52 protein-coding genes (2 of these 52 cut by a window edge) are annotated in these 57,671 nt (G+C 40.1%); 29 read left to right on the forward strand and 23 right to left on the reverse strand.

Annotated features, from left to right (window positions below; translation table 11 throughout):
• Positions 1–158 carry the start of a replication/maintenance protein RepL gene (locus WJR50_RS21740; RefSeq protein ID WP_341295430.1) on the reverse strand. It extends 340 nt beyond the left edge of the window, so the window shows 158 of its 498 coding nt (coding positions 1–158); it begins with the start codon at positions 156–158; its stop codon lies off the left edge, out of view.
• Positions 159–627: 469 nt separating this feature from the next.
• Between WJR50_RS21740 and WJR50_RS21745 the strand changes: the two genes are divergently transcribed.
• The 5 genes from WJR50_RS21745 (at position 628) to WJR50_RS21765 (ending at position 7,106) form a co-directional block, all read left to right on the forward strand.
• On the forward strand, positions 628–1,623 hold the full coding sequence (locus WJR50_RS21745; RefSeq protein ID WP_341295431.1) for a ribonucleoside-diphosphate reductase small subunit: 996 nt from the start codon (positions 628–630) through the stop codon (positions 1,621–1,623).
• A gap of 47 nt (positions 1,624–1,670) precedes the next feature.
• On the forward strand, positions 1,671–4,067 hold the full coding sequence (locus WJR50_RS21750; protein WP_341295432.1) for a ribonucleoside-diphosphate reductase subunit alpha: 2,397 nt from the start codon (positions 1,671–1,673) through the stop codon (positions 4,065–4,067).
• Positions 4,068–4,425: 358 nt separating this feature from the next.
• Positions 4,426–5,031 (forward strand): hypothetical protein, encoded by a 606-nt coding sequence (locus WJR50_RS21755; protein ID WP_341295433.1) that lies wholly within the window; start codon positions 4,426–4,428, stop codon positions 5,029–5,031.
• Between the two features lie 274 nt (positions 5,032–5,305).
• A complete protein-coding gene (locus WJR50_RS21760) occupies positions 5,306–5,770 on the forward strand; it encodes an REP-associated tyrosine transposase (RefSeq protein WP_445223482.1) in 465 nt (154 codons plus the stop codon).
• A 112-nt stretch (positions 5,771–5,882) separates the two neighbouring features.
• The gene (locus tag WJR50_RS21765) at positions 5,883–7,106 is read left to right on the forward strand and encodes an FG-GAP repeat domain-containing protein (RefSeq protein ID WP_341295435.1); all 1,224 of its coding nucleotides are present in this window, start codon (positions 5,883–5,885) and stop codon (positions 7,104–7,106) included.
• Positions 7,107–7,214: 108 nt separating this feature from the next.
• Here WJR50_RS21765 and WJR50_RS21770 read toward each other — a convergent pair whose 3' ends face one another.
• From WJR50_RS21770 to WJR50_RS21780, 3 genes are all read right to left on the reverse strand, one after another.
• Positions 7,215–8,564, reverse strand: a complete 1,350-nt coding sequence (locus WJR50_RS21770) for a hypothetical protein (RefSeq protein WP_341295436.1) — start codon at positions 8,562–8,564, stop codon at positions 7,215–7,217.
• A 539-nt stretch (positions 8,565–9,103) separates the two neighbouring features.
• Entirely contained in the window at positions 9,104–9,559 is a 456-nt protein-coding gene (locus tag WJR50_RS21775) for a CBS domain-containing protein (RefSeq protein ID WP_341295437.1), read from the reverse strand.
• A 193-nt stretch (positions 9,560–9,752) separates the two neighbouring features.
• Complete coding sequence (locus WJR50_RS21780; protein ID WP_341295438.1) at positions 9,753–10,712, reverse strand: hypothetical protein; 960 nt, start codon at positions 10,710–10,712, stop codon at positions 9,753–9,755.
• A 501-nt stretch (positions 10,713–11,213) separates the two neighbouring features.
• On the opposite strand from WJR50_RS21780, the gene WJR50_RS21785 reads away from it, so the two are divergent.
• On the forward strand, positions 11,214–11,762 hold the full coding sequence (locus WJR50_RS21785) for a hypothetical protein (protein ID WP_341295439.1): 549 nt from the start codon (positions 11,214–11,216) through the stop codon (positions 11,760–11,762).
• A gap of 51 nt (positions 11,763–11,813) precedes the next feature.
• On the opposite strand, the gene WJR50_RS21790 is transcribed toward WJR50_RS21785, so the two are convergent.
• Positions 11,814–12,395 (reverse strand): DinB family protein, encoded by a 582-nt coding sequence (locus WJR50_RS21790; RefSeq protein WP_341295440.1) that lies wholly within the window; start codon positions 12,393–12,395, stop codon positions 11,814–11,816.
• Positions 12,396–12,732: 337 nt separating this feature from the next.
• Here WJR50_RS21790 and WJR50_RS21795 point away from each other — a divergent pair, with 337 nt between their 5' ends.
• Positions 12,733–13,092 carry a hypothetical protein gene (locus WJR50_RS21795; RefSeq protein ID WP_341295441.1) on the forward strand — a complete coding sequence of 120 codons (360 nt, stop codon included), beginning with the start codon at positions 12,733–12,735 and terminating at the stop codon, positions 13,090–13,092.
• A gap of 564 nt (positions 13,093–13,656) precedes the next feature.
• On the forward strand, positions 13,657–13,989 hold the full coding sequence (locus WJR50_RS21800; RefSeq protein ID WP_341295442.1) for a YegP family protein: 333 nt from the start codon (positions 13,657–13,659) through the stop codon (positions 13,987–13,989).
• A gap of 299 nt (positions 13,990–14,288) precedes the next feature.
• On the opposite strand, the gene WJR50_RS21805 is transcribed toward WJR50_RS21800, so the two are convergent.
• The 3 genes from WJR50_RS21805 to WJR50_RS21815 all read right to left on the reverse strand — a co-directional run bounded on the left by WJR50_RS21805 (position 14,289) and on the right by WJR50_RS21815 (position 16,793).
• On the reverse strand, positions 14,289–15,209 hold the full coding sequence (locus WJR50_RS21805) for a mechanosensitive ion channel family protein (protein ID WP_341295443.1): 921 nt from the start codon (positions 15,207–15,209) through the stop codon (positions 14,289–14,291).
• Positions 15,210–15,238: 29 nt separating this feature from the next.
• Positions 15,239–15,508, reverse strand: coding sequence for a hypothetical protein (locus WJR50_RS21810; RefSeq protein ID WP_341295444.1), 270 nt, complete (start codon positions 15,506–15,508; stop codon positions 15,239–15,241).
• 199 nt (positions 15,509–15,707) lie between these two features.
• A complete protein-coding gene (locus WJR50_RS21815; RefSeq protein ID WP_341295445.1) occupies positions 15,708–16,793 on the reverse strand; it encodes a hypothetical protein in 1,086 nt (361 codons plus the stop codon).
• Between the two features lie 230 nt (positions 16,794–17,023).
• Between WJR50_RS21815 and WJR50_RS21820 the strand changes: the two genes are divergently transcribed.
• Positions 17,024–17,698, forward strand: a complete 675-nt coding sequence (locus tag WJR50_RS21820; protein WP_341295446.1) for a TetR/AcrR family transcriptional regulator — start codon at positions 17,024–17,026, stop codon at positions 17,696–17,698.
• Between the two features lie 98 nt (positions 17,699–17,796).
• Entirely contained in the window at positions 17,797–18,081 is a 285-nt protein-coding gene (locus tag WJR50_RS21825) for a hypothetical protein (protein ID WP_341295447.1), read from the forward strand.
• 91 nt (positions 18,082–18,172) lie between these two features.
• Here the strand turns inward: WJR50_RS21825 and WJR50_RS21830 are convergent, their stop codons facing one another.
• Entirely contained in the window at positions 18,173–21,664 is a 3,492-nt protein-coding gene (locus tag WJR50_RS21830) for a pyruvate carboxylase (RefSeq protein WP_341295448.1), read from the reverse strand.
• 420 nt (positions 21,665–22,084) lie between these two features.
• On the opposite strand from WJR50_RS21830, the gene hemA reads away from it, so the two are divergent.
• On the forward strand, positions 22,085–23,371 hold the full coding sequence (gene hemA, locus WJR50_RS21835; RefSeq protein WP_510167121.1) for a glutamyl-tRNA reductase: 1,287 nt from the start codon (positions 22,085–22,087) through the stop codon (positions 23,369–23,371).
• A gap of 15 nt (positions 23,372–23,386) precedes the next feature.
• Here hemA and WJR50_RS21840 read toward each other — a convergent pair whose 3' ends face one another.
• Both WJR50_RS21840 and WJR50_RS21845 read right to left on the reverse strand, forming a co-directional pair.
• Positions 23,387–24,214: an alpha/beta fold hydrolase gene (locus tag WJR50_RS21840; RefSeq protein WP_341295450.1), complete on the reverse strand. Its 828-nt coding sequence runs from the start codon at positions 24,212–24,214 to the stop codon at positions 23,387–23,389.
• Positions 24,211–25,047 carry an SDR family oxidoreductase gene (locus WJR50_RS21845; protein WP_341295451.1) on the reverse strand — a complete coding sequence of 279 codons (837 nt, stop codon included), beginning with the start codon at positions 25,045–25,047 and terminating at the stop codon, positions 24,211–24,213. Before WJR50_RS21845 ends, WJR50_RS21840 begins: the two co-directional genes overlap by 4 nt.
• A 104-nt stretch (positions 25,048–25,151) precedes the next feature.
• Between WJR50_RS21845 and WJR50_RS21850 the strand changes: the two genes are divergently transcribed.
• Complete coding sequence (locus tag WJR50_RS21850; RefSeq protein ID WP_341295452.1) at positions 25,152–25,949, forward strand: DUF2797 domain-containing protein; 798 nt, start codon at positions 25,152–25,154, stop codon at positions 25,947–25,949.
• A gap of 1 nt (position 25,950) precedes the next feature.
• Here the strand turns inward: WJR50_RS21850 and WJR50_RS21855 are convergent, their stop codons facing one another.
• The 3 genes from WJR50_RS21855 to WJR50_RS21865 form a co-directional block, all read right to left on the reverse strand.
• Positions 25,951–27,912 carry a transglutaminase family protein gene (locus WJR50_RS21855; protein WP_341295453.1) on the reverse strand — a complete coding sequence of 654 codons (1,962 nt, stop codon included), beginning with the start codon at positions 27,910–27,912 and terminating at the stop codon, positions 25,951–25,953.
• Between the two features lie 87 nt (positions 27,913–27,999).
• Positions 28,000–29,190 carry a THUMP-like domain-containing protein gene (locus tag WJR50_RS21860; RefSeq protein ID WP_341295454.1) on the reverse strand — a complete coding sequence of 397 codons (1,191 nt, stop codon included), beginning with the start codon at positions 29,188–29,190 and terminating at the stop codon, positions 28,000–28,002.
• A 111-nt stretch (positions 29,191–29,301) separates the two neighbouring features.
• Positions 29,302–30,297, reverse strand: a complete 996-nt coding sequence (locus tag WJR50_RS21865; protein ID WP_341295455.1) for an aspartate-semialdehyde dehydrogenase — start codon at positions 30,295–30,297, stop codon at positions 29,302–29,304.
• A gap of 55 nt (positions 30,298–30,352) precedes the next feature.
• Here WJR50_RS21865 and WJR50_RS21870 point away from each other — a divergent pair, with 55 nt between their 5' ends.
• Positions 30,353–30,769, forward strand: coding sequence for a hypothetical protein (locus tag WJR50_RS21870; protein ID WP_341295456.1), 417 nt, complete (start codon positions 30,353–30,355; stop codon positions 30,767–30,769).
• Positions 30,770–30,776: 7 nt separating this feature from the next.
• Positions 30,777–30,977 carry an endonuclease III domain-containing protein gene (locus tag WJR50_RS21875; RefSeq protein ID WP_341295457.1) on the forward strand — a complete coding sequence of 67 codons (201 nt, stop codon included), beginning with the start codon at positions 30,777–30,779 and terminating at the stop codon, positions 30,975–30,977.
• Positions 30,978–31,138: 161 nt separating this feature from the next.
• Here the strand turns inward: WJR50_RS21875 and WJR50_RS21880 are convergent, their stop codons facing one another.
• Positions 31,139–31,723 (reverse strand): Uma2 family endonuclease, encoded by a 585-nt coding sequence (locus WJR50_RS21880; protein WP_341295458.1) that lies wholly within the window; start codon positions 31,721–31,723, stop codon positions 31,139–31,141.
• A gap of 131 nt (positions 31,724–31,854) precedes the next feature.
• Here WJR50_RS21880 and gpmI point away from each other — a divergent pair, with 131 nt between their 5' ends.
• The 11 genes from gpmI to WJR50_RS21935 all read left to right on the forward strand — a co-directional run bounded on the left by gpmI (position 31,855) and on the right by WJR50_RS21935 (position 45,390).
• Positions 31,855–33,378 (forward strand): 2,3-bisphosphoglycerate-independent phosphoglycerate mutase, encoded by a 1,524-nt coding sequence (gpmI, locus tag WJR50_RS21885; RefSeq protein WP_341295459.1) that lies wholly within the window; start codon positions 31,855–31,857, stop codon positions 33,376–33,378.
• A gap of 280 nt (positions 33,379–33,658) precedes the next feature.
• Positions 33,659–34,558 carry a heme/hemin ABC transporter substrate-binding protein gene (locus tag WJR50_RS21890; protein WP_341295460.1) on the forward strand — a complete coding sequence of 300 codons (900 nt, stop codon included), beginning with the start codon at positions 33,659–33,661 and terminating at the stop codon, positions 34,556–34,558.
• A gap of 6 nt (positions 34,559–34,564) precedes the next feature.
• Positions 34,565–35,650: a FecCD family ABC transporter permease gene (locus WJR50_RS21895; RefSeq protein ID WP_341295461.1), complete on the forward strand. Its 1,086-nt coding sequence runs from the start codon at positions 34,565–34,567 to the stop codon at positions 35,648–35,650.
• Between the two features lie 4 nt (positions 35,651–35,654).
• Entirely contained in the window at positions 35,655–36,494 is an 840-nt protein-coding gene (locus WJR50_RS21900; protein ID WP_341295462.1) for a heme ABC transporter ATP-binding protein, read from the forward strand.
• Positions 36,487–37,572 (forward strand): hemin-degrading factor, encoded by a 1,086-nt coding sequence (locus WJR50_RS21905; RefSeq protein ID WP_341295463.1) that lies wholly within the window; start codon positions 36,487–36,489, stop codon positions 37,570–37,572. The genes WJR50_RS21900 and WJR50_RS21905 overlap by 8 nt, the downstream gene beginning before the upstream one ends.
• 117 nt (positions 37,573–37,689) lie before the next feature.
• On the forward strand, positions 37,690–38,019 hold the full coding sequence (locus WJR50_RS21910) for a DUF6686 family protein (RefSeq protein WP_341295464.1): 330 nt from the start codon (positions 37,690–37,692) through the stop codon (positions 38,017–38,019).
• The gene (locus WJR50_RS21915; RefSeq protein ID WP_341295465.1) at positions 38,016–40,349 is read left to right on the forward strand and encodes a TonB-dependent receptor; all 2,334 of its coding nucleotides are present in this window, start codon (positions 38,016–38,018) and stop codon (positions 40,347–40,349) included. Before WJR50_RS21910 ends, WJR50_RS21915 begins: the two co-directional genes overlap by 4 nt.
• 270 nt (positions 40,350–40,619) lie before the next feature.
• Positions 40,620–41,240 (forward strand): HmuY family protein, encoded by a 621-nt coding sequence (locus WJR50_RS21920; RefSeq protein ID WP_341295466.1) that lies wholly within the window; start codon positions 40,620–40,622, stop codon positions 41,238–41,240.
• A 714-nt stretch (positions 41,241–41,954) separates the two neighbouring features.
• A complete protein-coding gene (locus WJR50_RS21925; RefSeq protein WP_341295467.1) occupies positions 41,955–42,875 on the forward strand; it encodes a mechanosensitive ion channel family protein in 921 nt (306 codons plus the stop codon).
• Positions 42,876–42,881: 6 nt separating this feature from the next.
• A complete protein-coding gene (gene serA, locus WJR50_RS21930) occupies positions 42,882–44,774 on the forward strand; it encodes a phosphoglycerate dehydrogenase (protein ID WP_341295468.1) in 1,893 nt (630 codons plus the stop codon).
• A gap of 40 nt (positions 44,775–44,814) precedes the next feature.
• Entirely contained in the window at positions 44,815–45,390 is a 576-nt protein-coding gene (locus WJR50_RS21935; RefSeq protein ID WP_341295482.1) for a sugar transferase, read from the forward strand.
• 6 nt (positions 45,391–45,396) lie between these two features.
• Here WJR50_RS21935 and WJR50_RS21940 read toward each other — a convergent pair whose 3' ends face one another.
• The 5 genes from WJR50_RS21940 to WJR50_RS21960 all read right to left on the reverse strand — a co-directional run bounded on the left by WJR50_RS21940 (position 45,397) and on the right by WJR50_RS21960 (position 49,156).
• Positions 45,397–46,320, reverse strand: coding sequence for a hypothetical protein (locus WJR50_RS21940; protein WP_341295469.1), 924 nt, complete (start codon positions 46,318–46,320; stop codon positions 45,397–45,399).
• Between the two features lie 4 nt (positions 46,321–46,324).
• A complete protein-coding gene (locus WJR50_RS21945; RefSeq protein ID WP_341295470.1) occupies positions 46,325–46,864 on the reverse strand; it encodes an RNA polymerase sigma factor in 540 nt (179 codons plus the stop codon).
• A 265-nt stretch (positions 46,865–47,129) separates the two neighbouring features.
• Positions 47,130–47,588 carry a c-type cytochrome gene (locus WJR50_RS21950; RefSeq protein WP_341295471.1) on the reverse strand — a complete coding sequence of 153 codons (459 nt, stop codon included), beginning with the start codon at positions 47,586–47,588 and terminating at the stop codon, positions 47,130–47,132.
• A gap of 5 nt (positions 47,589–47,593) precedes the next feature.
• Complete coding sequence (locus tag WJR50_RS21955; RefSeq protein ID WP_341295472.1) at positions 47,594–48,277, reverse strand: SCO family protein; 684 nt, start codon at positions 48,275–48,277, stop codon at positions 47,594–47,596.
• A 168-nt stretch (positions 48,278–48,445) separates the two neighbouring features.
• Positions 48,446–49,156 carry a sensor histidine kinase gene (locus tag WJR50_RS21960; RefSeq protein ID WP_341295473.1) on the reverse strand — a complete coding sequence of 237 codons (711 nt, stop codon included), beginning with the start codon at positions 49,154–49,156 and terminating at the stop codon, positions 48,446–48,448.
• 589 nt (positions 49,157–49,745) lie between these two features.
• On the opposite strand from WJR50_RS21960, the gene WJR50_RS21965 reads away from it, so the two are divergent.
• The gene (locus tag WJR50_RS21965; protein ID WP_341295474.1) at positions 49,746–50,783 is read left to right on the forward strand and encodes a hypothetical protein; all 1,038 of its coding nucleotides are present in this window, start codon (positions 49,746–49,748) and stop codon (positions 50,781–50,783) included.
• Between the two features lie 14 nt (positions 50,784–50,797).
• Positions 50,798–53,596 carry a CHAT domain-containing protein gene (locus WJR50_RS21970; RefSeq protein WP_341295475.1) on the forward strand — a complete coding sequence of 933 codons (2,799 nt, stop codon included), beginning with the start codon at positions 50,798–50,800 and terminating at the stop codon, positions 53,594–53,596.
• Here the strand turns inward: WJR50_RS21970 and WJR50_RS21975 are convergent.
• On the reverse strand, positions 53,564–54,406 hold the full coding sequence (locus tag WJR50_RS21975) for a tetratricopeptide repeat protein (RefSeq protein WP_341295476.1): 843 nt from the start codon (positions 54,404–54,406) through the stop codon (positions 53,564–53,566). The genes WJR50_RS21970 and WJR50_RS21975 overlap by 33 nt on opposite strands.
• On the reverse strand, positions 54,399–55,010 hold the full coding sequence (locus WJR50_RS21980; RefSeq protein WP_341295477.1) for an RNA polymerase sigma factor: 612 nt from the start codon (positions 55,008–55,010) through the stop codon (positions 54,399–54,401). Before WJR50_RS21980 ends, WJR50_RS21975 begins: the two co-directional genes overlap by 8 nt.
• 165 nt (positions 55,011–55,175) lie before the next feature.
• On the opposite strand from WJR50_RS21980, the gene WJR50_RS21985 reads away from it, so the two are divergent.
• Positions 55,176–55,874, forward strand: coding sequence for a hypothetical protein (locus tag WJR50_RS21985; RefSeq protein WP_341295478.1), 699 nt, complete (start codon positions 55,176–55,178; stop codon positions 55,872–55,874).
• Here WJR50_RS21985 and WJR50_RS21990 read toward each other — a convergent pair.
• Complete coding sequence (locus tag WJR50_RS21990) at positions 55,861–56,505, reverse strand: HAD family hydrolase (RefSeq protein WP_341295479.1); 645 nt, start codon at positions 56,503–56,505, stop codon at positions 55,861–55,863. The two genes, WJR50_RS21985 and WJR50_RS21990, sit on opposite strands and share 14 nt — an antisense overlap.
• Before the next feature lie 115 nt (positions 56,506–56,620).
• Between WJR50_RS21990 and WJR50_RS21995 the strand changes: the two genes are divergently transcribed.
• Positions 56,621–57,671, forward strand: the 5' portion of a protein-coding gene (locus tag WJR50_RS21995) for a transporter substrate-binding domain-containing protein (RefSeq protein ID WP_341295480.1). Its footprint extends 47 nt past the window's final position; only the first 1,051 of its 1,098 coding nucleotides appear in the window; its start codon is at positions 56,621–56,623; its stop codon lies beyond the right edge, outside the window.

The following is a 57,671-nucleotide window of genomic DNA, read 5'->3' on the forward strand; positions in this document are numbered from 1 at the left end:
GGCAAAAAAGTCAGATAAAAGTGAGCATCCTTATAGACTGGCTTTTCCACCACTGCAAACTCCCTCTCTTCTCCGGTCTCCGCATTGATCCAACGTTCGTATCGCACTACATCTTTTTCTTTCTGAACTCTCGCTGCTTTTCTAGATTTATCTTCCATACTCTTCAAACTCAAGGGTTTATCCGTATAAGCTACTAATGTATTTGCTTTCATTAATAAAAGCAAATGGTATTTTAATTAAAAGCGATATAATTCTGTCTTTTCATCAAATTAATTTGCCTTTTCATAACAATTGATAGCAGAATTTATTTACATAACAAAGACTTCAGCTTTTCAAAATTTTAGAAAGGCATTTTTTTATAAAAAATCTTAATTATATTTAATATTATATAACTATCTGAAAAACATTTATTTATGTAAATATTTGTAAACTAAATGTTTAAAATATCAGACAGCTCAAAATCCCAAAAACATAAAATTGACTTTTTCTTTCGAAGCTAAATAAACATATTTGTCTTACTGCGAAGGCAAATTCTCTGAAATGCTTCTTTTTGGAGAGAAATGAAAAAAGTGCTTTCATTTAAGTATAGAAGTTTAACAAGTCTTTAATCATAAAAAGCAGATAGATATGGATCAGAAAACACTAGAAGCGCAAGAACCGATTTTGCAGGAAAACCCAAACCGTTTTGTATTATTCCCTATTGAGCATCCCGATATATGGCAATGGTACAAAAAGGAAGAAGCAAGCTTCTGGACCGCAGAGGAGATAGACTTAAGCCAGGACCTGAAAGACTGGAATAATATGACGGACGATGAGCGTCATTTTATCTCTCATGTGCTGGCATTCTTTGCTGCCAGCGACGGTATAGTAAATGAAAATCTCGCTGAAAACTTCGTTAACGAAGTACAATATACTGAGGCCAAATTTTTCTATGGTTTTCAGATTGCAATGGAGAACGTCCACTCTGAGACTTACTCTTTGCTTATTGATACCTATATCAAAGATACTAAGACCAAGAATAAGCTCTTTCGTGCGGTTGAAACCATGGATTGTGTGAAAAAGAAAGCCGATTGGGCACTTCGCTGGATTGATGAAGGTAATTTTGCCGAAAGACTGGTGGCATTCGCCGCAGTTGAGGGCATATTCTTCTCAGGAAGCTTCTGTTCTATCTTCTGGCTCAAGAAGCGTGGCCTCATGCCTGGATTGACTTTCTCTAATGAACTTATCTCTCGTGACGAAGGCTTGCACTGCGATTTTGCCTGCCACCTTTACATGAATCACCTGATCAACAAGCTGCCTAAAGAAACAGTAGTTAAAATTATTACTGATGCGGTAACCATTGAAAAGGAATTTGTAAGTGACGCACTGCCGGTAAGCCTTATAGGCATGAATGCCGACCTGATGTGCCAGTACATTGAATTTGTAGCTGATCGCTTGTTGCTGGAGTTAGGCTGTGACAAAGTTTATAAATCCAGCAATCCATTTGACTTTATGGAGATGATCTCACTGCAAGGTAAGACCAATTTCTTTGAGAAACGTGTAGGTGAATACCAGAAAGCTGGCGTGAAAAACAGCTCTGAAGATCAGGGTAAGCCTAAATTCTCACTTGACGAAGATTTCTAAAAACGACCGTTCATTAAAATTTTATCACCCACTAATCCCCAAACCCTATGCTAGTAATCAAAAGAGACGGCAGGCGAGAGTCGGTCAAATTTGACAAGATTACGGCCAGAATTGAGAAACTCTGCTACGGCCTTGATGTCAATCACGTACATCCTGTAGAAGTGGCAAAAAAGGTAATTACCGGTATCTATGATGGTGTAACCACCATAGAACTGGACAACCTGGCTGCAGAAACTGCTGCTACACTTACGGTGAAGCACCCCGACTATGCTGTACTGGCTGCCCGAATTGCTATTTCTAACCTGCATAAGGTAACCAGCAAGTCATTCTCCAATACTATGAAGCGTCTTTACAAGTATGAAGACCCTAAAACCGGAGAACATGCGCCGCTGATCTCTAAGGATACTTATGCGATCATCAAAAAGCATGCGGCTCAGTTGGACTCTACCATCATCTACAGCCGCGACTATAATTACGATTATTTTGGGTTCAAAACCCTGGAGCGTTCTTACCTGATGAAATTGGACGGTAAAGTAGTAGAGCGTCCTCAGCATATGCTGATGCGTGTGGCAGTGGGGATACATGGTGAGGATATAGAAGCAGCGATTGAAACTTATAACCTGCTTTCAGAAAAGTGGTTCACACACGCAACGCCTACCCTCTTCAATGCGGGTACGCCTAAGCCACAAATGTCATCTTGCTTCCTGCTTACCATTAAGGAAGATTCTATTGATGGTATTTACGATACACTGAAGCAGTGTGCTCAGATTTCGCAGTCTGCCGGAGGTATAGGTTTGAGCATCCACCATGTAAGGGCTACTGGCTCATACATCCGTGGTACCAATGGTGTATCCAATGGTATTGTGCCCATGCTGCGTAACTTTGACATGACCGCTCGTTACGTAGATCAGGGAGGCGGAAAACGTAAAGGTAGCTTCGCCATTTACCTGGAGCCCTGGCATGCCGATGTGTATGACTTTCTGGATCTGAAGAAAAACCATGGTAAGGAGGAGCTTCGCGCCCGTGACCTGTTCTACGCCATGTGGATTCCTGACCTTTTCATGAAGCGTGTAGAAAGCAATGAAGAATGGTCGCTTTTCTGCCCTAATGAGGCACCCGGTCTTTACGATAGTTATGGGGATGATTTTGAGAAGCTATACGAAAAGTATGAGCGTGAAGGCAAAGCCCGCCGTACGGTGAAAGCACAGGATCTGTGGTTTGAAATTCTGGAATCTCAGATTGAGACTGGTACGCCTTATATGTTGTATAAGGATCATGCAAACCGCAAGTCTAACCAGAAAAACCTGGGAACCATCCGTTCTTCTAACCTCTGCACCGAGATCATGGAGTACACTTCTCCTGACGAGGTAGCCGTATGTAACCTGGCTTCTATTTCTCTGCCTAAGTTTGTGACAGAGGATGGTAAATTTGACTACCAGAAGCTATATGAAATTACCAAGGTAGTGACTCGTAACCTGAACAAGGTGATAGATGTCAACTACTATCCGGTGCCTGAAGCCCGCAATTCCAACATGCGCCACCGTCCTATCGGAATTGGTGTACAAGGATTGGCTGATGCTTTTATCATGCTCAAAATGCCTTTTGAGTCTGAGGAAGCTAAGGGGCTGAACAAAGACATCTTTGAGACTATCTATTATGCCTCCATGGAGACTTCTATGGAAATAGCGCAAAAAGAAGGAGCATATGAGACCTTCAAAGGTTCTCCTGTATCCAAAGGCATCTTCCAGTTTGATATGTGGGGTGTAACTCCCGACAGTGGTCGCTGGGACTGGAATGCACTGAAGCAGAAAGTGAAAAAGCATGGTGTACGTAACTCTCTGTTGCTCGCGCCTATGCCTACCGCCTCTACTTCTCAGATACTGGGTAACAATGAGTGCTTTGAGCCTTACACTTCCAACATCTACACCCGCCGTGTATTGTCTGGTGAGTTTGTGGTGGTGAATAAGCATCTGCTCAAAGACCTGGTAGAACTCAACCTGTGGAATGAAGGCATGAAAAACCGCCTGATCTCTGAGAACGGTTCTATACAGAACATTGACGATATCCCTCAGCATCTGAAAGACCTGTATAAGACCACTTGGGAAATCTCGCAAAAGACCATCATTGATATGGCGGCTGACCGTGGCGCTTATATCTGCCAGAGCCAGAGCCTCAATGTACATATGCAGGACCCTAACTTTGGCAAGTTGACATCTATGCACTTTCATGCCTGGAAGCGAGGCCTTAAGACGGGCATGTATTATCTGCGGACTAAAGCCGCCACTGACGCCATCAAATTTACGGTGGACAAAGCGGCACTGGGACAGCCACAAACGGCCACCCAGCAGCAGATGGCTGCCGTCAGCGAGCAGCGAAATCAAAACCAGTCTGACATGCAGTGTTCGCTGGACGATCCCGACAACTGCGAAGCCTGCGGAAGTTAAACCCACTCCTCAAAAAGCGTTGGCAATTTTTTGTCAGCGCTTTTTTTTGGAACAGACATACTTAGAATAAGAACCTTAAAAAAAGAAAATCCTATCAAGGTGTAACTTGATAGGATTAAAGCCGAGTCGGTTACGGCATAGTGTTAGCCATATTTTCAAATCTAAATCCTATATATCATGGCTAAAACCAATGATGGTAAAAAGATCGTCCCTGTAAAGCCTTACACGCGCAGACAGGGTGGAAAAACTGTAAGGATATCTCCTCACAGACGATCAACGCCAAATTAGCATGAATGCTAATGTAATCAAAAAAGGACTGTAAAAATTTTACAGTCCTTTCTTCTAACATCAAAAATTTATGGTACCAAAATACGAAGTTCAAATCACGTCCAGTCATACATCAGTAAAAAAACTGAAATACTATAGTTCAATTTTGGCAGATCTGGACAGTGTTCAGAAAGCCTTAAATGTTAAACATGAAAAAAATAATCATATAATCACTCAATCTATTTTTGCATTCTCAATTATTACTTATGCTAGAGTTTTTGTAAGTGGTGATAGAACGAAATTAAATATCAAAACAATAAAAACTTTTAACCCTGAAGAAAAAGAATTCCATAACAAATTGATGAGTATGAGACATCAATACATTGCACATGCGGGTAATAATGAATATGAACATGCTGAAGTTTATTTGCTTCTAGATGAAACAAAGAGGTATGTATTAGAAAATATTCACCAAAACACCAAAATGTTTAACTTTAATCAAGATGAAATACGAAAGTTCTTATCATTAATATCAAAAGTGAGATTAGAAGTAAATAAACAATCCGAAATCTTTGCAAAAAAATATTTAAACTCTTTATCTACTATTGAGCTTGAACAGCTCCGACAAATTGCAGTTCCATTCAAAAATACGGAAGTTTTATATTCTTCAGATTATAAGGTTCCTAAAGAAGAATAATACAACTATCCCGAAGGTCTCTGGCCTGACTCAAGCCAAGTACAAGTGGACCAGAGTCCCATATCAATATTTGTCACTGCTCCGGCAGCCCGGTCGCAAGATGCGAGCGACTGTAGATTGGCAAATAATCATACCTCCGCCTATATCATGTAAAAAAAATGAAAATAAGATGATAGGAGTATTGACTTCACTCCATGCCAGAATTGCGCAAACCCAATACGGATTATCCTTACTTTATCACCTGTACAGTTGTACAATGGCCTAGGCGGCCCCGATAGATCTCTTCACAAGAAGTTGTTATACAAGTATTGTGATTGATAGTCTCAAATATTGCCAACAACATAAAGGATTGGAAATTTATGCTTATGTGATCATGCCCAGCCATGTCCACATGATTGTTAGGCAAAGTGAAGCTAAACTGGATAAAGTAATTGGCGAGTTTAAGGGTTTTACAGCAAAAGAAATCCTCAGGATGATTGCAGAGTCACCTCAGCAAAGTCACAAAAAATGGTTGCTACATATGTTTGCCTACGCAGCCAAATATCATATGCAGCATGCAGAATACATGGTCTGGCAATATACCAAGCATCCAATTGAACTCAGTAATGCAAAGCTTTTTCAGCAAAAAACGGATTATATCCACCAAAACCCATTAACTGCTGGATACATCAAAGAAGCTGAAAAGTGGTATTACAGTAGTGCTAATCCGTATTCTCCTATACATCTTAAAGAGAGTTAACATAAAAACAGAATTAATTGCTTAATTCATCATCCATAATTCTCTAAAAACACTGGCAAAAAATATTTGCTGCACTCATAAATTCTTAGCTTTAAAAAAAACTTTTTTAGCTATGAAACCAGTCACCCTACTTTTCACCCTAAGCCTTTTTGTGTACCAAACTGCCTGTGCGCAAACTCCCTCCCATGAAACCGCCTATTTTTCAGATGTCACTGCTACGCATGTTCCTCATGATCCTGAAGCCCATGCCTTGGGAGTAGCCCTTTCTGATGTTGATAAGGATGGTGACCTGGACGTTATCCTGGCACTGGAAATGGACGCTAACCGCTTGTACCTCAATGACGGCAACGGAAAATTTAGCTGGCAGAAAGGCGTATTTGAAGAAGCAGATCATGACACAGAACATGTACGCATCGCAGACTTTGATAAGGATGGGCATAAGGATATTATTTTTGTAGCGGAAGATGATCAGGTACACGAATATTACCTGGGAAATGGTGATGGTACTTTTCGTAATGTGAGTGATCGTTTGTTGGGTAAGAGTGAAGGCAATGGCTTGGATGTTGGCGATGTAAACGGAGATGGCTTGCCGGATATAGTTGTGGGCAATTCCGGTGAAGAAGGACAGAATTTTCTCTGGATCAATGATGCTTCCCGTCCCGGGCACTTTATTGATCGCACCGATGACTTATTACCACGGGTGAATGATGCTACCCAAAGTATTAGACTGGCTGACCTTAACGGAGACGGCCATTTGGATATGGTGGTTGGTAATGAGGTTCCACCCAATCGTTTGTTGATCAATGACGGAACAGGTAAATTCAAAGATGCAGCCAATCAGTTAGACCTTCCTATTCCACTGCATACTCGTGAAGCGCTGGTATTTGATGCGGATGGAGATAAAGATCAGGATATTGTATTTGCCAATCTAACCAGTAATGGAGGGGAAAGAGAAAAAAACCCTCGCATGCGTCTCTTGCTCAATAATGGTAATGCCCGATTTACAGATGTTACTAAAGATCAAATGCCAGAAAATACGTTTTCAACTTATGCTGCTGCGCCGGTAGACTTTGACCAGGATGGGGATCTGGACCTTTTGCTTAGTGCTATTGCCATTCCTCCCTTTGAGGCTATGCAAATGCATGCTTACCAGAATGATGGAAAGGGAAACTTCACAGAAGTAAACCAACAGGTGATTCCTGAAAATACTGTTGGCCGGACCTGGGGCATCGCTATCGGAGATCTCAATAATGATGGTATTGAAGATGCTATTGTGGGCGGATGGGGATCACAAGTCAGACTATTGTTAGGTAGGCAAATATCTTCTACCCAATAAAAGAATAACCAATACCCCCCTTATTTTATCCAAGTCCACAATCATAAAAAAGGGCAGCTTACGCCACCCTTATCTTCACTTTCCGTAAACCAAAAACACAAACAAATCCTATTTTTTATACAAAGATGAGAGTACGTCAAAGCTAAATGAAAAGTCTAACCTCACTTCTGGGTAAGTAATCGTGGCGCCATTAAACTTTTGTGTATGGGTACTTCCATCCAGTTTTATCGCTACACTCTTTACCGGACGGTACACCACGCCTACTGAAGACTTATAAAACTGACCATCATCGGATAAGCCAGCTTCATTGTCACCTCCATAGTTTTTATTTTGGATCACTTCAGGGCTTGACATCCAGTCCATAAATACATAAGGTATAAACTGACCTATTTCCGTCTGAAGGCTATAGCCCAGACGTACGTAAAAAGTCTGTACAGAGTAGTTTGCAGTAGTTACCACATCATTTTCAGAAAGAATCACATTGGGCTTGGAGGCGTTCGTGCCCAAAAAGGTTTCCCGCTGACGTGAATTGATACCGGCAAATTTTACCAAAGTCAACACACTTGAGGGGTCTCTTACTCCCTGATGGTTGGCTACCCAATATGCACTCTGTAAAATCAATTGACGATACTGCTTTTCAATAAAAGCGCCGTAAACCGTAAAATTATCATGCTCCATCCAGGGTAAAATTCCTCCATCAGGAGAACCTTCTCCTAAATTTACAGTGGAAGTGGTTCCTTTTCCATTGATACTTGAACTATAACCGGAGGTACCTATAATGAGCCCCTGCCGATCAGATTGATAACGAAGATCCCAGCCCAGAGGAATGATACCTTTGTTGGGTCCATTTTCTCCATTATCGGTACTTAAAGCATATGATATTTTATCGTTCAGGAAATGATGAGTACCATGTACCATAAAATTGGTAGTCCGCTCCAGAAACAGGTGATCATTATCAAAAAGCTCAGGGGGTTCAATACCTATAAACGTGGGTATCTGATCCAGTTTTTCGTTGTACAACCCAAACTTACGGTACATTTTTCCTGCCCGAACCTGAAAAAGCTCAGCAATTTTAAAATTTCCATAGGCATTACGTACTTCCAAACCATCTCTATCTGTACGGGCTAAGTTGAAGAATACGGAAATTTTAGAAGTAATATTGCCCGACCCATAAATGTGAAAATTTTGTACCGGTGACCAGGATATGGGTTCTGTTGAAGTGATAGTATTCCCTTCAGAGTCACTTTCCGGAATACGCATTACTTTCTCTACATTAGAGTTGATAAAGCCATAAAGTTTAAACTGCTCGTCGTATACCTCAATATCCAGCAGTTGCTCAATAGACATATCAAACAAATCCAGTTCGGAACTGCCAGTTTCGTTGTCCATTTGAGCAAAAGCCCTGATTTGAAATAAGTTGATAGTAAAGAACGTGAATAGTAAAAATTTTCCTTTCATTCCTTCCTTAGTTTACAGATGTATGAATAATAAAGTGAGGTGCTGATCTTTTTCCTCATGAACGCTTGAAGAATTATTACAGGAAGGTTGCAGTATTTTACTTAGGTATAAATCCTGTTTACTAATTGCAAAAAGTAATCCCAAACGATGAAAAAGTTATCTCCTGATTATCAAAAGATTACATCTCTAAGAAAGGCGGAATTAAAACATCTTAATCAAGTATAAATGCTTAGTAATTTCAGTTAAGTAATGGCGGCAGTAAAATTATTGATAAAATGGGCAGGTACTTATTGGTAATAAATCTGGAATTTTTGGATAAGGAATGAAAGCTAAGGAAGTTTATCTTTCATTATGTATAGGAAATTACTATTCTCTATAATACATAAAAGCAGGGAGCTACAAATAAGCAGTGATAAAGAAGTGCAATTCTCTAAATGAGTGTCTATTTGTGTATACAACTTTTTGTCAAGGACACACTGTTAGCTAAACAGAGAAAAAAATATTGCTCTTATAAAAATTTTAAATAAAAAAAGAAGTGTTTACCAGGTAGTAATCTTAGTTTCTCGCATGGCTCTCAGTATATCTCTACGACTTACCTGCCCCACAAGCTTTCCATTATGTACTACCGGAAATTTACGGTAGTGGGTAGTTAAAAACTCATTGGCTACATCCAGAATATCATGCTCAGTAGTCACCGTTTTCACCACTTTTGTCATATAGTCAGCTACTGTTTTATCATGATGAGGCATATTGTTATATGCGGCATCAACAATCAGTTTCAGACAGTCTTTTTCGGTTAGCATACCTACGATTGCGCGATTCTGGTCCAGTACAGGTGCACCTGTTAGCTTATTTTCCAGAATAATATTAATGGCCTCATCTATGGTAAGTTCAGGACTTAATGTGACTTCATCCGAAGCCATAAACTTTTCAACCGATGGGAAGCTCATCCCATTAGATTGGGGCTTCTCTGCTTTTGGACCTGTAAAATTCATGGCTTGTGAGGTTTAAGTTTTAGTAAATAAAAAACAGGTAAGATGAAATCATATAAAAATCATCCATAGATTTTACTAAATTTTTATCACATTCGCAAACATTCCATTTCCATGAATAATAATTTGAATGCTTACTTTCTATCAATGGGCCTTTTCCCTCACAGCATATTTGGTGTGAACAAACATAAAATCCTTAATTGACGGGAATGTAATATTGCTTTTTTGGAGCTATTAATGGGATTTTCATAGCTTCTCCAATAGAATTTTTACTTGAACTAGTACTCTTTCTTAAAATATCATCCAATTCTAAAGAGATAAAATAATTTTCAAAGCCTGTATTTTTTAATTTTAGCTCATTCTTTCGCCTCTTAATTCTAAATTTTTCTTGAACGGTCGTCTTACTGCTAAAGACTGATCTATCACGAGTACATAAACCTTGTGAATCTACAGGAGGGTGCAAGTCTTCATCATTCACCAATTCTTTGCCTATCTTCACTGGCTCATGGAAGGCAAAATCACTATAATAAATCGGAATTGCAGTATTGTTAGAAAAGAAAATATTGGAATTGACTTCTTCTTCAGATCGGATAATCAACGAACTACAATCATTTAATACAATATCTTCAGGGTTATCATTCGCTTCATTTTCCGTTGTCTCTATATGATAATGATATGAGTTGGAATAAGGATGGGTATTGATTTGAGACATATTTGCTGCCGGTTCATTTTCAGATGGGTATACAAAATATGAATCAAACCTCTCATCGCTTATATTTTCATATGTGTTTTCTACGGTATCTTTTTCAATTTTTGTTTCATTTTTTATGAAGGAATAATCCAGAGCACGGCATCTGATACCAACTACTTTTGAAGGGTTGCATAATGCCTTATGTGAACCTGTATAATTTTCACTATAATCTTTTTGTTTCTGCTCCTTAACGGCTATTCCACCGTAACTGTAAATTTCCTGACTTTCAAAATGGGCTCTTTCATCAGGAGAGATGCCTATCCTTTTGATTTCTGACCAGATATGGTTCCAGGTTTCATTATAGTTTTCTTCAATTTTGACAGTATGATGAACACCTCTTGGTTGCGCATCAACTGGGATAGTAGCATTCACAATTTTTCTGTGTTTATTAAATATGCTTCTCATTATACGACAGTTTATACTAAAATACCTTTTACAAATATAATGTAAGAAAATATATAAATTAAATTTTTATTATATTTTTTTGTATTATTTAAATATAAATTCTCCCTAAATACGTGAAAAAAGCTGTTTGTGGTTTGTTTAAGATCTCTCTTTTTTAAAGGAAAGTTATCTCATGAATTAATTCATGCTTTGAGATAAAAAGAGCCACTATTATTACTGATGAAAGACTTAAGGCCTAAAGGCTGTAAATTTCCCTACAAAGCTATTTTCAGCTACTGTATAAAAAAGCCAAGGATTAACAGAGCCGAGTATTAATATGATTTTGAGGAGAATTAGCTTTCATTGTCATGCAGATGACAAAACGCCTTCAAGATCTGCCCCACCTAACTACCACCACAATAAATCATTTATTGCCACGTACCATTTAATGAATAATCTAATACTCAAGATCCGCTATGCAGAAGATTTACATGTTAATTTTCACTTCTAGTTGTAAGCCATATGAAGTATCCATCTGCAAGCAAACAGATATTTATATTAGCCATATCGTCCACGATGTTCTTTCTGGCTTGTAGCCAGGAAAACGATATTGTAAATCCGGAGGTAGAGGTAAACGAAACTGAAGTAGCACAATATCCCGAAGTGGATGAAGCGCTGCATACTTATTTTAGTAGGTTTGAGCATGAGGCCCGACAAAGAGGTTTATCCTATGATCTTAACACTTTGAAAATTACGGGTGTGATTAAAGAAATTGATGAAGAACACGTAGCAGGACAATGTGCCTATAATCGCTTTACTAGTCCAAGACAAATTACCCTAGATAAATCTTTCTGGGAAAGCTCTTCCGATCTCCTCAAAGAATTTATTGTGTTTCATGAACTGGGTCATTGTGTACTTAATCGTTCTCATCTGGAAACCAGTTTCTCCAATGGTGTCTGTAGTAGCATGATGCGTAGTGGAAACGGGGATTGTTTTGATTACTACAGTCGCTCTACCCGCAGCTACTATATTGATGAGCTTTTTGAAATTGAAAGTCCTCAACCCTTTTAACAAAAAAGGTGTAGCAAGCTACACCTTTTATCATTTTTGTAAAGAATATAACTAATAATAGCGATAGTTGGGCGGGGTATTTCCGCTCACGCGCACGTATAGGTTAGCTTTAGCTTTATGGTTGGTAAGGTGATCGTGTATCATTAACAAGCCTTGCATACGTGTGATACTCCTACCGGAAAAACTCTGTGTTTCTTCCTGCAAGGCTTCGTCAGATACGCTACTCATAATATCACCTGCTTCGCGAAGATTAGTTACAACATATTCAACCACTTCATCTTTGCTCATGGCTGAGGCATCCATTTCCGGTGGAGGTCCAGAAGGTTGCTCATCTTTCAAAAACATATTTGCCATCACTTTTGAAGAGCCCCCAATGTGAATGAGCTGTTCGGAAAATGTCATCACACTATCATGAGGTCTGTAATCGTAATTATCCTCGGGCATAGCATCAGCAAGTTCTTCAATCTGGGCAATTGCCTCTTCCCAAATCGGAGCTTGTGCTTCTACAAAGGTATAAGTGGTATCTGCCACCTCTGAAGTGGCAGTCTCAGTAGATGAAGTGTCCTGAGGGGTACAATACGTAAATAACAATGCTCCTACTGCTAGCGGAGCCAGGTTTTTAAGAGTTATCATGGGCTGGATAGTTTGTTTATATGAAGGTAAAAGATTTCTCCTTAATATTTAGTGAGAGGCCTAAAAATCTGCTTTACTGTAGCAATATTGTTTTTTTCAGAGTCCACCATTATTAACAAATCAGAAAGAAAATTATCTCATACAGCAGATATGTGCTAAACAAAATGGTAAGCCCTCATCTTATACTGTTAGAAGTATTTATACTTTTTTATGTAAATACTTTTTTGAGCAAGCGATTACGCAAAGGAATTTGGAGAGTGTAAAAAATCATCATTTTTTGCTCTCCAGAACTAGAAGATTTTTTTCACTCTTACCCGCTATAACGCAAGAAATAATTATGAAACTCTTATTGATTGTAATTTTATTGTCATGCTTTGGAATGAGCATTTGTCATGCTCAGGATACCGATCCTCAGGAAGAACAGATTTTTCCGCAACAAGCTGATGGAAGAGAGAAAGTACCAGAAATGGATTTACCTGAACAGGTTAGGGATGCTTTTTATGCAAGTGAATACCAGGGAATGTCTATTACAAAAGCGTATAGGCTGACAGGTAATGCACTTGACGATGTGTTGAACCTGTCTGAGGGACCTAAGCCAAATGTACTTTATGAACTTCGGGTGGCTAATGAAAATCATATTGATATTATCTATTATACACCAGAAGGCATCCGGTATGATGCGGCTCAAAAATCATAACTGAAGAACTCCTCCTTTGACGTCATGTTGTTAAGTCACTCCCAGACTTGTTTTATATGATAACGCACACTATAAATGAACGAGAAATAGTCTGCTTACTTCAAGTGAAATGCTATCCCCTAAATGAGAAGCATTTAACGAAAATACTAATGAAGCCCCTGCTGGTAGAATGAATAATACAAATTTTGCTTACCACTCATTCAACTTTAATACATAAGCATCCAGATAGCTTACAATACGACAATTTCAGGCTTAGCAATAACATGAATCTTCATCTATACTATCGTAAAAAGTTTGAGAAACCACCAGTTCATTTTTTGACAAACTGGTGAGAATAGTGAGGCCCGGTGGGGATAAGCATTAAACTGATTGACGAATTAAGTTTTCTAAATTTCAGCTAAATAGCATGTATGGCTATTTTTCGCTATTTTTATTTTACTTTGAAGCACAAAAAGTGATCTCATAATTTTCAACTTGAGCATTAAAGCGGTTATTCATTCAGGAAGTATTTCCACAAAATACATTCAACCAACTAATGTTAAACTATTCTACTCAAATCAAACTATGGGAAAATTTATTATCAGTAAAAGGAAAGATGGAGAATTTCATTTTAGCCTTAAGGCAAGCAACGGGCAAATCATTTTAAGCAGCCAGGGTTATAAGTCCAAGCCAAGTTGCATGAAAGGTGTTGAATCTGTTCAAAACAATGCGGCAAATGACAAGCATTTTGAAAAGAAGACATCTTCAAACGGAAAGATTTTCTTCAATCTTAAATCTTCCAACGGACAAGTGATAGGTACCAGCCAGATGTATGCCAGCGACGCATCCTGTAAGAAAGGTATAAACTCTGTCCAGGTCAATGCGCCAAAGGCTGAAATTGATGACCAGACTGTCTAACTTGTGTGGTCTTAAAAGGCATCCTTTCAGGCCAGATGCCTTTTTTCTCTGCTTATTTTATAGATTTATGCTCTTTTTACCTGAGTGATGATAAATCTGTTTTTCTGTAACAATCAAGTGCGATCCAGATTAGAGTCTGAAGGTGCGTTTGTACCTTTAATAATAAAATTTAGCCACTAAAAAATATCCCTGAAAATTCATTCAGGAAGGAAAAGCACTAAGGTTTTTCTTTAATAAAAAAGGCAATTTCCTGATGAGAAAATTGCCCTGATATTTTAACTAAGTCTCTTCAATGCAGCTCAACGGGCTGAAGCATTTCCTTTTCCATTGCTATGTTGCAGCACCATTTCAGAGAGCTTCTCTCCTCCTTTGATTCCAAAATCCAGTGTACGAATAGGGAAAGGAATCATAATATCGTTTTCGTTGTAAGCCACCTGAATAGCCATTACCGCATCACTTTGAGCAGCCAGAAAATCAGGCTGTTTGGGAGAATTAGCCCAAAAACGTACTGAAAAGTTGATTGAGCTATCACCAAATTCATTAAAGAAAAGCGTAACATCACGGCTTTTGTCAATGCTATCCAATTTTGAGACAGCATCAATAGTAACTTTTTTAACCTTAGCCAGATCATCACCATAAGAAACTCCAACTCCCAGATCTACTCTTCTTTCGTTAGTACGGGTATAGTTGACAACTACATTTTGAAAAAGCTGCTTATTAGGAATCAACACTTCCAGCCCTTGAAAGGTGTTGATAGTAGTAATTCTAAGGCTAATATCTGTCACTATTCCCATACGACCATCATTCTCTATAATATCACCAACTCTGAAGGGCTGTTGAAAAGCGATGATAATCCCGGAAATAAAATTGGCCGCGATATCCTGAAAGGCAAAACCTAATGCTAAACCTACAATACCAACACCTGCCAGTAAAGAACCTACTAAAGTTGTAAGCTCTAGTATACCCAGGGCGATGAATATTCCAGTTATAAAAAGCCCAATGAATACAATGTTAGAGAACAGGTTATTTACAGCATGATTAGAAGATATCCGGTAAAATAAATTCTTAACACCATTTCTTGCTAAACGAGCCAATAGGTAAAACGCAATGACAATGATCACTGCTACCACCAAATTTGGTGACATTTTGATCAGCGCACTTAACCAACTTTCTAACTTATCAGTAACAAGCTTAAGTGGATTTTCTATGTTAAATTCCATCAAAAAAATAGAGGGGAGTGCCCCCTGAATTATGTCAAGTTGATAAATTTCTTTCTTTTCTTAGCCTCTTTGATAGATTTCTGGCTTCTTTTAGAATAATCAGAAATTAGCTCACTTACAGTTTCTAAAAGATTGTAAATTCCTTCGTTGATGGTTTTTTCCATATCGGATTTTAAGCGGCTGCTGTCTTTGCCAAACCTTCTTTTGGTTTTACTCTTCGTGCTGCTGTCCTGTGAAAAAATAATACTGGCTGCAATACCCGCTGCTGCTACAGTTAAAATTCCGGTCAATAGTCTCATTTTTAAAAATTATATGGTTAAACAATAATACTATTCAAAGTCAAGAAGAAAGCCTTTTTGATGAACCAGCTTCCCTCTATTAGAAAAAATAGTCTTAAAAAATTAAGTACAAACTATAGTCTTAATTGTTTATAAATATGTTGAATTAACTAAGATCAGCCTTATTTGTTGGATAAGTGGAGCTTTTTTAAAAAGCAATTCAATTTCCCCCGCTTATTTCTCTTACTTTCTCAAAAAAAGCCTTTTTCCTTTCAGATTTCACAGTCCAATCTACCGGCACACTCTGATATCCTTCCTCAAAACTTTCGCCTTCTCTTCGGAAGTCAAAGTAACCCCAGGAGGCATATTCCTTTACTGCAGCTACCATATTATTTGTCGCTTCATCAAAAGCATAATGATCGTCCTCATTAAAAACGATGGGCATAGGCTGATAGCCTTCTACCTGCCGGGTTTCCCTAACCATCTCCTTGATCCGTTCGGGCTCTCCCACTCCATTGCCATGAATAAGTATATAGTCAGATACTTTCACTACATTGGGTGTAGGAATAGTACCCCCACCATAGCTGGTAGTCACCAAATAGCGGTAACCTTTTTGTTCCGTATCCCTTACTCTCTGGATAATCTCATGTATTCTATCAGTTTTTAAGATTGCGTGATCGTATTTATTAACGTCAGTTTCATTACAGGCTTCTATTAGTACGTTGCGATACCCTTTCTCAAAGAGCCAGTTCATTGTATTATCCACTGCGCTGAGAATAGCAGCCTCATCTTTTAGATGCTGATCCTGCCCAAAGTAGAATAAGCCCAGAATCACTACCATGCCCAGGTCATCAGCTTTTTTCAGGATTTTATCCAAACGTTGAAAATAAGCTTGACGCAAATTTCCTTCTTCATCAAAGGCTGAGTTTATCCAATTACGGTTACCATATCCCAGAGGACTTCCACCTTGAAGATTAAGGGTAAAAGCCAGCAACCCATAGTCGTACCACTCCTCCATTGCCGCTACAAATTCATTAGTATTCCTGTCGGCAGACCATTCTCCTGTATCAGGGTACTTCCATTCTGTGCGCGTTTCCGGATTGAGGTCATCAAATATTCCCTGCACCATACGAGAGTTGAACAGCAGCCCCTCTATTGGATTTCCCTTCCAGCTTTGACCTTGGTAAGTTGGTTTACCATTAATATAAAATTTCTCATCCTCAATGCTTACTACGGTCTGTTCCTGAGCTAACGCTGTAAGAGGAAATGCCAGTAGTGCTAGAATTTTGACAGCTTTTGAAATCATAGAAAGGTTGTTGAAAAATTATGTGATTGAAGATATTAAATTATGTGCTACAGGCAAAGCGGTTGTATAAGCATCGTGCTGATTAGATCAATAGCAGCATAACAATTGTTAAGAGTAATACTATTTTTTTGTAGAATTTATCTAAACAATATAATAGTTATACTAACAAAATTAATAGCTATATTGCCCATCCATATAATCAGATCTAGATTCAGAGGTATTGCTAACATATGATCACATTAACCTTAAACGAAAAATACTTTTTAAAAGACCCACAACATACTGATCTCGGTATAAAAATAGTAAGCAACAGCATACAGTTGATTGATGAATTGGGCTTTGAACAATTTACTTTTAAAAAACTGGCAAAAGAAATTCATTCTACCGAAGCATCCATTTATCGTTACTTTGAAAATAAGCATAAACTTCTGATGTACCTGATTGCCTGGTACTGGAAATGGATGGAGTACTTGATTGATTATCGTACCAATAATATTGAAGATGCTTACTTCAAGATGGATATTGCTCTTAAGACTATTTGTGAAGAAGTCACTTTTGATCCTACTTTTGCTTTCATTGATGAGACTGCTCTGCATCGTATCGTAATTGCAGAATCAAACAAGACATACCTCACCAAGCACGTAGACGATGACAATAAAGAAGGATTGTTCAGAGGGTATAAAGACTTATGCAAACATATCGCTAACATCGTAAAGGAGATCAATCCTCAATATCCCTATCCGCATGCATTGATCAGTACTGTGCTGGAGGCCTCGCATCAACAAACATTTTTTGCTCAACATTTACCTTCTTTAACAGAAGTGAGTAAGCAAAAGTCTGATCTAAATCAGCAAATCTTCAATTACCTGCAACATCTTGTACTAAGCGCGGTAAAAGCTGCTTAATTTTTTAAAAAAAAATTTGACTTACAATAATATTACGCTTATATTTAATAGTATTACTATTATAATTAAAAGTATCTATAACTTTTAACATCACCACCATGGAAACGGCGTTCACAATACCTAAAGAAAACCTGACTGGTCTGCAATATCCCAAAACAGACGTGTTGAGTTCTTTGCAGTTGCAAGTCAGAAGGAAGTATCAATTGAATCGTGCCATGTTATTAGGTAATCTGTACCATACGAAGGTTAGGATTATTTTCAGAGATTTTCATGGAATTCGCAGGATGGTAGAAACCACTGTATGGACGGTAGGCGAAGAATATATCAGTTTGAAGGGAGGGCGTACTATTCCGGTCCGGGCCATTGAAGAAATAGAATTTTGACCAGAGAATTTGCGTCTATCCATTTCCATCCAAAAAACTAAAAGGGGCTGTTTAAGCAGCCCCTTATTTTTTTTAAACCTCTTATCTGATTTTACTCCAGTTCTACTACCAAGTCATCCTGCTCCACCATCGTATTCACTTCAAGATGTACCTTCTTTACTTTACCTGCTCTTGGCGCAGAAATGGTTGACTCCATTTTCATCGCTTCAATGACAAACAAAGGTGTACCTTCTTCTACTTCCTGCCCCACTTTGGTCATTACACTGGAGAGCCTGCCTTGCAAGGGTGCACCTATTTCAGTTTCGCTGTCTTTTGCCGCCTTCTGATGCGCCACTACCTTAGACTGGAAACTGTTGTCCTTGATCCTTACCCTACGGGATTGCCCATTGAGTTCAAATGTAACCATACGATGGCCTTCCTCGTCCGGCTCGGTGATAAAAAGCAGCTTGATCATAATGACCTTACCTTCGGCTATCTTCACCAGTATTTCCTCACCATATTTAAGTCCGTAGAAAAACGCAGGCGTAGGCAGTGAAGACATATCGCCATACACTTTCTGATGGTTGTAGTAGTCTTCGTAAACTTTAGGATACAATTTGTAGGATAGGAAATCCAGCAGGCTACGATTTTCATCAAACCGTTGTTTGAACTCCTCAAACTCTTTATCAAAATCTATGGACTCAAGATGCTCATTCGGACGATCAGTGAAAGGCTTTTCTCCTTTCAGCACCAGTTGCTGTATTTTCTCAGGAAATCCGCCCGCAGGCTGACCCAGTTCACCTTTAAAAAGACTGATTACTGATTCAGGGAAAGAAAGGTTTTTTCCATCTTTTAGCACATCTTCTACTGTCAGATCATTGGATGCCATAAAGATTGCCATATCACCCACTACTTTGGAGGATGGCGTTACTTTCACCAAATCTCCAAAGAGCTTATTGACTGCTGCATAATTCTTTTTGATGGTTTCAAACTTATGCTCCAGTCCCATGGCAGTGGCCTGCGGACGCAGATTAGAATACTGTCCTCCCGGAATCTCATGATCATAAACTTCAGCAGTACCGGCCTTCAGACCTGACTCAAAGGGATAGTAGTATTCACGCACCGCTTCCCAATAGACTGAATACTCATTGAGCGAATGCAGATCAATGGGCTGTTCTCTTGCATGTCCCTGCATCATCGCCACCACAGAGTTGAAATTAGGCTGAGAAGTCAGCCCGGACATAGCACCTATGGCTACATCTACCACATCCACGCCCGCTTCAATGGCCTTGGCATAAGTGGCAGGCTGAATGGAAGAAGTATCATGGGTATGCAGATGTACAGGAATATTCACTACTTTTTTAAGTTCACTAACCAGTAGCTCAGCAGCATAAGGTTTAAGTAAGCCTGCCATATCTTTGATAGCCAGAATGTGTGCGCCTTCATCTTCCAACTGCTTAGCCATATCCAGGTAATACTGAAGGGTATACTTTTTATTATCAGGCGACATCAGATCTCCGGTGTAGCAGATGGCTGCCTCAGCGATTGATTCCGTTCGTTCTGTGATAGCTCTTATGCTTACCTTCATCGCATTGACCCAATTCAGAGAATCAAATACCCGGAAAATATCTATTCCAGTTTCGGCAGCTTTCTCAATAAACTTCTCTATCAGGTTATCAGGATAAGCTTTGTAGCCCACAGCATTGGAACCACGAAGAAGCATTTGCAAAAGGATATTAGGCACCGCTTCTCTGATCTGCTGCAGGCGTACCCAGGGGTCTTCGTGCAGAAAGCGCATACTTACGTCAAAGGTAGCCCCTCCCCAAACTTCCATAGAAAATACCTGCGGATGATGCTTGGCGAAGCTCTCAGCTACTTTCAGCATGTCTATGCCTCTCATGCGAGTAGCCAGCAATGACTGATGCGCATCGCGGAAAGTAGTATCGGTATACTGTATTTTCTTTTCATTTTTCAGCCAATCCACAAATTTTCCCCTACCCATCTGTTTGAGCTTGTCTTTCGTTCCTTCCGGATAAGGCACATACTGATAGTTTACTTTGTGACCAGAAATGGGGTCCTGCATCAGAGGGGATGGCAGAATTGGTGTTCTGAAAACCTTATTTGGGTCCATGAAGCGGATATTAGGATTCCCGTTGACCGTAACATCTGCCAGATACATCAATGTGCGGGTTGCCCTATCCAGACCTTCTCTGATCTCAAACAACTCAGGATTGCTTTCAATAAAATTTACGGTCGCTTCTCCTCGGTAGAAAGTAGGATGAGAGATGACATTGATCAGAAAGCCTATGTTAGTCTTAACACCTCGTATTCTGAATTCACGTAATGTTCGCTGTAATCTCTGAGAAGCTCCTTTAAGCGTACGACCGGTGGCAGAAACCTTGACCAGCATAGAGTCAAAGAAGGGAGAAATGGTGACTCCGGGGTATGAACTACCTTCATCCAATCGGATACCAAAACCACCAGCATTACGATAGGCTATGATGGTACCGTAGTCAGGACGGAAGTTGTTTTTAGGATCTTCGGTGGTTACCCTACATTGAATGGCATAGCCCTGTACTTTGATGTCTTCCTGCTTGCGGATGTAGATTCGCGGATCAGCCAGTTTCCGCCCCTGCGCAATCAGAATTTGCGAACGAACGATATCTATGCCGGTAATTTCTTCAGTTATGGTATGCTCAACCTGTATGCGCGGGTTGACTTCAATAAAATAGATGCCTTCATTCTTGTCTACCAGAAATTCAACCGTACCTACATTATTGTAATTTACAGAGCGGGTAATTTGTAAAGCATACTCGTAGAGTTTGTCCTTGGTCTCCTGTTTCAGGTTAGAAGAGGGTGCTACTTCTACTACTTTCTGAAAACGTCGCTGTACAGAACAATCACGTTCAAAAAGATGGACAATATTCCCAAAATTGTCACCCATGATCTGCACTTCAATGTGTTTGGGCTCTTCAATAAATTTTTCCAGAAAGACAGTGTCATCCCCAAAGGCTTTCTTGGCTTCCCCTTTGGCTTCGGAGAAAGCATTTTTCAGGCTTTTGGCATCACGGATGACGCGCATTCCGCGTCCACCACCGCCAGCTGCCGCTTTGAGCATCACTGGAAAACCTATACGCTCCGCCTCTTTCAGCGCAATTTCTTCTGAAGTCAGATCCTCCTTGCTATCTTCAATAACTGGGACTTTGGCATTGATCGCAATCTTCTTGGCTGATACTTTATCGCCCAGCTTTTCCATTACCTCTGGTTCGGGGCCTATGAAGATGATCCCTTCTTCTCTGCAGCGACGTGAGAGTTGAACGTTTTCAGAAAGAAAACCATAGCCCGGATGAATAGCATCAACATTTTGGCGCTTGGCTAGTAAAATAATTTCTTCAATATCAAGGTAAGGTTTGAGAGGTTCATTGTCCTCACCAACCTGATAAGCTTCATCTGCTTTGTAGCGGTGTAATGAATAGCGATCTTCGTAAGTGTAAATCGCAACGGTTCTTATTCTTAGTTCTGAGGCAGCACGGAGGATTCTTATGGCAATCTCCCCGCGATTAGCTACCAGAATTTTTTTCAGTTTCTTAAGGTCGTTAGGCATGCTTAGTGGTTAGCTTCAGTGTAAAAATGATATTCTTTTGCGCCTTAAATTAAAAAATTAATCGTGAAAGCGATAATAGATTAACATCTTCTTACTCACAAGTTGTAAACTTTCACACCAGCCTATCTTTTTGAGTAAAAAAATTCATCAATTTGATTATTTTTCTATCATATCGTGCTAAAAACTGACTTTTGTCATTTCCAATGGCAGGTATAAGTGTTTACTTTGTACGAGTGAATCTTATGTATAAATATTTGATGAGTTCATTGAACCTTAGTCGCCAAACTTCACGTTGTATTAGCGGATAAGTTAAAAATGAGCCTCTCCATTTAAATTGATTCTAAATTAGCTTTCTAAGTGAGGTTCATTTTAAAGTTCAAAGAACTGAAATTATCTTTGCCCATTGAGTTTACTTTCATGATGCAAAACAACTTCAAATTCGTCAGCTTAACATACAAAAACAGCCCTATTGAGATTCGTGAGCGGGTTGCATTAAACGAACAGCAGTATTCTGATTTACTGCGTAAACTCAAAAGCATTACCAACATTTCCGAGGCTCTCGTCCTTTCTACCTGCAATCGCACTGAAGTTTACTATTCTGCCAAGCAAGATTTGAGCGATGAAATCATCAAACTTATCATCGTTGAAAAAGGACTTACCGATATAGCTGATAGCATCCATCAATATTTTGTGAGCTGTAACGATGAAAATGAGGCGATGCGTCATCTCTTTCATGTAGCTATTGGCCTTGAGTCTCAGGTGGTGGGTGATATGCAGATTTCCAATCAGGTGAAAAGAGCCTATCAAGCCTCTGCTGATGAAGATATGGCTGGTCCTTTTCTTCATCGTTTGCTGCATACTATCTTCTTTACCAATAAAAGAGTAGTACAGGAAACACCTTTTCGCGATGGTGCTGCCTCTGTTTCATATGCTGCCTCAGAACTCGTTTATGACCTGGCAGCCGAAATTATCAAGCCTCGTGTGCTGGTGATCGGTTTGGGTGAAATTGGTACAGATGTTTGTAAAAACATTGGTGATTCTGACAATATTGATGATTTGTTTAAAGTGACGGTCATCAATCGTACCCATGAAAAAGCAGTAAATCTGGCTGCACAATATGGGTTTGTTCCCCGCCTGTACGAAGAGGTTGAAGACGCAATACTGGAGGCTGATATTGTTATTTCAGCAGTTTCTCTACAGCAACCTTTGATCACCAAATCTCTATTTGACAACGGAAAAAAAATCAGTTATAAATATCTGATTGACCTTTCTGTTCCCAGAAGCATTGATGCGGATGTAGAAAGTGTACCCGGCGCGCTGGTTTACAACGTAGATGACATTAAAAACAAGGCGGATGAGGCCATGCAGAAGCGCATTGACGCCATACCTCATGTAAAAGAGATCATTGAAGAAGCATTGGCTGATTTAGAAGGTTGGGTGCAGGAAATGGAAGTATCCCCTACTATCCATAGGCTCAAAAATGCATTGGAACAAATACGTCAGGAAGAAATTGCCCGCTACCTCAAAAATCTGGATGAAAAAGAGGCTGAATATGTAGAGAAAATCACTAAAGGAATGATGCAAAAAATCATGAAGCTTCCGGTATTGCAATTAAAAGCAGCCTGTAAACGTGGTGAGGCAGAAACCTTGATTGATGTGCTCAACGACCTTTTTGATCTGGAAAGACAGAACACTCCCAAGGCTTAGTAATAACCATTTGTTTTACAGGTACTCCTGAATTGCCTGCCTGATAAGCTCTGGCTTTTCCCAGGGAATCAGATGATTCAGCTCAGCTTTAATGATAAGCTTAACTTCAGCATTTGTCATTTTTCTTTTGGCAAAATTAGCGTTGCTGAGAGAAACAAGCTTATCTTTTTCACCATGAATGATAGTGGTAGGTACTTTGAGCTTTTGCCAAAGCGGTAGCATAAGTCTAAGTTCTTCTTTGTGCTTCAATTTTTCCTCATTCGTCACTTTCCACACCGCAGGAAGCATCCATCTGAACACTTTCCACTCCGCAGGGTAAGATACCCAAAATACTTTTTCAGCTTCTGGATCTAAAGCCGGGGCTACTAAAACAATAGCCTTCACCAGTTCGGGAAAATCCATTGCCAGCCGTGCCGCAATCGGCCCACCGTAAGAATGCCCTACCAAAATCGCTTTTCCTTGGGATAGGCTCAGCAAAGGTTTAAGATAAGCAGCCTGGGCTTCAATGGATGGCTCAGTGTTGCCGAATCCAGAATACCCATAGCCGGGCCGATCCACTGAAATCATATGCGTCTGAGTGGCTAATGTGCTGTCGCTTAAGAAATCAATAAACGCATCCGATGAGCCGGGGGCACCATGTATAAAAAGTACCAGAGGCTTATCAGAATTGCCTGATTCCAGATACCTTATACTTCTGTTTCTCTCCTGATAGCGCTTAATAGCAACCTCTATCTGCTTTTCAGCAAAATACTGATATATCTCCTTATTGGATTTCCTGAATTGGGTACAGGCATGATGTAGTAATGAAGCAGTGATCATCAGTATTCCAATTCGCTTTTTCACGGTTTATCAATGGCCTCAGAAGGATCAGGATAGACAAGTTCATAATCCAGCTTCTGTTTGAGTTTCTCACTATTGATGATTTTGTAAGACGCAGAAGCTTTGGCATTAAAGCTGGGAGGTGCAAGGCCAAGCCGCTTGGCAGCAATCGGATAAAATTTTTCTTTTTCAGGATGCTGATCTCCACAGGCATTAAAGGTTTCACCCCAGCTATCTTTTTCTATCAATTTTATGATGATCCTGATACAGTCTTCCTGATGTATCAGGTTTACTTTATCTTTTCCGCTGCTACTGAGCTCTTTGCCGGCCAGAAACCTTCCCGGATTTCTCTCACGATTGTATAATCCGCAGAATCTAAGGATGTTGACCTGAAAACGGTTTTGATTGTGAAGTATTTGCTCAGCTTTCATAATGGCTTTACCAGAGTCGCTGATCTGCCCACCCGCATCTTCTTCTATCACTTCACGATTGAGATTCGGATAGACAGAAGTAGAACCGATAAATAATATTTTTTTGAGAGATGTCTCTCCCGCTACTTTTATCACCTCGCTGATTTGTTGAGGGTAAATGGTTTCAATATCAGGCTGACGACGTCCTGGAGGAATATTTAACACCAGCACCTGACTCTCAAAAAACTCCGGATGATAATCAGCATTGATATGAGGGCTAAGATGAATGTGAAAAGACTGAATACCTTTTTCAGAAAGGACTTGTAGCTTTTCTGCGCTGGTGCTTGATCCTTTCACCTGATAGCCATGTTCAAGTAAACGCTCAGCTAATGGTAAACCTAACCATCCACATCCTAAAATACTGATTGTTTTATTGTAATCGCTCATAGATTATTGCTGTATATTCATAAAAATGATCTTCATCCTATTTGTTTAGTATTCTTTTCAAAAAGCCTTAATTTGCCAGCTTTAACTCCAAAAGAATTGATAAGGTGACCTACGAAGGCAATTTACTGAAAATGCGTGTGGCTTTAGAAAATCCTGTCAGATATACGCTCAAACTGCAGGAAGATGAAATTGATATGAACCAGTTGTTAGGACAAACCATTCATATTGCCTTTGACGGAAGGATTAACTGTGTCAATTGCGGTAGAGCGATAAAAAAAGCTTTCGGCCAAGGTTTCTGCTATCCCTGTTTTATCAATGCACCGCAAAATTCTGAATGTATTCTCAGACCAGAACTTTGCCGGGCTCACCTGGGAGAAGGCAGAGATGTGGAATGGGAAGAAAAGCATCACTTACAACCTCACATTGTATACCTGGCACAAACAGATGCGATTAAGGTAGGGGTTACAAGAAGCACTCAGGTACCTACCCGCTGGATTGATCAGGGAGCAAGAAAAGCGCTAACGATTGCTGAAGTGCCTTATCGCTATCTTGCCGGAAAAATTGAGGTGGAACTCAAAGATCAGTTTACTGACAAAACCAACTGGCGAAACATGCTCAAAGATGTGGAAAGGGAAGGTTTACAGCTTGAAAACTACTGCAAAGAAGCTCAAATGTTCCTCAGTGACGAAGTTCAGGAGTATGTATTAGACGAATGTCCAGTCACGGAGATTCATTATCCGGTAATAGAATATCCTAAAAAGGTAAAAAGCCTGGGTCTGGACAAAAACCCGGTTATTTCATCAAAACTACTGGGCATCCGTGGTCAATACCTAATACTTGAAGATGGCGAGGTATTTAATATTCGCAACCACAGTGGATACTATATCAGTTTTTCTTACTGATCTACTCAGTTTCAGTTTTCTTCAATACAATTTTTTCCATCTGCTTACTCAGCATATCAGCATAAAGCTTCCTTAAATCCTGATACTGATCTACATCTATCATTGTTTTACTGATCTGAAAAAGGCTTGTGATTTGTAGTGTATTGAAAGTATGATTTGATTTAGTGATATAAGTAATAGAACCATCTTCAAGCTTCAGATTGATATCCTGTGGCCACTCTTCAAGGCTATAGCCTTCGGGAATTATAAAACTAAAATTATATTTCACTGCCATTCTATACCCAAAATCCACCGGATAAAAGCGCTTGGGAGCATTGAAAGGGTTTTCCTCATCAATCATCATAAAAGCATCAATGTAAACCAGGTCTCCCAAGTCTTCAGCAGGGTAAGGAGCAATATAACTCAAGCTAAATGGTTTTGTCTTGTCTTCCGTGTTCTCAATTTTTAACTCCTCCATATCCTTAAGTTGGTAAAGCTGATTTTCATCCTCCTGATAAAGTTTTCGTGCACTTAAGGCAGCATACTCACGATAGCTCTCTTTGACCTGGGCTATCAAGCTTTTCCGTTCTTCATCATATTTGAGCTGGCAAAATATATCGGCAAAATAAACACCCTGCTGACCTACATCAATCCACTGCTCGTCCTGCGCATCTTCATTCGCCACCAAGCCATATCCATTCAGACAGGCTTCACTGATCATTCCGAAAGGTAAGTCCTGGCTGGTTGCGTCCAACAAAACGCCCTGCCCATCCAGCTGGGCAAATACAATGGTATAATTAAACTGGTCAATCAGAGGAAATGAGGTAGTGATTTTGCCATGCTCACGCGTGCTGAGCAAGACGGCATGAGCTTCAATTTCTGCCTTTTTTAGCATATTCAATAGCAGTAAATTGATATCGGTGCAGTTGCCTGACTTATCTTTTAGTAATTGGTTCAAGGAAGTGGATGGAGCATAGCTGTTTTTCTTGTTCCAGGCAAAATTTTGCGTAACGTACTCATAAATAGCAGTCGCTTTTTCCTTTTCAGAATCAAGTCCCTCAGTCAGGGATTGTACAATATCTTTGGTATTATTTTTTTTAATGTTCTTCCCAAAGTCAGTCAGCTTCATCAGATCTTCTACTAGCTTAGGCCAGCTAGTCATATAATCTCTTACATGCTGGCCCGGATAGTTCACTTTAGATAACTGAAAAATAATTTTGGCGATATAATCATCACGGGTGGTCATATACTTCTCTTCCTGATAGGCAGGTATATCTTTCATCGCCCAATGATACCTCACATTATCATAAGTATAAGAGCCAAGTCGCTGCTCATCGTTCATGGATTTGGCATCCTGAATTTCAAGCTTGAAATACCCCTGCTTCAATATCATATATTCATAAAAGGCAGGTACAGTGAGCACATATTCACTCCATTGAACAGGTATATCCTGCTGAAACTCCCAGTCTTCCAGTTTAAAGAGAAAAGGTGAAATCAGGGTGTATTGATATTCTAACACTGTACCGGCTTTTACTTTGGGAAAAGCAAACTTGACATGCCGCCACTTTTCACTTACATCTTCTTCGTAAATATCATTCTTGCCTAACTCATCTCTCTGGATCATTCCATTTTCCAGATTATACACATAGCCTTTAATGTCCCTTATCGTTTCTGTACGGTTATACCCGTCACGATACAAGGGAATGACCACATTTCCCCAGCCCGTCCCTGCCTGATTGTAGACTTTTATTCTGATAGTGCGGGTGGTTTCTACCCTGAAACCTTGCCCATCAAGATGCCTGAAATTGGATTTGCCATGATCATACAGTATGACAGCGGAAGCTGAAGCATCCTTTTCATAAAATTCGTCATGCAACGCTTCCCCACTAACTCTGCCAAAGGTGATTTCTTGCGCTGCTAATTTTCGTGTACTAATACTTAAGAAAAAACAAAGGGAGATGGCGCTTATTATGAACTTATTCATCCAAAACTAAGATTATACATGAATGCAATCCTAATTATAGGATAAATAATATAAATTTTATAATATTTATCTATAAAAAATAATGTTCTACACTTTCTCAGTAATTATCAGAATGTGATTATTCTGACTATCGGTCGTGGCAAAAATGTAAGTATTTCCTCCTTCTTTCAGGCCTGTTTTTTTTCGTATCTGTACTACACTGTCGGGAAAATTACGTGTGGTCAGATTTGCTTTCAGAGAGGGTAGCAAAGCTTTTAACGCCTTTTTATTGTATTTGCTTAGGCATTTCAATTGAAATATTCTACCCGGAAAATCAGCTTTCAGCACATCTGAAGTATAGAGATGACTGTTAGGATGCAGCTTGATCAGCTGAAAAGCTTCGGCAATTGCCTTAAAAGCGCCAGCTTTCAGAATCGCAGCATTAGGTTCATAAATGTAATTGAGAGGCTCAGCGTAATTTACCTTCGCTTCTTCTTCCTGGCTTTTGCTAAAACTGAAGTTTTGAAGTGCATCACCTAAAAAGTGAACAGTTTCTAGAGTGGGTTCATCATTGTATCTCTTATCTAGCAGGTAAAGCACTTCTTTACATTCCTGATTGACCGCAATCACTATCACCTTTTTGACATACTCCAATGACTGTAGGGCAGCCTGAATATCCAGCAGCGGAGCGGTTTTGATCAGTACCTGACTGCTTTTCTCTAAAAGGCTAGTTTTAAGTTCTACAACATTAGGTATGCAATCTTCAAGGAGGAAAACCTTCCTCATTTGGTCATCCCGTCGGGCAGGATCTAAATAAATACAGTCTACCGGATGATTGTGTTGGGCGAGAAAATCTTCTGCTTTTGTATGATGAGTACGTATTTGTAAACTTCCGAGAACTTTGAAGTTATGCCTGGCAAGATCAAAAAGCGCTGACTGCTGCTCTACATAATCAGTCTTCTCAAACGACTTACTCAAATAATAGGTATCTATGCCCATACCACCAGTTAGATCCAACAAATGATTACCTGATACTAATGTAGCTTTGTATCGGGCAGTGGTTTCTGAAGAGGCCTGCTCTATGGAAAGTGATGGAGGAAAAATAATCTCCTGAGCTTCATACCATTCTGGAAATTTCTGCTTCGCTTTCTGCCGCGCCTGAATTTGGGCCGCTACTTCTTTGATGGGTATTTCAGGGTACTTATGTCCGGACAGCACCAGTTGAGAAGGATCATCTTTTTCGTGCGCTTTTATAAAAGCCTGAACTTCTGCTTTGAGTAAGGTTGAAATGTTATTCAAGGCTAAAAAAATAAAACGTCATTGATGGCTCTGGATAAAACTTAATACGCTTATCATTGAGTACCACCAATGACGTTTATCCGTCAATGATTAATATTCTTTGGTTATTCCTTAAGCATGCACCAGCTTACGCGCTACAAGGTATTCAGCGATCTGTACCGCATTGGTCGCTGCACCTTTACGTAAATTATCTGCTACTATCCACATGTTCAGTGTCTTAGGCTGGGTTTCATCTCTTCTCAAACGCCCTACAAACACCTCATCTTTATTATGCGCATTGATGGGCATAGGATAAACATTGTTTTTTACGTCATCCTGTACTACCACACCGGGAGTCTCAGATAGAATTTTTCTAACTTCATCCAGGTCAAATTCATTTTCAAACTCCACGTTCACCGCCTCTGAATGTCCTCCCATAGTAGGAATGCGTACAGCAGTTGCTGTTACCTTAATGCTGTCATCACCAAAGATTTTCACAGTCTCATTCACCATTTTCATTTCTTCTTTGGTATAGCCATTATCATAAAAAACATCAATGTGAGGGAGCACATTCATATCTATACGATAAGGATAAACCTTTGCACCTTCTTTTCCTTCGCGCTCATTCATCATCTGATCTACCGCAGCCTTACCGGTACCGGTCACTGACTGATAGGTGGAAACCACGACACGTTTGGCTTTGTATTTTTTATGTAAAGGTGCAAGCGCCAGTACCATCTGAATAGTAGAACAGTTGGGGTTGGCAATTACTTTATCATCATCTTCCAGTACATCTGCATTGATCTCTGGCACCACCAGTTTGTTAGCCGGATTCATACGCCAAGCAGAAGAGTTATCTACTACAGTAGTGCCTACTTCAGCAAACTTAGGAGCGTACTCTAAAGAGGTAGAACCTCCTGCTGAGAAAATAGCGATATCTGGTTTGGCAGCAATAGCTTCTTCCATCGTAATCACCTTGTAAGTCTTATCCTTAAAGATAATCTCTTTACCAGCTGACTTGGCTGAAGCTACGGGAAGCAACTCGTCTAATGGAAAATTTCTTTCTGCTAAAACTTTGAGGATTTCGCCACCTACTAATCCGGTAGCTCCTACGACCGCTAATTTCATGTCTGTTGCGTGATTAAGGATTTAAATTGATTTTCACTAATCTAAAGATTCACCTTTGATTAAACTTGGCAAAAATAGAAATCTAATTACTGAATTCAAACTAATAAAGCGATGGCAGGTTTTAAAACTTGTGCAAAATGATCAAAACAAATTAGATATTGCCCTTCAAAGAATGGAAGCTCACTTTGGACGGCAAACCCGTTTTTCTGGAAAAGGTCCAATGGATCTACTTATTGCTACTATCTTGTCTCAGCGCACGACCTATGTCAATGAGAAACAAGCCTTTGATACGATGTGGGAGTGCTTTGGTAGTTGGGAGAACATCATGCATGCCCCTACTGAAGCGCTTACCAAGGCAATTAGCACTTCAAATTATGCTGAAGTTAAAGCTCCCCGGATTCAGCAGATATTGAAGCAGAAAAGTAGAAAAGGGAGATTTCAATCTGGATTTTTTAGGAAAAATTCCTGTTGAAGAGGCTATGGAATGGCTAATGGCCCTGCCGGGTGTAGGCTATAAAACCGCTACTTTTGTACTATTATTTACCTTTCGCAAACCTGTGCTTCCGGTAGATACACATGTACATCGGGTATCTCAAAGACTGGGTATTATCGGAAAAAAAACGACTGAAGCGAAAGCTCATGGTGTGCTGCTGGCAATGCTTCCTGCCGATGCAGCCTAACTTCTCAATTTTCACAAGCTGTTCTTCAAGCACGGGCAGCGTATTTGTACCTGGAGCAATCCCAAATGTAAGCAGTGTTATCTCACTGATATCTGTGATTATTATCAGGAACAGAGTTTTCCAGTTTGATGCTACAGAGATATAAGTTCATGCATTCTCTATTACAATATTTTATCTGCAAGTATAGAAAAATCATTCATAAAATATCTTCCTTGTAAAGGCTGGTCAAATTGCTCAAAGACTTCATACGTTTGTGCAGCTGCTTTATCGTAGATATATACTTTTTGCTCATACGGATCAATCAGCCAACCAAAAGCCGCTCCATTGCTGATGTATTCTTTCATTTTGATCTGCAAATCTTTTAGCTGATCATTTTTAGACCTTAGTTCTATAACAAAGTCTGGGCAGATAGGCGCAAAACCTTCCTGTTGTTCTTCAGTCAAAGACTCCCACTTTTCTTTGAGGACAAATGAAACATCCGGCGAGCGTGTAGCTCCATTTGGCAGAGTAAAGCCAGCGGAAGAATCAAAAACATACCCCTTTTTACTTTTTTTGTTCCAGCTAGTTACCTCATAACTAAGATTTACATTTCTATTCCCTGATTTACTTCCGGTAGGTGACATAATAATAATTTTTCCTGTAGCTTCTCTTTCAATGCGCAGATGATCATTATCCTGGCAAAAACGAAAAAACTCGTTTTCTGACATTCCACCCAAGGCTTCCACATTGATCTCAAATTTCTCCATGACTATACTTGAATTTTCACGAAACTGTAAATTTTGCACTCTCACAATAAATATACGTATAATTTGTATCGCATAGGCCTGCTTCGCTAAATTGCAGACATACCAATTTCGCTTTTTAATCTGATTACATTATGAACAAGAAAGTTATTTTAATGATACTGGATGGCTGGGGCATAGCAGAAAACCCTGAAGTTTCTGCCATTGACCAAGCCAATACTCCATTTGTAGACTCTTTGTACTCAAAGTATGCGCATAGCAAACTTCTCACTTCCGGTAAAGCGGTGGGGTTACCTGATGGACAAATGGGTAATTCGGAAGTTGGGCATATGAACCTGGGTGCCGGTCGTATTGTCTACCAGATGCTGGAAAGGATCAATCAGTCTATTGAAAAAGGAGATTTTTTTGATATTGAGGTGTTGAAAAAAGCTTTTCAATATGCCAAAGAAAACGATAAGCAGGTCCATTTTCTGGGCTTAACTTCAACCGGAGGGGTTCACTCTCATATCAACCACTTAAAAGCACTCTGCAAAGCCGCCGGGGATGCTGACCTAGAGAAAGTTTTCATCCACGCCTTTACCGATGGACGTGATACCGATCCTAAATCAGGAAAAGGTAACATAGAGGAGATTCAAAAATACACTAAAGAGACTACCGGAAAGATAGCGACAGTGATTGGTCGCTATTACGCCATGGACCGTGACAAACGATGGGAACGTACCAAACTGGCTTATGATGCTATGGTAAACGGTAAAGGTAATCAGGCTGAGGATGCTGTGAAAGCAGTACAGGAGTCATATGATGAGGATGTAACCGATGAGTTCATCAAGCCTATTGTATGTACTGAAAATGGAAAGCCAGTTGCAACGATACAGGAAGGTGATGTGGTCATCAGTTTCAACTTCCGTACGGACCGCGCCCGTCAGATTACACTGGCGCTGACACAGAAAGATTTCCCTGAGCAGGATATGAAGAAGTTGAACCTGAACTACATCACCATGACAGAGTATGATGAGACCTTTAAAGGGGTTGATATTCTGTTTGATAATAAAGCGATTACCCAGGTAATGGGCGAAGTGTTGGCTGAGCACGGCAAAAAGCAAATTCGCATCGCGGAAACAGAAAAGTACCCTCATGTTACTTTCTTCTTCAATTGCGGTCGTGAGGAAGAATTTGAAGGTGAGGAACGTATTATGTGCCCTTCTCCTAAAGTAGCTACTTATGATCTGCAACCAGAGATGAGTGCCGGAGATATCCGAGATCAAATCATACCCAAGCTTAAGGAAGGTGAAGTAGATTTTGTCTGTCTCAACTTCGCTAACGCAGATATGGTTGGTCATACCGGCGTTTTTGAAGCAGCAGTAAAAGCCTGCGAAACGGTTGACCAATGTGCCAAGGCTGTCACCGAGGTAGCGCAGGAAAATGGATATTCTGTACTGATCATTGCCGATCATGGTAATTCAGATCAGATGAAAAATCCTGATGGCTCGCCTCATACGCAGCATACTACAGTACCGGTCCCTTGTATCCTTGTTGACGATGATTACAAAGGTAAAATCAAAGATGGCAAGCTGGGAGACATCTCTCCCACCATTTTAGAACTGATGGGCATCTCACAACCCAAAGAAATGACCGGTGAATCCTTGCTTGAGAGTTAATAATAATCCGGTATACATCATCATAAGCCTGGCTAATAAAGTCAGGCTTTTTTTTAGCTCATTGCTTTATCATCAAAGTTTTTTCACCTTTTCCCTCACCACATTCTCTTACTTCTAACTACTTCTTTTAGCAAATCAATCACTACTTTTAGTAATAATCTCTTCTATTATTAGCATCAAATACTACTTCTGGCAGTATAAAGTTAGCTATAAATGAGAATTGACGGGCATAGTGCAGCGCTTTACCTTTGTCTTAATTTATAATTAGTCTAAATAAAATATGAAAGCTGCTTTTTTACCTACTGCCACCTGCCTTATTGCATTAATGCTGTTCTTTGGCTGTGCTTACAAAAGTGCTGACAATCCACAAACGATAGAATCTTCCAAGCAAGAAAGGATCATCACGATAGGAGGAACCATTACAGAAATCACCTGTGCATTGGGAGCTGGTGAGCAGATTGTGGCAACCGACCGCACCAGCACTTACCCTCCTGAAATGCAAAGCTTAACTTCTATCGGTTACCGCAATGGAATCAAGGCTGAAGGTATTATTGCTCAAAACCCAAGCTTAATTCTAGCCGAAGCAGAATATATGAGTCCTGACATCTATACTCAGCTTGAGAGTGCTGGCATCCCTTTTCACATCTTTGAAAACAAAACCAACACTGCTTCAACCTATGCCATGATTCAGGAGATTGGTAAAGTGCTGGGAAAAGAGGAAAAGGCAGAAGAATTGAAAGCAGCACTTGAAAATGACCTGCAAAAAACTGATAGTCTACTCACTCAAACAACTGAAAAACCTACAGTACTATTTGTTTATGCCCGTGGACAAGGTACGCTTAGCATTTGCGGTAAGGAGACTTTTGCTGAAACGATTATTCCACTGGCCGGAGGCACGCTTGCTGTTCCTGAAATTGAAGGCTATAAACCGCTGACCACCGAAGCACTAATTAAAGCTAATCCCGACTACATTCTCTTTTTTGACTCTGGTCTGGAAAGCCTCGGCGGTGTAGAAGGAGCCTTGGAAGTACAGGGCGTGATGCAAACCATTGCAGGACAGTACAAAAATATCATTGCTATGGACGGGCTTTTACTTTCCGGATTTGGTCCAAGATTAGGCGAAGCAGCTTATGAATTAGCCCAACGCATTCATCCTGAATTAACAACTGCTTCTCTCTAAGCGAAGATGTCAACCATAACCGCTCCATACCGAAACAAACGCAAACCGCTACTTACAAGAGAAGTGCTGGTACTTTCTGGGCTGGGAGCCTTACTGCTCCTGGTGATCCTCCTTTCTGTAAGTACAGGCGCAGTGCACATTACAGTAGATGAAATATTCTCCATTCTGCTGCACAAATTAGGTGGGGCTGAAGAAGGTTTTACCAGCCAAACTGAAGTAGTGCTGTGGAACATCCGATTGCCACGTGTAGTGCTGAGTGTATTCATTGGTGCTGCGCTGGCTATTGCGGGTGCTTCTCTGCAAGGTTTGTTTAGAAATCCATTGGTAGAGCCCGGTTTGATTGGAGTGTCCAACGGAGCTGCACTCTGCGCCATCATCGTTATTGTCTTTGCCAGGCAATTACCGCAACAATTATCAGCAGTATTTGGTACTTACCTGCTACCTTTTTCAGCCTTTCTGGGAAGTCTGCTCGTCACTGTATTGGCATACCGTATCAGTCAGCGGCATGGAAAAACAGATATTGCCCTGCTGATTCTGGCGGGTGTCGCCATCAATGCCCTTACTGCCGCCCTGATTGGCCTGGTCCTCTACTATGCCGATGATACAGCACTACGCACTTTTACCTTCTGGAGCCTGGGTGACCTGGGTGGGGCTTCCTGGCAAAAGATAGGCTTCTCACTGTTTATCATTGCCATTCCAGTGGTATTACTGACTTTTTTCCACGGTGCACTGGATGCGCTTGCCTTGGGTGAAGCCGAAGCCGCACATCTGGGTATCCATGTAGAAAGGGTAAAATACACCGTCATCATACTGTCTGCCCTGGCAGTTGGTGCTTCGGTAGCAATGGCAGGGACCATTAGTTTTGTAGGATTGGTAGTGCCACACATGATACGGGCAATGGTAGGTCCGGGACATCGCCTGCTACTCCCCTCCTCCATCCTGCTGGGCGCTGCTTTACTTACGCTGGCCGATTTACTGGCCCGCACTATGGTAGCGCCTTCCGAGATACCCATCGGTGTCATCACTGCACTGATAGGGGCACCTTTTTTCATCTTTCTGTTACTGAAATCCAAACACAAAAGAATGCTCTGAGCCTATGATCAAGCTGGAAAATATTCATTACCAAATCGGCAAAAAAGCCATACTTCAGAACATTAACTTGGCTGTAGAACCGGGAGCCTTCACCGCTATCCTGGGGCCTAATGGGGCAGGAAAATCTACTTTGTTCAAAGTGATGGCCGGAGATATCAGCAAGCATGAGGGAAAGGTAGAGATCAATGCAAAAGCGCGCAAGGCATTTTCTCATCAGGAACTGGCCAGAATCCGGGCGGTTTTACCGCAATCAGTACATATACAGTTTCCTTATACCGTACTGGAGATCGTCAGCCTGGGCTGCTTTGTACATAACCTTAGGGCTAAAGCATCTGCACAAATTGCCTATAGCATGCTGGAAAAAGTAGGGATGCAGGACTTCAGCCAACGCATCTATAATACGCTTTCGGGAGGAGAAAAGCAGCGGGTGCAACTTGCTCGGGTGATGGCTCAGATTAACCATCAGCATTCTACTACTGCACGCTACTTATTGCTGGACGAACCTACTGCCAGTCTGGATATCGCCTGTCAGCATCAGATACTGCAACAGGCCAAGGCGCTTTGCGGAGAAAACATTGCCGTGCTGGCGGTTTTACACGATCTCAACCTGGCAGCCCAGTATGCAGATCATGTCTTGCTGATGAAAAATGGAAAGGAAGTAGCGCAAGGTTCAGTGGAAGAGGTCTATACCCAGGAAAACATAGAACACACCTATGAACATCCGGTACGGCTGGAATATCTACCGACCAGCCAACAAGCTTACGTTATTCCTTTGGCGCCTATGACAACTGATCCTCAACTCAAAAAAATTAATCATCACTCAAACGAAATATATCATGGATAATATAGCATCCCTTACCCTAGAAAATACCGAAAGCCTGAAACAAGCCTGGCAAGCACTGGAGAACACCCAGCCCGGCATACGCATCCGGGAAGCAGCCATTGCCTTAGAAAGCAGTGAAGCACAACTGCTGGCTACTACCATTGGTCCGGACTGTGTGCGACTTGCAGGAGAATGGCCGGAACTTCTCCAAGCATTCAGGAAGCTGGGCTATGTGATGTCGCTTACCCGTAATGATGCCTGCATACTGGAACATAAAGGTAGTTTTCAGAAAGTCAGCACCTTCGGTAAAGATGATCATCAGATGGGACTGGTAATCGGCCCTATAGAGACCAGGGTATTTTTTAAGAACTGGCATGTGGCCTTTGCGGTGATTCAGGAAAAAAAGAACCGTATTCTCAAAAGTATTCAGGTCTTTGACAAAGCGGGTACTGCCGTTTGCAAGATCTATTTGCAGAATCAAAGTAATGAAAAAGCTTTCTACGAACTGATAGAAGCTTTTCGCTCTCCCGACCAAAGCCCGGTACAGGAGGTAGGATCATACACCGATGAAACCTTTAGCGAAAAGGTAGATCAGCAGTCTTTCTTAGAAGATTGGGAAGCCTTGCAGGATACGCACGACTTCTTTCCTATGCTCAAGAAACATCAGGTAGACCGCTTTCAGGCGCTGGAGTTGGCAGTAGAGAAGTATACTTACCAAATCCAGACTGAAGCAGTACAGCAGATTCTGGAAGAAGCTTCCCGTACCAAACTGCCCATCATGATCTTTGCCGGCAACCACGGAAACCTGCAAATCCACCAGGGCAAGGTGCGCACCATCCGACTGCTGGAAAGAGGGCATGCGGTTAAAGAGAAGTGGCTGAACGTGCTTGACCCGGAATTCAATATGCACCTCAAGGTAGATATGATAGACACTGCCTGGGTGGTGAAAAAACCTACCAAAGATGGCATCGTCACTGCGGTGGAGCTTTTTGACAAAGACCGTAAGCTGATCGCGCAGTTCTTTGGACTAAGGAAACCAGGCATACCACAGAAACAAGAGTGGGCAGCGCTGGTTTCCCGCCTTCCCAAATTATCATAAGCCTGAAAAGTACGGTTCACCTCCCCGGTTTGTGTCCTCACAAACCGGAAATGCATGAAAGCATCAACATCAACTTAACCTAATTTTTCTGATTTTTTTCATCCTAAACTAAGACAGATGTCTAATTCATTCCAACTGATAGAACAGAACGAACTTGCCTACTCAGCGCAATGCAAAAAGACTTCCCGCTTACAGATGAGCTTCGGCAATGTGAGTTTGATGATGACTCCCAAAGAGTTTACCCTGCTCAAAAAGCATGTGCAGGACACTTTAATCAACATCAAAGATATCAGATGCCCCTACTGCCGGGATATTTTCATCAAAACAAGTGTCACCAATATGTCCTTCCAGTTCAGCTACGATGAGCTATGCCTTATGCATGACATTATGGTGAATACACTGACCCTACTGGAAGTACACAGTATTATTGATAATAATGCGTCATGAAAATGCCTGCTAATCCTCTCAACATTCGGCTGTTGCTCCTGGCTTTGTTCTTTGTACCCGGACTTTTGTCGGCACAAAGTGCTCAGGTCTCCGGCATCATCACAGACCAGAGCGGTGAGCGTGTAAGTTTTGCCAATGTCATGCTCAAAGGCACGACGAAAGGAACAGTTGCCAAAGCCGATGGTACATTCACGCTGGATAGGCTTGTCCACGGCACCTACACCTTGGTAGTCAGCCGGGTAGGCCATAAAGCTTACGAGCAGCAGCTTACTATTGCAGAAGGTGATGCCAAAAGCGTAAGCATTCAGCTGGCAGAACTCAATGAAGAGTTGGATGAAGTTACCGTGACAGCCACACGGACTACCCGCTCTGTTGAGCGTATTCCCATGCCGGTAGACATCATCTCGGGTGAAGAGATAGCACAAATAGGCTCATTCCGCCTCAACGAAGTGTTACAGGAGCAGACGGGTTTGCAGATTGTCAGTGATCATGGCACCGGATTGCAGATGCAGGGGCTTTCATCCGACTATATTTTGGTACTGATTGATGGTGAGCCGGTGATCGGACGTACCGCTGGTACGCTGGACCTGACCCGCATCGCGGTGGATAATATCGCGAGAATTGAGATCATTCGTGGGCCTTCTTCTTCCCTGTACGGCAGTGAAGCGATGGCAGGCGTGGTCAACATCATCACCAAAAGTGGGCAGCAGGGCTTCAATTCTTCCTTACGTACCAGGTACCGCAGCTTTAATACCATTGACCTCAGCGCCGACGCTGTCTACAAAGGTAAAAAGCTGTCTGCCAGCCTGTTTGTAGATCGCCTCAGCACCGACGGCTATGATCTGGATAAAGCAACGCTCTCCATGACCTCTCCTCCCTATGAGGCTTATACTTTTAACCCCAAGTTTGCCTATCGCTTCTCGGACAAGATCAACTTTAGTCTCAATGGGCGCTACTATTCCGAAAGTCAGGATAATACATCGGAGCTTACAATAGAGGAGGATGTTCATGTCATGGATGAGGAAGGCAAAAGAGAAGACTGGAATATTATGCCTACCCTGGAGCTCAAGCTTAATGATCAGCACCGGCTGCAGCTCAGAAGTTATACCACTGGCTACGATACCGAGTCCGGCATTGTATACCAGGAAGATGGAGAAGTCTACGATGAAAGTTACTTTCAGCAGCTCTTTAACCGCTCCGAAGCGCAGTACGATTGGTACATCAGCGATCAGCATATCAGCACATTGGGCCTGGGACATACCATAGAGACTGTGGAAGCTACCCGCTATGATGACGTCAGTAACTTCCACGCCAACTATGCTTTTGTCCAACACCAATGGTTGCCCCATGATCGTTTTAATGTGGTGCTGGGCGGACGCTTTGATACACACAGCGAATATGCCTCACGGTTCAGTCCAAAACTGGCGGCGGGCTATCAGCTAAGCCCCTGGCTTAAGGTACAGGCTTCCTTTGGAGGCGGTTACAAAGCCCCCGACTTCCGTCAACTCCTGCTCAACTTTACCAATCCTACTGCTGGCTATACTGTGATCGGCTCAAGTATAGTGGCAGAAAGGATTGCTGAACTTGAAGCCCAGGGACAGATACAAACCCTCTATATGGCCCCTGCAACCATAGAAACGATACAGGCGGAAAGCTCCATTGCTTACAACTTCGGGCTTAGCCTCTCCCCTACAGCCAGGCTGAAAGCCGACATCAATGCCTTCAGAAATGAGATCAGCCATATGATCAACTCCGCTCCGGTAGCCCTGAAAACCAATGGACAGAATGTGTTTAGTTACTTCAATACGGATGAGGTCATTACACAGGGGGTGGAAGTGAAGACCAGCTACCAGCTAAGCAGTGAGGTCAATTTCTCTCTGGGTTACCAGTACCTGGACACAAGAGATGTGAAAGCGGTAGAACAGATCAGGAAGGGTGAAGTATTCAGGCGTAATCCTTCTACCAATCGCACCGAACGAGTGCAACTGTCGGACTATGGCGGTTTGGTCAATCGTTCCCGCCATTCGGGCAATGCCAAGCTGTTTTATGTGAACAGCCGCCATGAATTTGACATGTCCTTAAGAGCAATTTACCGAGGTAAATGGGGACTGGGAGATGCAAACGGCAATGGCGTCATTGATGCAGAGAACGAGTTTGCTGATGGCTACCTGCTATTGAACCTGGCACTGCATAAAAAAATATTAGGCTGGCTCACTTTGGAAGCAGGGGCTAATAATCTTTTAGATAAAACTCCATCAGCAGAGCCTTCTCTGGCCGGGAGAATCTGGTACGGAGGTATCAACATCAACTTTAGTAAACTCAATAACTAGGCTGAACGATGCGTATGCGAGAGCGATGTACACTTATCAAGAGTACTCAACTCAATGTCATTTCGGAGTGAAACGAAGAAATCTTTACCAGTCTGAAGTATGTGAATTTTGGGTCATGGTAAAGTCTTTCTGGGTGGTATCAATTGGCTAAGGCTAAGGAATAACTAGACCACTGGATTTGCTTCTAATAACCTTACGACCTGTAATAAATCAGCATAACCTCAAATGTCCATAATAATAAAATTTAACCATAATTAACTTTTAACCATCATGTTTCATAAAACCCAAACCCTTTACCTTATACTTTTACTAGCCCTGGGCATGTTTACCGCCTGCAAAGATGAAGGCGATGATCCTGCTCCCAATGAAACGCTGGAAGTACAAACTGCTACTGACGTTTATGAAGCAGAGGGCTATGCTTTTTTTGACCTGGAAAGCGGTCAGATGCTGAGCAAATCAGACTCCAGTGGTACGCAGTGGGATCTTGCTTTTGATGGCACTTCTATCATCACCAACAGTGGAATTTCTGGTCCCGGTGAGGGCGGTGCGCAGATTATTGACGGTGTATTTGAGGAAGTAGACATGGCTCCCGGCAGCGGATACGCTACCGATGGCGAAGCATCTCTGGCAATTCCTGGCGGAGGAGGGAATGGCTGGTACAACTATACTGACAACAATGGAAACCCTGCCCATGCTATTTTGCCCATCCCTGGTAAGCTCATCCTGCTAAAGACAGGTGAAGGCAACTATGCCAAAGTAGAAATTATCAGTTATTACGAAGGCAATCCGGATACAACTACGGAAGAATTTGCCAGCCTGGAGACTCGTCCTGAAAGCGGACACTATACTTTTCAGTACATGGTGCAGCCCAACGGCAGCACTGACTTCTAACTAAAAACTTAAGCCCTGTAGCTGTCAGTTCCTGTGGTCGTTTCCAATTTGCAAACTACTGGCAGCGCAGGCACAATAGACAGGGGTAGAGACCGTGCATCAGTATGCGCGGTTTCTTTTCTTTTAAAGTACACAAATCCGTCATTCCGCAGTAAAAGGTAGGAATCTTAACCAGCCTGTATTTCAGAAGCTTTGGGGAACGGTAAAGATCTCTAACGAGATGACCTGAAAAACCCAGGTTTATTTGTAGAGAATTACCACTATTTTTGAAAAAACCTTAGCGGGTAAGCTTTTTCGCTTCTGCTGATCATTTGCCAAAAGCAACTTAGAAATTCCTTCCTTAGACCGCAGCACTTACCCAAATTCTCCTGAGCTTTTAAGCAAAAGATGCTGAGCAGTCGGACAAAAAGTACGGAGTTTTTCTACTAAAGACACTCACTTTTTCCCTCTCTTCTACGCTCTATTGCCGCATTTTTTCAATAAAAAAGCCTGACTGCTCAGGAAAGCAATCAGGCATGCACCGGGGACTTTGTCCTAATTTAGCAACAATCCGCTATACGATCAAAGTGTACTACCTTAGGCGCTGTAATAAAGTCCGGTAGATTCTCAATTAAAGCTGGTGAGGCTTCAGGATATGCTTCTTAACAAATACAGTGCAGCTACTTTATTTTATGTATCCTTTATGTAACTTTGATGCTCGTTAGCTTAAAGAGCATGGAACAGATTGTTAATTTTTGGGACAGCATCAAGGAAACAGTACTGGAGATACTTGGCATCTTCACCTACGAATTTACCAGGTTTGCAGGTGTACCTATCAGTATGTGGTCGCTTATCCAGTTCTTTACCTTTGTTTTTCTGCTCTTCTTTCTTACTGGCAAGTTTAATAAACTACTGGTAAACCGGATACTCGCCCGCTATAACCTGGACATAGGCGTACGGCAATCTATCGGAACCATCACCCGTTATATCCTGATTGTGCTGGGATTGTACGTCATTATTACGGCAGCAGGGATTAACTTGAACGCACTAACAGTACTATTCGGTGCATTGGGTGTTGGTATTGGTTTTGGTCTTCAGAACATTGTCAACAACTTTATTTCTGGGCTTATCATACTTTTTGAAAGACCCATCAAAGTAGGCGACCGCATAGAGGTGGCCGGTGTCAATGGTGATGTGGTAGACATCTCTGCCCGCTCTACAACAGTACTTACCAATGACAATATTTCTATCATTGTTCCCAATTCAGAATTCATATCATCTTCGGTAATTAACTGGAGTCATAACGACCGAAGGATACGCTTCAGGTTTCCGGTAGGTGTTTCGTACAAGGAAGATCCGGAAAAAGTAAGGGAGCTACTGCTGGAAGTAATGCAGGAAAATGAAGGGGTATTGAAGAGCCCTGCCCCTGATGTCTGGTTTGATGAGTTTGGAGACAGCTCTCTGAATTTTAACCTGATGGTATGGACCACCAAATTTGTCCAGCGTCCTGAGTTCCTCAAAAGTCAGCTTTATTATGCAATCTTTGCCAAGTTTAAACAACATCATATTGAAATACCCTTTCCTCAACGTGATCTGCACGTGAAGAGTGGGGAGTTATCTGTATCTACAAAAAAAGAAAACGGACTAGCAAACTAAATTTACATGAAGTCAGATAAGTATTTTGTCTTTGATTTTGACAGTACTTTTACCAAGGTAGAAGCGTTAGACATCCTTTGCGAGATCTCACTAAAGGGTAATCCTGCCAAAGACCATATCCTAAAGCAGGTGCAGGATATTACCAATACCTGTATGGAAGGCAACCTTTCCTTCCGTGAATCTCTGGAGCAAAGACTTGCATTGCTCAATGCCCACAAGAAACATCTCGCCCCTCTGATTGATTACCTCAAGGAGAATGTGTCGGTATCTTTCAAGCGCAACCGTGAGTTCTTTCAGACTTACTCGGATAACATTTATATTATTTCCAACGGCTTCAAGAGCTTCATCGTACCTATTGTGAAAGAGTACGGTGTAAAGGAAGCACATGTCTTTGCCAATGAGTTTGAATTTGATGAGGAAGGAAATATCATAGGTTATGACCAGACCAACCACTTATCAGGAGATGACGGAAAGTCGCAGATCATCAAAAGCCTTGATCTTCACGGAGATGTATATGTAATTGGGGATGGCTACAATGACTATAAGATCAAAGCTGCTGGTTTTGCCAATAAATTTTATGCCTTTACCGAGAATATTGAAAGAAAAAGCATACTGGAAAAGGCCGATCACATTACTCCTTCACTAGACGAATTTTTATACTTAAACAAAATGAACACTGCAATCTCTTATCCTAAGAATAGAATCAACGTCCTATTACTTGAAAATATCCACCCTGACGCGGAGAAAAAGCTTCGTGAAGAAGGCTATAATGTAGAAATTCATCCTGCTGCCATGGATGAAGAAGAACTGGCAGAGCGCATTAAAAACGTGTCTATTTTAGGTATTCGTTCCAAAACGCACGTTACCGAGAAGGTACTGGAGAATGCCAACCGCCTCATTGCATTGGGTGCTTTCTGCATTGGCACCAACCAGATTGACCTGGAAGCCTGCCTGAAGAAAGGCGTAGCCGTATTCAATGCACCTTACAGCAATACCCGTTCGGTAGTAGAAATGGCTATAGCCGAGATCATCTTCCTGATGCGTGGCTTCCATGACAAAAGCATGGGCATGCATCAGGGCAAATGGATGAAATCTGCATCCAACAGTAATGAAGTAAGAGGTAAGAAGCTTGGTATCATTGGTTATGGTAGTATAGGAGCACAATTATCTGTACTGGCCGAGAATCTGGGTATGGATGTTTATTATTATGACCTGATTGAAAAGCTGGCCTTGGGAAATGCCACCAAGTGCAGCAGCATGGAAGAACTGCTGGGTCTGGTAGATATAGTCACGCTTCATGTGGATGGAAGGGTAAGCAATAAGAATTTCATTGATGCAAAAGCTTTTAGTCAAATGAAAGATGGCATGATTCTGCTGAATCTTAGCCGTGGTTCAATAGTAGATATCAAAGCCCTCAAAGAGAATATTGAAAGTGGCAAGATAAGAGGTGCAGCCATTGATGTGTTTCCTGAAGAGCCTAAAAGCAATGATGAAGAATTTATTTCTGAACTAAGAGGACTCCCCAACGTTGTGCTTACCCCTCACATCGGCGGTAGTACGCTGGAAGCACAGGAGAACATAGCCGATTTTGTACCTAACAAAATCATTGAATATGTGAATACGGGTAGCACTACTAATAGTGTCAACTTCCCCAATGTACAGTTACCTCTCTTACAAAATGCTCACCGCCTGATGCACATTCACTTAAATGTACCTGGCGTACTGGCTAAGATTAGTAATGTTCTGGCTGAGCATGACATCAATGTAGTGGGACAATACCTCAAAACCAATGAGACGATTGGCTATGTTATTATTGACATTGATAAAGCTTATGACGATTCAGTGATACAGGCCCTGAAGAGCATTGATAACACCATCAGGTTCAGGGTACTTTATTAATAATCAAATCAGGTTTACATTGTATACTGGCAAACGTACATTGGATATTATAATATCTATTCCTACAGTTATTATTGCTGCTCCAATTGTATTGTTTGCTGCATTCTTGATCAGCTTATTATCCGGGTCTTATCCTTTTTTTCTACAGGAAAGACCCGGGTACTTAGGTAAACCGTTCACATTGTACAAATTAAGAACAATGTTTAAGAAAGGTGAATTCAGAAATTATAGGATACTAAACAACATAGGTAAGCTACTCCGAACTTTTTCAATAGATGAGCTTCCTCAATTTTTGAATGTGCTTAAAGGCGATATGTCAGTAGTAGGACCACGGCCTTTACTAATAGGGTATTTACCTTTGTACAACCCTTTTCAAAGACAAAGACACAATGTGAAGCCTGGTATAACTGGTTGGGCACAGATAAACGGAAGAAATGGACTTATCTGGCAGAAGCGTTTTGAACTTGACGTTTGGTATACTAAAAATCATTCCTTAACGCTAGATTTTTACATTATTGTAAAAACAATTATGGAACTTTTAAGACCTAAAAATGTCAAGCCTTCAGGACTTAAAGATCACGAAAAATTTAAAGGAAATAAGGTTGATAGTTGTTAAAACAGTTTATTCACTAATCTTGGACAGAATATTAATTATGCTGCTATCCTGAATAGCCTCAAGAGGTGACACTTCATTTTGCTCTAGTTTGAGCTTGTAATAAGATCCATTGTATTCAAGAAATAATCTTCTGTTATCTTCCTGATTCAGGGCTATAACCTTGTAGGGTATCCCCTGAAAATCACCATGTAGATACAATTTATTGTTGAATAACTGATAATGGAAAGTATACTTGCTATCTAATAAAGTCTCTATCTCTACTTCTGCATTAGATGCCTCAGAAGCCTGCAAAAGCGTTTTATCAGGAACTTCAAAGTCATCATAATCTATCTGCTGGCTATCTTCTTTGAAATGACTTAACACATCTGGTCTGACAAAATTTGGAATTTCATTTTTATCAGACACGGGTGTAGGTGCCGATTTTAACTCCATTTCGTTTCTTTCAGCCTCATTTGATTGTAATCTATTTACATTATTATCAGTAGAAGCAGTCATAGCTTCTTCACCGGGCTGTTCGTCTTTAAACTCTGCAATAGGAAGCTTAGGTTGGAGATTCTCCAGAGGAATGATAGAATTTTTCTCGGAAATTTCAATATCATCTGAATAAATTACAGGCTCAATATCGTTATCATAATTAGTATAAAAATAAATACCACCGGCAAGAAAAATGAAGGAGGAGACAATTGCTGCTAGCTGAATTCCAGTAAACTCGTACCATAAACTGGTATTGACAGGAACTTGATTTAGCCGACCCTTCAAATAAGAGCGCCGAGCCTCTCCAAGTGAGAAGTAAATATCTTGTTGTAATTTTACCTCACTGCGAAGGAGTGGATCCTGACGGAACTCGTCTTCCAAAGAGATTTTTTCATTTTTTGATAATCTACCTTTAAGATAATCATCAAATTTATCCGAATAGATAAAGTCTTCCATAGGCTTAATCTAAAAAGTCACTTTCTGAATACTTTGATTTAATGAGACTATCCAGTCTCTTTTTACATTTATATTTTTTAGTTTTAGCTGTTTCTGTATTAGCTAAACCTAATTTGTCTGCTATATCCTGCATTGACATATCGTCAAAATAGTAGTACATCAAAATCTTTTTACAGGTATCACCCAATTGATCAATACAGTTACGAATAATGTGACTTCTTTCTTCACTTTCGTGGTCTAAATATTCAGCTTCATCCTTTTCCTCATTAGAAAGTCGGCTTTTTCTTTCTAATTCCTTTCGCCATAAATTCAAACAAACACTATATAGATATGTGCTGATTTTAGAAGTCAACACCAACTGATTACTGATCACTTTTTGCCAAAAAACAATTAGCGCATCTTGATAAATGTCTTTAGCCTCCTGCTCTGTGCCATTATTTTTTAATATGATGTTGGTCATCATTTTGTAGTATTTACGGTACAGATAGTCAAGGGCTTTTTCATCACCTTTGTTTATTCTTTCAAGTACAACGCTATCCTTCATTGCAAAAAGCCTTCAATGGTTAATACGATAACTCTCAATAAGGTAACCCTTCATGTAATATTAGAATTGTATAAAAGCTAATATGTTTTATGAATCTGGACAAACGTAGGTACTGATTTCTTACAATAACACAGTCTATTATTTCTTAAAACACAATTTAGTAGCGCTTGAGATAGAATAAAAACTTGAAACAATGCAGACTTATACATGTGCCAAAAAATGTATATTTAATTATTTAATGAAATTATATAAATATATATATCTTCTATTCACATGTTTTTAAGTAGCCAGAAGCTTCTTTCACTGAAATATAACCTTTTTCATTGCCCCAGGAATTCAATATATAAGTAGTAATCTGAGCGATTTCTAAATCTGTCAATTGCTTATTTGCAGGCATCTTTTGATTGTAGCTTTCACCGTTTACAATTATTTCACCAGCCAGGCCATATTTGATTGTGCAAACTGTACGATTAACATCTTCAAGCATGTAATCTGCCTTAGCTAGAGGAGGAATAAGCCGTCCTAATCCACTACCATCATCCTGATGACAGTTGCTACAGTGTTGCTTATATAATTGCTGTCCATACACGATATACTGCTTAAAGTGCATCTTTTCCGTTGTACTCAGTTCGCTTATAGCAGCACTTTCATTTTGGTTTGTACAAGCAGCTAAGATCAATACAAAAAAAGAGGTTAAAATTAATGTTAAAGCCTTTTTATACATATTTATCAGACTTCTCTTTTCTGCTTATGATTCTCCTCTAATAGTTTTTTGATGTCTTTGATAAGAAGATCAACCTGATCTGGCTGAGTTCCATCATACATTCCCCGGATATGTTTTTCTTTATCAACTAAAATGAATGCGCCACTATGGATAAAACCTCCTGGCTCTTCTTCATCTTCCATGGCAGTAACCATATAGCTCTTTAAGCCTATCTCGTATATTTTATCTTTTTCTCCCGTTACAAAATGCCATTTGTCACTTGACACACCTAGACGCTCCGCATAATTATGCAGTAAAGCTACTGTATCATATTGAGGATCAATAGTATGGGACAGTAAAGCTACCTCATCAATATCTTTATAAGCTTCATAAACTCTAAGCATTTGCGTTTTCATGACCGGACAAATGGTAGGGCAAGAGGTAAAGAAAAAATCAGTTACATAAATTTTATCTTCAAAAGTAGATGGGGTAATAATACTGCTATCTTGGTCTACAAATTGAAAATCTGCTACTTTGTGATAAAGTGTATCAACAACCGTTTGTTCGTTAACAGTCTTTTCCACATAATCATGTCTGCCAAGATAGGGTAAAGTAGCGCTAGAATTAGCGTCTTCGGTACTTGAGGTACATGCTATCACATAAGTACTCAGAACAAATACAAATAAGTAGGAATTAATTTTAGCTCTCATCTGGTCTTTTTTGTAGTAAGATATCTTCAAACAAATTATTAACAAGTTGAATTCAAGAATATCGCTTAAAATTTATGACATATTGATTTTGAACTAAAATTTTCAAAAAAAATAGGTCTGCCAGCTTATGCTAACAGACCTTAGTCAGTTAAAGGTATTGAATAGATTCTAAATTCTATCTCTCAAGGGCAAATTGACAAAAAAGTTTGATCCATTTCCTTCCTGACTTTCATACCAAATACTTCCCTGATGGCGCTCTATAATATTTTTTGCTAAGTACAAACCTAATCCACTTGACTCTTCTCCTTCGGTTCCTCTTCTGGTAGCTTTGCTGAATTTATTAAAAATATAGGGACGCAATTTTTTGGGAATTCCAATTCCCTGATCTGAAACCGAAATATTCGCAACGTTTGCGTATTTGACCAATTTAACAATTACCTGCCCATTTGAATAAGAAAATTTACAGGCATTTGTAAGTAGTTGTTCCAGTACTTTAGCAATCGCATGTTCATCAATATAAATGTAGATTTCCTCATCAAGATCCTCATATACGATATTTACATTTTTCTCTTTGAAAGTCTGAGCAGGATATTCTTCTACAATTTTTCTGATAATGCTGTTAAGTACCACCGTTTTTGGAGTCTGCTCGTAATCTTCATCAAAACATGAGTCAATAGAGATCATGTTGTGAATAATACTTTTGATAGAATCGCAATCTCTTTCAATAGTCTGAAAAAATTTCCGGCTATCTTCATCCAGATCTTTTTCAAAGTTTTTGTAGAGTGTATAATTACAAGAACGGATTCTGGCTAACATACCCTTGAGATCACGACCTATTTGGACTAATATCTCTTCATTGGTTTCGGCACTTTTGATCATCAGCGATAATTTATTGTTACTGCAATCATTGTCTGTTTTTACAATTTTAAGAAAGCCTTAACAAAAAAAATTACAAAAACAGTATGCTAACTGCCAATGTAATTTCTAAGCTCACAAAAAAGTGTATTTGTATTATATTAAGATTTGCTCAGTGCAGATAGCATTATGAAGCCCTTTGATAAAATATCAGCGTATAAGTGTCTTCGCAGAATTCTTTTTTACAGCTTGAAAAAGCCAAAAATGATCAGAAGGTTTCCTGCTATAGTTTTTTTCTTCTGTTAAGTAAATTGATAGATGAAAATAATAGAATTGTTATTAATGATTATCCATAAGGATCATTTCCAATAACAAGTGTTATCACACCCACATCCAAGATTTCAATTACACTCCTGCGATCACTTCTCAAATTCATATTAAAAAAGTAGAAATGTAAATTAAATACTTATAATTTTATACAAGGATTGGCTACATAAAATGAGAGGATTTAATTAACATGCTCAAAAAATAATAAAATTTGAAAATTCTCTCTAATCCAGTTTACATTTTCAGCTTTTGCATACACTAATACTTACATACTAAACCTTAAACTATGTACTACACTATTAGACCTACATTGATATGGGTCCTATTATTCTTTTTATTCATCTCCTGCGAAGAAATTTGTGATTGTGACCCTACGCCCTGTTTATTTTCTTATGATGGAGTTTCTTATACCCCTACAGACAATGGTGAGCAGCTTATTTCACCAACTTTTACTGAAGGAGAATCAGGGGGCACCTTCAGTGCTTCTCCATCAGGTCTAGCCCTGAATGATTCAACAGGAGAGATCAATGTAAATAACAGTACCCCTGGAGAATATACCATTACTTATAACCCTGAAAATGATGAACCTAGCTGTAGTACCACAATAGTCATACAAGAGCCTGAGCCAGTGATCACAGAATGCAAGCTTGATTATGGAAGAACTTTGTTTATTCCAGGAGAGGATATGTTTGCATCTCCTCAGGATACAGATCAGGAGGAATTAAAAGGGACATTCAGTGCGAAGCCCAATGGACTTGATATTGACGCTGAGACTGGAATTATTAACGTTGAATTAAGTGAACCCGGTTTACTTTATGAGGTAAGCTTTATCTCGGATGATAGTCTTACGCGTTGTACTACTCAGATTTTGATAGCAGGAATTGATTACCCTGATATTATTGTAGATTTCAGCGATCCTGAAGTATCTTCTTCAATAGAACCTGTAGTTAATCGTGGTAACCCAGATTTTGTAGCTGAAATAGAATTTGATCCTACCGGACAGGCGGTTGAGCAAGGAATATCTTTTGAAGAGGTCACTCAGGAAAATTCTCCTGGAACGATCAACCTTCGTCAGACTTTTATTAACCTAGAACAACTGGGCGTAGAAATTACCGATGGCTTTAGCAGAGAATTTATTATTCCTTATATCTACAGGGGTGGAAATGTAGTAGTTGAAGGAAGTATCCCTATACAGATATATTGGTTTGCAGAGGAAGTTCCTGAGGAACTTCAACAATGGATCGGCAGAAAAGATCAGGAGTCAGACAATGGAAGACTAATGCACCGACACTCCATTATGGTTGGTGTGAATAAGTATCAGTAAACCCATTAGTATGTATGTACTTATTAAGGCAGCTTACTTTTTCAATTCTAGTACTCTTCTTATTTACTATAAAAGTACATGCACAAAACCTGCTTATGGAAGAGGCTTATAGCCACTTTCGTACTGCAGATAGTCTTTTTAGTTTGCCGGAAGCTACTCCTGATACAGATAGTCTATCAATTCATAGTTTTCAACAAGCCATTCAAAGTTTTGGAGAAGATAGCTTACACCTTCAGGTAGAAGCACATCAAAAAATCGGTAATCTGTACGAAATAAGTCTTCTCTTTGATAGTGCTTTGTACCATTACAAAAGCTCTTTAAACAAAGCGCAATTACTTGCCCCACCGGCAGACACATTGAAATTTTATGCTAATCTGTACTGTGGAGATGCTTTTCAATACCTGGAAATGTATGATTCTGCCCAATACTTTTATAGTCAGGCAGAAGATCAGATGCCTCCTAATATTAAAGAGACAGAATCAGCCCGGTTGTATAATTCTTCCGGGCTCTTGCAATTTCATGTAGGAAACTACCAACAGGCAATAAATTATCTTGAGAAAGGAGCTTCTTTGATTAGGAACAATTCCTACGCAGAATTTATCATCAAGAATAACCTTGCTATTGCATACGATAAGCTCGGAAGATACAATACATCCATTCCTATCTATAAATCATTGCTTTCAAATAAAAATATTCCTTATGCAGTATATCAGAATATAGGCAAGGCTTACGGTGAACTGGGTGAGTACGACAGCGCTAAACTGTATCTTTTCAAAGCCACTCTTAGTCAAGATAGCAACACCAAACTTGCAGCATTAAATAACCTGGGGAATGTATATTATCAAAACAATCAAATAGATTCTGCGAGATCACTCTATCAACGATCATTAGAAACTAACCTAGCTTATTCCAACCAATCTCTAATCAATCTGGCAGGTGCATACACAGGTTTGGCTACAATAGAATTGAATAATCGGGAAGCAGAAGAGGCGTTAAAACTTTTTCAGAGCGCTTTAGGTACGATTGCTTTCAACTTTGACAACCAAGATTATTACACAAATCCAGATGATCTATTTTCTGGGTTGTCTCTGCTCACTCTTTTCAAAATCTATAATGGAAAAGGTAATGCATTTAAGTATTTGTATGACCAAGACACTTCCCTCCTTGCTTTAGAAGCTTCTTTACAGAATTATGACAATGCAATTCAAGTGGCGAGGTACATTCAGAAGACTTATGATAATGATGAAGCTAAGCTTTTTCTGGTTCAAAATGTTTATCCGGTATATGAAATCGCGATTAGCACTGCATATCAACTTTATAGATTAACTGAAGATCAAAAATATATTCACCAGGCATTTCAGTACTCTGAATATAGCAAAGCAGCAATACTTTCAGAAATTCTTGACGATCTGGAAATCAAGTCCTCATTACCCAACATTGACAGTTTTATACAAGCCGAGAAACGGCAAAAACAACTTATTTCTCAATTGAGGCTTCAGTTGATTGAATCTCAAGATTCCAGTAAAATCAGTGACCTCAGGACCAAGTTAAACGATCTGGAAATCAATCTCGCCAGAACAATCAGATCATTACAATCTGATGAAAAGTATTACAGGCTTAAGTATCAGGAAGATACTCTTCATGCTTCCGAAATACAGCGTACTTTACTGAATCAGGATGATGCACTGATTGAATATTTTTTGGGTAAGGATAACCTGTATAGTTTTTTGCTCACAAAAGAAGATTTTCTGATAGAAGCTCAGCCTGTTGACTCAACTTTCACTAAGGCAATTACGAATGTTCAGACTGAACTTTATGAATATCAAATGGGCCAGGCTTATGGTCAGAGCAAGCAGGCTTACATACTTTACCAGCAACTTATTGAGCCTTTCAATTCCATAATCTTCAACAAGGAAAGGTTAATCATTGTACCCGATGGACAGTTGAATTACATTCCTTTTGAAATGCTCAATGATGATCCTTCCAGTAATCATTACCTGATCTATGATCATGTATTCAGTTACGCCTACTCTGCCTCGCTACTGGAAGAAGCTGTAAAAACGCGTAAAGCACAAGAGTCCAATGGAGTTCTGGCCATGGCTCCTTTTGCAGGGGATGAGGAAGGGAATATCCGTAGCAATGGTTTCAGTCTGCTATTCGGTTCTAAAGAAGAGGTTGAGAATATAGGAGGAAGTATTTACCTGGAAAATCAGGCTACCAAACGACTCTTTCTGGAGCTAGTAAGCTCATACGGTGTTATTCATTTGGCAACGCATGCCAGTATTGACAACAATGACCCGCTACAATCTTTCATAGCATTTTATCCCAATGAGGATGAATCTCTGGCAGGCTATCGTCTGTATACTCAGGAATTGTATAACCTACAACTAGACAGTGTCAAACTAGTTGTGCTAAGTGCCTGTGAAGCGGGGAATGGTCAGTTAGTAAGAGGAGAAGGGGTAATTAGCCTGGCAAGAGCTTTTGCCTATGCAGGATGCCCAAATATAGTGACTACGCTGTGGAAAGCGCAGGATAAATCTACCGCTACTATAGCGACAAAATTACATACCTATCTAAAGCAGGGATATACAAAAGACAGGGCATTACGACAGGCTAAACTGGATTACCTGACTTCAGAAGATATTCATCCCTTATTGAAAACCCCTTATTACTGGGCCAACTTTGTGTTTATTGGGGATGCTGCTCCGATTTATGAAAGTTCTAATGCCTGGATTTGGTGGAGTTTAGCAGGGCTGCTAATCCTGGCAGTGCTGTATTGGTTAGTTAAAAAGTTTTTCCTTAAACTGAAGTAAGTTCAACTTCATCATAAAAGTACCACTTATTAAATTATCATAGTAAGGATAATGCTCATCTAAATCTTTTAAAATAGGAAGAGCCTGATCATATTCTCCTTCATGAATGTAGGTTAATGCTAATTTATAGGAAGACTCCTGTTGCAAAAAATCATTCTCGCCTTCCAGTTCCTTATCCACGACAATCTGTTGGTAAATATCTATTGCCTGATCGTATTGATTGAGTTGAAGATAAGAAGCAGCTGCATAATATTTTTCTAATGAGGTAGGTGAATCCAGAGTATTGTAAATTTCTGCTACCTGCATGAATTCATGTTGCTGGTAAGCATCCAGTAAAGCAGTCTGACTAGCTGTTTCACCACCACCTCTGGTTACTTCACTTAGATCACTTAGTGCGATGTTGTCAGCATATAAACCTTCAGGACTCACCATTAGAGTCTGTATTGCCACAAATGCTACCAGAAGGAGCGCAATACCAGCGGCTATCCTATAGCTGTATTGAACAAATGAGAGCTTTCTGATTTTAACATCAGAAGTATAAGAAGCCTCATTGGTCTTAACCTGCTCGCTTTCAGTATGGATTTTTGTCTCATACTCTTCCTTAAGCATACGTTCACGTATCTGCCTGACCTCCATTCTAAGGCCACGGTAATGTAACGCTTCTTTTGCTATTTCAGTGTTATCAACTTCTTCTCGTAGGTCGGCATTTTGAGCTAGCTGGTACTCAAAAGACTTATGTTCATCCTCCGTCATCTTACCTCGCAGGTAACGGTCTATTTTTTCTGACAGTTGTATTGCTTGATCATCCATGGACAAATAAACTTTTAAAGTGCTGTTTCATATCTTCGTTAGCGTCCAGTAGGGCATGCATTTTTTTCATGCACTTATACTTCATATTTCGGGCAATCTGTTCGTTTTCATAACCCATTTCCTGATAGATCTCTTTCATTGGCATTTCCTGATAATAAAAAAGATTGAGAATTTTTTGACAGTTCTCACCCAATTGAGCCACCAGGGAAGCTACCTGTTTCTTAACTTCGTTTTCCCGCAAACTTACGTGTACACTTTCTTCAATTTTTGGATTTTCATCATAATACTTAGTTTCACGATGTATAGCGCGGTTGCGTCTTTTCAATTCATTGAGCCATAGGTTTCGCATAATGGCATATAAAAAAGTCTTGACCTTACTATCTCCTCTAAATTTTCCTTGCCGTACGGTATCCATAAATACAACGATGCATTCCTGAAAAATATCTTCCGCATCTTGGTCATTTCCATTATTACTCCTGACATAACTAGCCAGGCTTTCAAAATAATTGGCGTATAAATAACGCACTGTAGGCTCAATCTTTTCACCGTTTCTGATACTATCAACAATAGTTTGATCAGAAACCTGATTTGCTGCCTTTTTCATTGCTATTGGTTAGTAGGTGCTGAAGCTTTGTTTGTAACCAAAATACTGAAATAAATTCAGTTATGATATGATTTACATTTTGAGTTAAGGAAATAGAGATTTAATTAAATATTTTCCTCAGAGGTTACATTTCTCCATGATAATTGACAAAAGAGAAAAAACCTCATGAAAACTCTTCTGTTAAGCGGTATTTTCTCTTTTATTGTGGTATTCTCCATTTTTATACAGGCTCATACTATTGTAGAGAATAACAGTATCCCAAGGCCCCTCATAGAAATGATAGATACGCTAACAGAGGAGTCCGAAACAATAAAAATGATATTTGATGAAGAAAAAGGGCAAATATATTGGCTGAGTTTTGTTGGCAATTTGCATACTGCAGCAGAAGACGGCAGCCATTATCAACATATCAACGCTGGCCAGACATTTTGGAGAGACATCACCTACATAGAGGACTTCTGCTTTAATGCTTCAAAAGACAGCCTATATTTTACCGATCTGATGGATTTGCAAAGCGGACACAGCGCTATCAAAATTACTGATGTAGAAGGTACTGGAGTAAAAGTTATTGTAACCTTAGAAAATGAAATTCCATATCATATTACGTTTTCTCCGGAACAGCACTTGCTATTCTACCTTTCTAAGGTTCACAAAAAAGGCATAGACTCATACCAACTGAGGTTTCTCAACCTTAAAGAAGGACAGAAAGGCACACTTTATAGCTCAAGATTACGAATCAACCAGCTTAGTTTTGATAAGAAGAATAAAGCTGTCAATATTCAAAACCAAAGGAATGAGCAATTTGCTTTTTCAGCAAATTTACAAAACTTTCAGGGAATTGCGGAAGCTATTAAGCCCGAGTAAGTTTTGTTTGATCAGATTTGTAGGGCTCCAGTTCGCCATCAGGCGTTATTAAAAATGCCTTCTCTGCATGGTCTAGAATCACCTCAGGATCGTCAGAATAAGCTTCTACGATTGTATAATTATTGTTACCAAATTGTTTATCAAGGCAGCGAATTTTCTCTTCTCCTTTACATGCTTCACCGTCAATTTTATAGGTATTTTCTACATACTTAGTTTTGGTATAAAAGTGATGGTCAACTTTCAATCGCTCAAAGAGAGGCCGCATATACACATCTAAACCACCTGAAATACAGATTACCTTTATCCCCTCCCTCTTCAGTTCTTCCACCCTATTCATGAGCTTTTCATTAAAATGTTGGGGGAACTCAATGTACCAATACTCTTTAGCAAACCTTGCCACAACCTTAGGGGATAAATTATCCAGATAGTTAAAAAAGTTTTCCTTAAATTCTGTCTGGTTGATCAAGCGGGCTTTGCCAATGATTTTGAATATGATAAGCTGAAAGATATTTAAGAGCTTATACCCTTTCTTAAAACATATATATTTGAAAAACTCTTCTTTAGAAGACTTACGGTAGAGCGTCCCATTGATATCAAAGACAGCTACCCTAGAATGATTTTGATCCGCCATAAAACAAAAAATAATATGATTCCAATTAAAAAAATAGCAGGAAAGTACTATCAAAGACAATTAACAAACGTATACGCAGCTTGTTTTTAACTGGAAAAATTATTTTTTTTTAGCCATGCGAAAATTTACCTTACTATTTTTATTATCTATTTATCTGTTCTCATCCCCTGTCTTAGCACAAAATGAAAGCAAATCAAGCTTACCAGATACAGTGACGGTGGGCATAAAGCCTTTGACTCCATTTGTTATTGACAACGCAGACAGTGTTTATAGCGGAATAAGCATCCTATTTTTTGAAAAAGTGGCGGAGGACTTAAATCTTATTTACCAGTACAAGTCTTACGATAATCTTGACACTCTGTTGAGTGCGATAACTTCTGATGAAATTGATCTGGCGGTAGGAGCAATTACCATTACCGATGAAAGGGAAACAAGGATGGATTTCACCCACTCCTATTTCTCTTCCGGCATGGGTGTAGCTATGAGACAGGGGCGGCAAGGTATCTTCTATCAACTCATGAATATTGCCTCCTGGGACTTTGTAAAAGCAGCAGCCATACTCTGTTTTGTCATACTCATATTCGGGTTTTTACTCTGGCTGTTTGAAAGGAAAAAAAATAAAGAAATGTTTGGAAGAGGTCGAATGCATGGCATAGGGAGCTCATTCTGGTGGTCTGCTGTAACGATGACCACTGTGGGCTATGGGGATAAGGCACCTATAACAGCTGGCGGTAGAGTTATTGCCTTTGTCTGGATGTTTACTGCAATAGTTGTTACCTCCACACTAACAGCTGCAATCGCATCCGCGCTTACAGTGAATACGCTAAGCCAAAATATCCAATCTATAGAGGACCTTGCAAATGTAGAAGTGGGAACAGTGAAGGGAAGCAATAGCGAGGAATATCTTACCAGGGAAGGGATATTTGCGTCATTATATGATTCTACTGAAGAGGCCCTGCAGGCATTACAAAATGAGGAGCTAAAAGTAGTAATTTACGATAAGCCCATTCTTCAGTATATTGTAAATCATTCAGAAGAGTATGAAGATCTGGAAATTCTGCCCAACAGAATACTTCCCAGTAATTATGGCTTTGCAATGCCTGAAAACAGCCCTCTACGAAATGAGTTGAATGTGGTGATTCTGAGAAAGCTTACTTCCCCTGAAT

Origin of the sequence: Catalinimonas locisalis (assembly GCF_038039535.1) — a bacterium.
Taxonomy (GTDB): domain Bacteria; phylum Bacteroidota; class Bacteroidia; order Cytophagales; family Cyclobacteriaceae; genus Catalinimonas.

Bases quoted from the DNA above. Each gene is read 5' to 3' on its own strand.
- WJR50_RS21945 (WP_341295470.1), bottom strand. From the start codon at position 46,864: ATGAAGGATAGCGTTGTACTTGAAAGAATAAACAAAGGTGATGAAAAA.
- WJR50_RS21970 (WP_341295475.1), top strand. From the start codon at position 50,798: ATGTACTTATTAAGGCAGCTTACTTTTTCAATTCTAGTACTCTTCTTA.
- WJR50_RS21865 (WP_341295455.1), bottom strand. From the start codon at position 30,297: ATGAAATTAGCGGTCGTAGGAGCTACCGGATTAGTAGGTGGCGAAATC.
- WJR50_RS21890 (WP_341295460.1), top strand. From the start codon at position 33,659: ATGAAAGCTGCTTTTTTACCTACTGCCACCTGCCTTATTGCATTAATG.
- gpmI (WP_341295459.1), top strand. From the start codon at position 31,855: ATGAACAAGAAAGTTATTTTAATGATACTGGATGGCTGGGGCATAGCA.
- WJR50_RS21805 (WP_341295443.1), bottom strand. From the start codon at position 15,209: ATGGAATTTAACATAGAAAATCCACTTAAGCTTGTTACTGATAAGTTA.
- WJR50_RS21745 (WP_341295431.1), top strand. From the start codon at position 628: ATGGATCAGAAAACACTAGAAGCGCAAGAACCGATTTTGCAGGAAAAC.
- WJR50_RS21795 (WP_341295441.1), top strand. From the start codon at position 12,733: ATGAAACTCTTATTGATTGTAATTTTATTGTCATGCTTTGGAATGAGC.
- WJR50_RS21975 (WP_341295476.1), bottom strand. From the start codon at position 54,406: ATGGATGATCAAGCAATACAACTGTCAGAAAAAATAGACCGTTACCTG.
- WJR50_RS21965 (WP_341295474.1), top strand. From the start codon at position 49,746: ATGTACTACACTATTAGACCTACATTGATATGGGTCCTATTATTCTTT.
- WJR50_RS21925 (WP_341295467.1), top strand. From the start codon at position 41,955: ATGGAACAGATTGTTAATTTTTGGGACAGCATCAAGGAAACAGTACTG.
- WJR50_RS21765 (WP_341295435.1), top strand. From the start codon at position 5,883: ATGAAACCAGTCACCCTACTTTTCACCCTAAGCCTTTTTGTGTACCAA.
- WJR50_RS21955 (WP_341295472.1), bottom strand. From the start codon at position 48,277: ATGAGAGCTAAAATTAATTCCTACTTATTTGTATTTGTTCTGAGTACT.
- WJR50_RS21775 (WP_341295437.1), bottom strand. From the start codon at position 9,559: ATGAATTTTACAGGTCCAAAAGCAGAGAAGCCCCAATCTAATGGGATG.
- WJR50_RS21815 (WP_341295445.1), bottom strand. From the start codon at position 16,793: ATGATTTCAAAAGCTGTCAAAATTCTAGCACTACTGGCATTTCCTCTT.
- WJR50_RS21920 (WP_341295466.1), top strand. From the start codon at position 40,620: ATGTTTCATAAAACCCAAACCCTTTACCTTATACTTTTACTAGCCCTG.
- WJR50_RS21905 (WP_341295463.1), top strand. From the start codon at position 36,487: ATGGATAATATAGCATCCCTTACCCTAGAAAATACCGAAAGCCTGAAA.
- WJR50_RS21990 (WP_341295479.1), bottom strand. From the start codon at position 56,505: ATGGCGGATCAAAATCATTCTAGGGTAGCTGTCTTTGATATCAATGGG.
- WJR50_RS21770 (WP_341295436.1), bottom strand. From the start codon at position 8,564: ATGAAAGGAAAATTTTTACTATTCACGTTCTTTACTATCAACTTATTT.
- WJR50_RS21800 (WP_341295442.1), top strand. From the start codon at position 13,657: ATGGGAAAATTTATTATCAGTAAAAGGAAAGATGGAGAATTTCATTTT.
- hemA (WP_510167121.1), top strand. From the start codon at position 22,085: ATGCAAAACAACTTCAAATTCGTCAGCTTAACATACAAAAACAGCCCT.
- WJR50_RS21845 (WP_341295451.1), bottom strand. From the start codon at position 25,047: ATGAGCGATTACAATAAAACAATCAGTATTTTAGGATGTGGATGGTTA.
- WJR50_RS21880 (WP_341295458.1), bottom strand. From the start codon at position 31,723: ATGGAGAAATTTGAGATCAATGTGGAAGCCTTGGGTGGAATGTCAGAA.
- WJR50_RS21875 (WP_341295457.1), top strand. From the start codon at position 30,777: ATGGAATGGCTAATGGCCCTGCCGGGTGTAGGCTATAAAACCGCTACT.
- WJR50_RS21780 (WP_341295438.1), bottom strand. From the start codon at position 10,712: ATGAGAAGCATATTTAATAAACACAGAAAAATTGTGAATGCTACTATC.
- WJR50_RS21825 (WP_341295447.1), top strand. From the start codon at position 17,797: ATGGAAACGGCGTTCACAATACCTAAAGAAAACCTGACTGGTCTGCAA.
- WJR50_RS21940 (WP_341295469.1), bottom strand. From the start codon at position 46,320: ATGGAAGACTTTATCTATTCGGATAAATTTGATGATTATCTTAAAGGT.
- WJR50_RS21900 (WP_341295462.1), top strand. From the start codon at position 35,655: ATGATCAAGCTGGAAAATATTCATTACCAAATCGGCAAAAAAGCCATA.
- WJR50_RS21855 (WP_341295453.1), bottom strand. From the start codon at position 27,912: ATGAATAAGTTCATAATAAGCGCCATCTCCCTTTGTTTTTTCTTAAGT.
- WJR50_RS21750 (WP_341295432.1), top strand. From the start codon at position 1,671: ATGCTAGTAATCAAAAGAGACGGCAGGCGAGAGTCGGTCAAATTTGAC.
- WJR50_RS21985 (WP_341295478.1), top strand. From the start codon at position 55,176: ATGAAAACTCTTCTGTTAAGCGGTATTTTCTCTTTTATTGTGGTATTC.
- WJR50_RS21895 (WP_341295461.1), top strand. From the start codon at position 34,565: ATGTCAACCATAACCGCTCCATACCGAAACAAACGCAAACCGCTACTT.
- serA (WP_341295468.1), top strand. From the start codon at position 42,882: ATGAAGTCAGATAAGTATTTTGTCTTTGATTTTGACAGTACTTTTACC.
- WJR50_RS21830 (WP_341295448.1), bottom strand. From the start codon at position 21,664: ATGCCTAACGACCTTAAGAAACTGAAAAAAATTCTGGTAGCTAATCGC.
- WJR50_RS21785 (WP_341295439.1), top strand. From the start codon at position 11,214: ATGAAGTATCCATCTGCAAGCAAACAGATATTTATATTAGCCATATCG.
- WJR50_RS21980 (WP_341295477.1), bottom strand. From the start codon at position 55,010: ATGAAAAAGGCAGCAAATCAGGTTTCTGATCAAACTATTGTTGATAGT.
- WJR50_RS21915 (WP_341295465.1), top strand. From the start codon at position 38,016: ATGAAAATGCCTGCTAATCCTCTCAACATTCGGCTGTTGCTCCTGGCT.
- WJR50_RS21755 (WP_341295433.1), top strand. From the start codon at position 4,426: ATGGTACCAAAATACGAAGTTCAAATCACGTCCAGTCATACATCAGTA.
- WJR50_RS21950 (WP_341295471.1), bottom strand. From the start codon at position 47,588: ATGTATAAAAAGGCTTTAACATTAATTTTAACCTCTTTTTTTGTATTG.
- WJR50_RS21810 (WP_341295444.1), bottom strand. From the start codon at position 15,508: ATGAGACTATTGACCGGAATTTTAACTGTAGCAGCAGCGGGTATTGCA.
- WJR50_RS21790 (WP_341295440.1), bottom strand. From the start codon at position 12,395: ATGATAACTCTTAAAAACCTGGCTCCGCTAGCAGTAGGAGCATTGTTA.
- WJR50_RS21960 (WP_341295473.1), bottom strand. From the start codon at position 49,156: ATGATCAAAAGTGCCGAAACCAATGAAGAGATATTAGTCCAAATAGGT.
- WJR50_RS21820 (WP_341295446.1), top strand. From the start codon at position 17,024: ATGATCACATTAACCTTAAACGAAAAATACTTTTTAAAAGACCCACAA.
- WJR50_RS21910 (WP_341295464.1), top strand. From the start codon at position 37,690: ATGTCTAATTCATTCCAACTGATAGAACAGAACGAACTTGCCTACTCA.